The sequence below is a fragment of the Sinobaca sp. H24 genome (assembly GCF_023845525.1).
On sequence record NZ_JALBWT010000034.1, the window covers coordinates 1 to 57,098 of the forward strand.

The window sequence follows — 57,098 nt, forward strand, 5'->3', positions numbered from 1 at the left end:
ATTCACAAGGTATACGCTGTTCAGGCTCATATCTTCCTCACGGCCGGTTACTTTACGCTCCCAGTTTTTCTTTACGTCGGTTGCTTCACTGAGCGATTTCAAGTGATCATGAAGATCCTGGCAGTAGTCCCTGATTTTTTCGATTGCTTTTTCTTCTGCGAAATTGGCGAGCTTTTTTTCTCAAAAAATTGACGGCCTTTCGGCATTGCTTCAATATCAGCTTTTTTTTGTTCCATTTCTTCGCTGTTTTCCACCACGTTATTCATGAATTTATCTTTTTCCGCATATACTTTCAGGTTCCACTCTTCTTTATCAGACAGACGGTGAAACTGTTCTAGAATGGTAGGTTTTTTTTCAGCAATCATCGCTTGAAACGTGTCTTCTGTTTCAAATATAGTGCCGAACTTCAGCGGAATGACCGTGTAGTTTTCGTGCAGTTTATTCATTAATTCATGGTGATGAAAGGCTTTCACCTGCAGCCACTGCATATCTTCTACTTTACGCTGCAGCTTCGCTTCAGAGTATATTTCCTCCGGCACACGGCACGTTACAGCAGTAATATCACCGTGCGTTTCGTACTGAATCATCTCCGGCGGCTCAATACCTTCGAGCTCCGGCATAGGGTTGTCCGTAAATTGCTCTGATGGTACGAAGGCATACAAGTAGATGAGTTGATTACTTTCTTGTGCTTTGTCTTCCACCTGTGATTCCTCCTTATTCCTCCAGGCTTTCTCTCAGCTCCGCTGCTCAATTTCTTTCGCTACACGGTAGCGGAGAAGAAGTTCCTCTTCCTGTTCGAGGTAAAGTTCTTCGGGTATTTCATCCATCTCAAACATCATCTGCAGGTTCGCAAGCTTCTGCTGGATGGTTTTTAGATCGTAATATTCCTTATCCACTTCATCTTTGACTTCTCTTCCGATCATAATCAGCAGGTCGATGGGCCAAGTGAATGCTTTGGTTATCATATTACGTCGCACCCTTTGCTGTTAATTTAATATCTATAAAGTTATAGGCCGGCCATGGGCCTGTATATTTAAAATCAGCACTGTCCATCCATTTATTATAGATCTCATTAAGCTTTTTCTCAAATGCTTCCTCCTGATCTTTATCAAGCAGGAAAGCAGCATTAAGAAGCATTCGTTCATTAATGACTTCGTTGCTTTTCGCAGCGTCCGAGATATCGGCAAGCGGGTGAAACACTTCCTTCTCAAATTCCTCATGAAGCCTGATCATAAATTTGGGCGGATTCACCGAGCTGCATGCGTTCGTAGTATGCCGCGTCTTCAGGCTTTGATGCAGCCTTGGACTTTAATTCCTTCATACCCGGCTGCTGGCTTACTTTCTCCGACAGCCATTCTTTTTTACCAATAATCTTTAAGCCGACTTCAAACTTGTTGCGGATTTTCGGGAAAATTTCTTCGAACTGATCCTGAAGCTTTTCCATTAAAATGTGAACATCTTTCTTGCCCTCGAGCACGTTTCCAAAGCTCATCGGAATAATGTCATACCGTTCCATAACTTTTGTAACAACATCCTGATGCGACTTTAGGTTTTTACGATTTGGTTCGTATACGTCAACCGGTGCATCAGCAACGACCATAGCGTAGCCGTCGCGGTTTACCGTGTATACATCTCTCTCTTTTTTAAGCAGTGTAATCGTTCCGAATTCCTGCGGGGAATCCGCTTCGATCACACAAAACAGATATATTCCTTTTTTCCCACTCACAACGGCTACCTCCTACAGCTTCTTCAGTTCCTGCTTCAATAATTTCTCTGTTTCTTCATTACTCTTATGGCCTTTTGCTCCATAAATGTAAGCACCCAGCACATCCTGGCACACAAAGAAGAAATCATCATCTTTTGTATTTACATTTATATCACTTTTGCTGCTTATCTCTGCCATCATAACAGACGCACGGAAACTTGGCACCGGCTTATCTTCTTCCTGGCAGATTTCTTTCACTCTGGAAACGATTTTGACGATAGTTTTTGCGTCGCCTTCTGAAATCTCCGTCCGATCTGCAAGCACTTCTGCCTGTCTGTCGATATCCTGTTCCTGCATATGAATCGTAATCAGGCGATCTGCAAGCGCATCCTGGGTTTCATACACGCCGACATACTCTTCCGGGTTGCTTGTAAATATCATCTTAAAATTCGGATGAACATTAACGAACGTATCTCTCTGCTTTACTCCATACAATGGCAGAATACCTTCCTGCAGAATGGATAAGAACAAGTTGTTCGTTTCCGGCATAGAACGTGTGAACTCATCATAAATAACAGTATAGCCTTTTGTGACAGCTTCATATAAACGACCGCCGCTCCACTGCTCTTTTACTTCGTCTTCACGCTTATATACCGTGCGGACGTAGTTATCGATCAGACGTTTACTTTTATAGCCTACATACCCGCCGAGAAGATCTACGTTGGATAAGTCTCTGTTTCCGTTTAACAGTACGACCGGCTGGCCAAGTCGGCTCGCCAGCTGCAGGGCAAGAGATGTTTTACCGACACCGGCAGCTCCTGTGAAATGGACGGGAAATCCGGCATGAATATAACGTTCTGAACGCTCAAGCAGGCTCTGCAGTTTTCCGTTTGAACGAAGTTTTCAAACGTGCGTACCATTTTGTCATTCTCATCATAAACCGCTTCCTCTTTATCAGAAGATGCATTTTTTTTGCTGCTGGTATCTATTTTTTGAACGGCTGGATGGAGATGATTTAGCTGAATCAGACGAAGTATTCTTTGAACTGGATGAGGATGACGAGCTGTTTTTTGCTCTGCTGGAGGACGAGGAGGTGTTCGAGCTGCTTTTTGGGCTGGATGTTTCTCCTCTGTTTTTACTTTTGGACTGTTCTTCCGTTGCTTTTGCAGGCATCTGTACTATCTCCCTTCTGCTTTATCTAAAGGCACACTTCTTGGACGAAGGCTCACGCGCTGAAATGATACAACCTCTTTGTTCTTGTCGAGCTTTGCTTCATATACACCAAGAAGCTGGTCTTTTGCGTACTTTTTCATATATTCACTTTCTTCAATTACTTCTACCTCTACATCCCATCCTTCGTCATGATTGATAACGGAAGTGATTTTAAAAGGAGGAAGGACATAATTTTCAAAAAAAGTTGTTACTTTTTGTAGTAATTCTTCCATGGCTATCCCTGCTTTCCGCCTGCGGCTCTGTCTAGTAGTAGTGATAAACCCAGAACCCATACGCAAAAGCGTATGGGAAGGGTTGGGTTTATTCAAATAATATTATGCGAAGTTAAGCTGCTTGGAACGGTCGCTTACGTCTGCATCTTCGTCAATTTCACCTTGTACGTCGTCTCTTAGAAGACCGACTGCTTCAGCATATCTCAACCATGTGTCTACGCTGGCGATTACGATACGAGCTTCGATTGTTATAAGTTCAATACCTACCAACGAGATTTTAGCGTAGATGTCGATTACGATACCCTTGTCCAAAATACGGTCAATAACTTCTGCCAAGCTTGAAGAATCTGAGTTTCTTTCCAATGTTGCCATTGTTGCGTCACTCCTTTAAGTGAAAGTATTAATATCTTTTATGCCTTTGAGATCTTTTGCGCTCTTGATGTTATGGGCACTCTTGATGCTGTCTGCTCCTTTGAGGTCCGTGCTGCTCTTGAGGTTGCTTGCTGATGTCTTGATATCGCTGACACCCTTTAGTTTGTCAGTTCCTTTGATGTCTTTGTATCCCTTGATGTCACTGACGCCTTTGTGGATGTCTTTCATTCCTTTAATGTCACTGGCTCCCTTAATATTGGAGCCTTTCTTCTTTTTTTTCCCTCCTTTCGAGTCGTTATCACCGGTAAGCGAGTTGTTTTTTATCTGATCTTTAGCATCCGCTGCTTTATCCTGAAACTCTTCAGCAAATTCATCCAGCTTTTCTTTTGCTTCTTCACCGGCGTCTTCCAGACTTTCTTTTAGTTCGGCAACTTTCTCCTGCGCTTCTTCTTTTGCAATACGCATTTTTTCAAACGTATCATAGAATTTTTTGCCGATTACCGATGCAGCAGCAGCATTCAATGCTTTCGGATGATTCTTTGCTTCATCCTTGGCAAATCCCATTGCTTCTTTCTTCGCATCATTAATCGTGCTCTTGTCTCCGGAGGCCAGATCTTTTATCGTTTCGAGCGGCTTGCCGTCCGTTACATTTTCCACCCGCTCTTTGGCGTCTTTTAAATCATCGGATGCCAGGGTGTCTTTAGCTTTGTCCAACAAGGAAGGATCTTCTTCCTCTGTCTGCTTATCTTCTTTATCATCTTTACTAGCGGAGAGTTTATCTTTTGCTTTATCCAAAAGCGAATCGCCGCTGCTGTCTTCATTCTCTTCTTCCGGATCGTTTCCCTCTCCGGACGATGTTCCTGGAACCAGATCTTTGGCTTTATCTTTCGCTTTATCCAAAAAGCCTTCATCATCTGTGGAACTGGAAGAATCATTGGTGTTTGCAATATCAAAGGTTCTACGAGTCTCTTTTTCGGCGCCTTCTGTTAAATAATTAGAATGCAGTAACGCAAAGCGCTTCAGATTCTTATTTTTCTTCCAGTCTGCCATATAGTGCACCACCACCTCTCGTGGTTGAACCTTACTCAGCCGAGTATATGGGCTGTTTTATTATCATACCCGATGAGTAATTTATTAATCTAGTTCATTTGAATGGTTTCTCAGGAGAGATCTGGTATCTCCGTGGAACGTTCAGAAATCTTGCGGTATGAAGTGATATTAAGGTTATCATTGATGTTCGCATCGTATAGTACAATGTTTTTTATCACCTTATTGTCCTGCTTTTCTTCTGATTCCACTACCTCCAAACGAACTTTCCAGCCATTTTTCCGGTCTGTTGCAGAGATTGTTTGAAACGGTTCGGCTACTTCTTCTTTAAAGTAGGCTTCGACTTTTTCAATGGCGTCGTCGCTACTTTTTTTTTTCGAATCAGACTTAGCAGATGCAGCAGATGACTGCTTTTTACTAGACGAGGCCGAAGGAGCTTTTTTGCTTCCGGAAGACGACTTAGCGGCTGCCCGGTGTTTCCTTGTAGGACCTTCTTTTGCTGATGGTTTGCTGCTTTCTTCTGTTTCCTGTTCAGTCAGCTGCTGCTGAGTTTTTCCAGGTGCCGGCTTTTTGATGCGGTTCGGCTTCTTGAAAGAGGCTTTTTTAGGCTGTTCCTCTTCCTCTTCTTCTTCGCCTTCATCATCTTCGTCTTCATCGTTGTCTTCTTCTACTTCTTCCTCTTCTTCTTCGCCTTCATCATCTTCGTCTTCATCGTTGTCTTCTACTTCTTCATCGTCTTCATCTTCTTCATCGTCTTCTTCTTCTTCGTCTTCGTCTTCTTCGTAACCATCGTACTTTTCTTCTTCTACTTCTTCTTCCTCAAGCCATTCCGTATCTTCATCGAAAACTTCGTGTTCTTCATCCTCTTCTGATTCGGAATCCAGACGCTCTTGTTCCTCAGCTTCTTTGGCTTTCTTCTCTTTATTTTTTAATTTTTTTTTTTGAAGAAACCGCCTTTTTTCTCTTCCTCTTCTTCTGTGCCCTGGATTTTCTGACCAGCTTTTACCATAGATTCGCCGACTTTGCCTTTAGCTGCTACAAGACCGCCGCCCACTTTATTTTTAGCTGTGCCGAGCGATGATTTTACTTTCTCCGGAAGAGCTGAAGCAGAGGCAGCTGCATCATTTGCCTTCTTCGCTTTTTTTCGCGTTTTTAACCGTTTTCTCTGTTTTATCTGCGGCTTTCTTAACCGGCTTTGGCGCTGCCTTTTTCGCTTTTTCGGCTGTTTTGCCTGCACCTTTTTTAGCTTTATCCGCCGTTTTCTTTGTACCTTCTTTTGCTCCGGATGATTTTTTCTTTACTGTTTTCTTTGTATCTTCTGTACCTTTTTTTGCTTTAGCTGCTGGTTTTTTCACGTTATCTTTCTCCCCATTCTCTTTATCCTTGCTCGAAGGTTTCTTTTTTGCATCGTCGCTTTTTTTAATTGTTGCTGTTTTTGTTTTAGGATTCTTTTTGTCCTTCATGTTTTCTTTCGCATCTTCTTTTTTCTTTTGAAGTCTCTTTGTTGTTTCTCTGCTTACCATCGGCAGGGCTCCGCCTACCAGGCTGCCTACAGCCATTAACGCGTAAGTAACTTTATTGCTGTTATTATTTTCAGCCAATTGAATGCACCGTCCTTCATCTTATTTATCATGTCATTAAGCACCATTACCCTTTTGTCCAACATTTAATCTTCAATTCTTTCTCCTGTCAATTATTTTTTTTAGAAAAAGCTTTAAAACTACTGATACGAAAGGATTAATAAATATGTATAATAAATCTATAAAATTATTAAAATAATGCTGATTATCTCTTTTTATTAATATGAATGACTTATTATTAAAAAAACACTATAATATTTCAATCTATTAACAGCATTTGCTTCTTCGTTCACATTCTTGTAAAATTTACCATATAATTTATTCAAAAGAGGAGAATCTATATGCCCGATTACAGTGCTGTAAACCGATCGCGCTCTATCCAGACACGACTTGTGCTCCCGCCTGACACCAACCATCTGGAATCTATATTCGGCGGCAAAGTTCTTGCCTACATTGATGAAATTGCAGCCATTTCGGCAATGAAGCACGCGAATAGTATTGTCGTAACGGCTTCTATCGATTCGGTTGATTTTGTCTCAGCGGCCAAGGTAGGGAATATCCTTGAGCTCGAGGCTTTCGTTACGGCCACAGGAAGAACCTCTATGGAAGTCTATGTGAAAGTCCAATCGATCGATGTAACAACTGGTACAACAACACTTACGACCGAATCATTTCTAACAATGGTAGCCGTAAATGAAAAAGGCACTCCTATTCCCGTTCCTCCTGTAGCTCCGGAAACAGAAGAAGAACAGCGGCTGTTCGACACCGCTCCTGCCCGTAAGGAACATCGGAAAAAGCGTGCTTCCGTTTACAAAAATCATGTCTGATAAACCAAATCTCTTCCTATTAACTATACGAACAAAATGCCCTCCTGCTGAAAGCAGAAGGGCATTTTGTTCGTTAAGCCCACCACATATCGGAAGGCTTTTCGACAATATTTACACTGCGGAGATTATCAACGGCTCGTTGAAAACCCTCTGATACGCTCATTAACGGGTTTCATGTTCGATACTGACTGTATCGTCATAGCCGAATTTCCGGAGGGTGCTTATCATATCACTCCACTCCTGGAGGCTGTGTCCGCAGCCGACGGATCGGAATGTCCAGGCGCGTTCCTGTACGTTGGAATACGGCTGCATGTCCGTCAGCCCGTACATGTTTACATTTTCCCAATCAATATGCGTATCCTTCGCATGGAAATGATGGATCGCGTTTTGCTTTCCTAAAATTTTAATAGCCGCTACCGGATCAATTCCCTGCCACCACATATGGCTCGGATCAAAATTGGCTCCTATTGCATCATTTGTAGCGTCACGGAGCTTTAGAACGGTATACGGAGTGTGTACGAGAAATCCGCCGTGCGGCTCAATGCCTACTTTAATACCGTGGTCTTTGGCATAGGCTCCGGCTTCTTTCCAATAAGGAATCAGCTTTTTCTCCCACTGCCAATTGTAAATATCGCTGTACTCCTGCGGCCATGGAGCTACCGGCCAGTTTGGAAGCGTAGCGTTATCATCTGCTCCGGCTACCCCGGAAAAATTATTAACGACGGATACATCAAGCATTTGAGCGAGCTGCACCGTTTTACGAAATACGTCATCGGACTCTTTTGCATATGCCTTATCCGGTGCAATCGGATTGGAGTGGCAGCTGAAGGCGCTGACAGATAAGTCCCGCTTATCCAGAGCTTCTTTAAACTGTTTGCGTTTATCTTCATTTTGAAGAAGGCCTTCCATATCCAAATGGGCACTGCCGGGATTTCCTCCCGTGCCAAGCTCTACTGCGTCCAGGCCGGCGGCTTTTACTTTATCGAGCATATCTTCGAATGAATCGTTATTGAATAATACCGTAAATACACCTATTTTCATTGAGTGACGCCTGCCTTTCTTACCGAGGTAATGGTTTTTTCCTGGCTGGATTCCAGCGCTGCCAGGATAACATCCAATGCGCGTTTGCCATCTGCTCCCGTAATAGGGACAGGTGTATCTTTTGTGAGCGATTCAACAAATGCGTCGACGATCCCGGAATTCTCCTGGCCGCCGGCTGCGTTGGTTTGAATGCCTCCCAGGTCATAGCTGATCGTTTCTCCGGATGTATATACAGCTATAAGGGAATACTGCGGATCATCCTCCAGGCGGAGCATGCCTTTTTCACCGTAAATAACGGTGGCATTATCTTCAAACGGTTTATAGGACCAGCTCGCTGTCAGGGTCCCGACAATGCCGCTTTCCATCTTCAGTACGCAGACAGCATTGTCGTCTACCGCCGTGTTTTCTTTTGCTACTGTTTCTACAAAAGCGCCAACCTCTGCAACCGGCTCGTCAAAAAGAAATTGAATCAGGTCGGATTTATGGACGCCAAGATCTCCCATGGCTCCGATAAAAGCTTCTTCTTTACGGAAAAACCAGCTGTCCGCTCCGTCTATGCTCCAGCCTTCCGGACCGCCGTGGCCGAATACGGTACGAAAGCTGTAAATTTTCCCGAGTGCTCCTTCTTCTATTAATTCTCTTGCTTTCACGTGGGAAGGAACGAGACGCTGGTTATGGCCCACCATCAGTTTCTTACCGCTTTTATCCGCAGCATCTATCATATCCTGCGCTTCCTGGGAGGAGGTCGCCATCGGTTTTTCACAGAGGACGTGCTTTCCTGCTTCCAGTGCTGCTATCGATACAGGGGCATGCAGGTAATTAGGTGTGCATACGCTGACTGCCTCAATGGAAGTCTCCTGCTTCAGCATCTCCTCGTAATCGGTATACGTCTTCACAGAGATATTAAATTTGGTTTCAACTTCCTGGGCCCGATCTTCACGCAGATCGCAGACCGCCACAATTTCTACTTCTCCTCCGGCCAGATACTCCGGAATGTGGCGCTCTCTGGCAATGCTTCCGCATCCAACGATGCCAATCTTTACTTTACCCATCTTGCAAAACCCCTTTTAAATAGTTAGTATTTTTCGAATCTTATAATGTTATTCTTTCACAGATCCGCTCGTTAATCCAGCCACAATGCGGCGCTGGAAAATCAAAACGAGAATAACGATCGGAATCGTCACAATAACCGTTGCGGCTGTAATGTCTCCCCATGGTACGGTATATTCACTCTGGTAAAAGGAAATCCCCCACCGGAATCGTCCTCCAGGCGTCATCGGTATTAATCGCGAGTGCAAATAAATACTCATTCCACGCGGCAATAAAGACAAGAATACCTGTCGTAAATACACCCGGAGCTGCCAGAGGCAGAATAATTTTTCTGAACGTCTGGAACGGCGTTGCTCCGTCCAGCTTCGCCGATTCTTCCAGCTCTACCGGTATTTTTTTAAAAAAGGTGGCCAGAATCCAGATCGCAAGTGGAAGACTTATTGTAATGTAAGGAATGATTAATCCGAGATAACTGTTACGCAGACCAGCGTCTGTCACAAAGTCAAAGATCGGCGACAAAATTGCAATCTGCGGGAACATGGAGGAGGCAAGAACGAGCCCCAGAATTAATCCTTTTCCTTTAATAGGAAGTCTTGTTACTGCATAAGCCGTAAATGAGGCAAATGCCAGGGAAAGAATGGTCGTCGCCCCGGATACGACAAAGCTGTTTAACATGTATTGAAACAAAGGCCGGGTTGTTATAGCGGATACATAAGAATCAAAATTCATATTTGGAGTAAACCAGTTAAAATTCCCGAATATTTCATTGGGTGGCTTTATAGAAGTAAGAAACACCCATAAAAAAGGAAACATAACCAGGAAGATAAAGAGAACCAGGAAGATATAAAAACCAATGCCTGCCTTTTTTTCCATCGCTGTCTTTCACACCTTTCGTCGGTATTTCTGTTTCGTTTCTATCGCTTCGTCCGCTCGGCAAACAAGTCGGATCCGATCAGCTTCACGAAAATAATGCTGATAATGGCGACACTGATAAAGACAATAACGGATAAGGCAGAGCCTGCACCGAAGTTCTGCTGTTCAAACAGGGCTTTATAGGCATAAACAGAAATCGATTCTGTTGCATTGGCCGGTCCGCCGCCTGTTAGAACATAAATCAGGTCAAATACCCGGAAGGCATCCAGCGTTCTGAAAAGCAGCGCTACGAGAATGGCCGGTTTTAAAAGAGGCAGCGTGACGCTCACAAACTGCTGCCACCTGTTGGCTCCATCTACTTCAGCGGCTTCATATAGAGATCTTGGAATGGTCTGCAGCCCGGCAAGCAAAAGCAAAGCCATATAAGGCGTTGTTTTCCAGACATCTGCTAAAATAATGGAAAACATCGAGCCTCCCGCCGTAGTAAGCAGGACACCGGGGTCGGAAATGAGTCCCAGCTGTGCCATATAATGCGCGACGATCCCGGACTGTCCGTCATACAAGTAGCTCCACATCATCGCAGCAACCGCGGTCGGAATCGCCCACGGTATAAGAACGGCGGTTCGGACCAGCCCTCGTCCTTTGAAGGCTCTGTTAATTAATATCGCGACACTCAAACCTAGAATAAGTTCAAAACCGACCGATGCTACCGTAAAAACAATGGTATTGCCCATAGCGGTCCAGGTCCTTGCGTTTGTTAAGTATTGGGCATAATTGTCGACTCCGACGAAATTGGAGTCCAGTACCGATCCCTGCAGGCCTTCCATCTGAGAAGCCATGTACCCAAACTCGATACCTTCTTCTTCGCCCAGGTTCTCCTGATAGGATCGGATCGTATCAATATGTGTGCTTAATGCCTGATTAAACTCGGTTCCCCAGTCCCCATCAAGTGATGCAATAAGCAGACCACTTGGAACTGGTTCATAGTTCTCCAGTCGGTTATTTACTTCGTTATACTGATCCTGCATGGATTGATCTTCCATCAAAGCTTCATGATACTCATTCATGGTGGCTTCCGCTTCTTCAAGATCAGCGGCGGCTTCAGGCTCCAGCTCACTCAGCTCGGTCACGGATTGCTCAATCAGATAACGATTATCCGCATATGTTTCCATATTAAGACTCTCCGACACAATCCGCTCCGAACGGGTCGGATCATTTAAACGATAATCGAAAAGGCTGTTCCAGCCGGAAAGCATAATCGGCCAGATAACAACCAGCAGTATTAAGATGATGGAAGGAGCTATCATTGTGTAGCCCAGCTGCTTTTCACTGAGCTGAAATGGTCGTTTGTTTTTCTTGTCTTTCTTAGCCATGTCGGGTCCCCCTATTCCTCTACTCGGCAAATGCTGCTTCCATTTTGCTTTCCATATTTGCTGCAGCCTGTTCCGGTGTAATCGTTCCTGCGGCTGCACTTGAAAGCTCGATCTGCATTATGTCCGATACTTGCGGATAAATTCCTGTTACCGGCCGTGCCACGGCATTATCGAGCGTTTCCTGGAAGACTGGATCGCGAAAAGCTCATTAGCTTCGGTCACATCTTCGTCCTCATACAAACTCTCGATCGTCGGTGCTCTTGCACCTTCCAGAGCACCAATCTTCTGGCCTTCTTCGCTGCTTAAAAATTTAACCAGCTCCCAGGATTCTTCAATATGCTCCGAGCTTTTGTTAATCATTGTTGACCAGCCGCCAAGAGAGAGGCATTGCCTTCCGGTCCTGAAGGCAGGGCAGTGATACCTACATCATCAGGAATTTGGGATGTTTCGGGATCCGTTGATGTGGAAAGCATGTAAGGCCAGTTTCTTGCGAACACTGTATTCCCTTCCAGAAAGGCATTTTCCGTTTCTATTTCTTGAAAATTAAGAATATTATTAGGAACATAATCGCTTTGCATCATTTCTACCATTTTTTCAATACCGGCAATAGCTTCCGGTGAATTAACCACTACTTCTTGATTTTCATTAATAACCTGGCGCCATAGGCGCTTATATACTCCATCGACGTGGTTACAGTCTTCGTATTGGGAAGCCTGGTAGCAACCCAAAACTCGTGCCGCCTTCTCCCTGCAGATCCGCGGCCATCGTTTCAAGCTCTTCCCATGTTTCCGGAGGTTCTTCTACATGTCGGTCTGTAGTATAAAATGCCTGCGTCGGTTATAGAAGGCAGTGCATACTGGCGTCCATTCAGCGATCCGGATTCAATGGTTGCCGAAAATGAGCACCCAGATCGGACATTGTCTCGTTCAATCAGACGATCGAGCGGCAGTACTACCCTGCCTGGCCAACTCAGCCGGCCATACAACGTCGGAGGCAAAATATCTTCTCGGACTGCCGCTGCTCATCAGTGTTACATATTGATTATGTGCCGCGCCGCTATCGGCGGCATTTCCCTTACTTCTACATTAATATTGGATTTGTTTTCGAATGCAGCAAGCATCGCATCGGTTGCCGGCGTCGTATCTACCGCGGGCAAAGTGATGGTTACTTCTCATCGCCCCCCGATGTTTTCTGCAACGGAGCACATCCTCCGAGAAAAAATAAGTACTCCGGCCATTGCAGCTGGTAACACTTTCATCGCAAACCCTCCTGTTTTCCTTCTATCTCAGCTTCATCCCAAACGTTTCGGACTCTGATTAAACCCCCCCCTGTCAATGCCTTGGAGGACAGGTGGATTTCCGGACAAGAAGCGATCCTGGTATAATCACTTTCGTCTTTGTTTCCTTGCCCTGCAGCCGATTAATCAGAAGCTCCGCAGCCATGTTTCCCATTTTGTATTTATCCTGATTCACGGTGGTCAAGGCAGGTGTTGTGTACTGGGACACTACGAGATTATCGTAGCCGACCACGGATAACTCTTCCGGAAGCTTATATCCAAGCTCCTGCGCCGCCCTCATAACACCCATGGCCATCAAATCACTTGAACAGAAAATGGCGGTGGTTTCCGGGTATCCTTCAAGCAGTTCAACTGCCCTGGCATAGGCTTCATCTTCATTAAAGTAAGCAAGCCTTACCTTCTTTTCATTAAAAGGAATATCCGCTTCCTTAAGGCCCTCCTTGTAGCCCTTCAATCGTTCGAGACTTATGTATGCTTCATCATCCCCGTTAATAAAGGCAATATGCTGATGGCCCAGCGAAGTTAAATGACGAACCGCGTCTCTTGCACCCACTGCATTGTCTGTCGATACGAAGCTGGTTGTTTCATTCTCCACGGGGTGATCGATGAAAACGCATGGTACGCTGCTCTCTTCCATCTGCTGAAGAAATGGTTCATCATGAGCCAGTCCCTGTGAAATAACACCTTCGATCTGACGTTCGCTGCAAAGCTGATGATAGGTTTTACCCCGCCGCTTCGCAAATTCGGATTGAAACAAAATCATGTCATAATCCGCGTAGCTTGCGTACTCGTTCACCCCGGAAATTACATCCATTGTAAACGTGTCTTTCGGATTAGATGGAAAGGAGCTGGACGTCAACAATCCGATCGTACTCGACTTATTCGTCACCAGCCGTCGTGCCGTCATATTCGGGCTGTACTGCATCTTCTCAGCCACTTCTTTGATACGCCTGCGCGTTTTCTCATTCACGTCATCGTATCCGTTCAAGGCTCTGGAAACAGTAGTGACTGAAACGTTAGCGGCTTTTGCAATATCTTTGATTGTAACCATTTTTCTCAGCCTCCAAAACGTTTCGGTTTGTATAAACTTTATTATAGAAAACGCTTACAATTTATGCAAGGACTTTTTTTATTATACTTTGTAAAGAAACTTAAAAAGCCCTTTATATGAAGCACTCCCTCTTAAAAAGTTTTTGAATGTAAAAATTTCAGCTGCGCAGAAATCCTCCCTCCGAATGAATGACCTGTCCAGTGATCCAGGAAGCTTCTTCTCCGGCCAGAAAAGCAACGAGCCGGGCCGCATCTTTCGGTCTGCCAAGGCGGCCGCGTCCAAATTTGGGTTCCAGCAGTGCTTTTGTCTGTTCATCCCATCCACCCGCTGTCCGTCGGTCCCGGATCCACCGCGTTTACCGTAATACCAAGCGGGGCCGCTTCTGCCGAGAAGGATAAAGTAAAAGCAGACAGCGCCCCTTTTGTAGCGACGTAGGCAAGTTCCCCCGGCATCGGACCCTGCTCCTGTCCGGAAGTCATGATAATGATCCGCCCTTCCGAGCCTTGAAATCTCTTTGCAAACATCGTACTAAGCAGCATTGTCGTGCGCATGTTCACTTCATAATGACGGTCTATCACCTCTGCTGTGAGATTCTCATAGCCGTCACGGGTGGAATGAGCCGCGCTGTTCACGAGAATATCCGGCGGCCCAAAAGCGGTATATACGGCATCCATCAGCGTTTCTGCCGCATCGGACAATGCCAGATCAAGCTCCATGCTCCTACAGGATACACCTGCGTCCAGCATCTCCTGCTCCAGCCCTTCAGCAAATCCTTCTTCGCTCTGCCAGTAGACGAAGAAGATATCAATGCCTTTAGCTGCTAACTCCCTGCACACGGCGGTTCCTATTGCATTGTTATGACTGACTCCAGTAATGACTGCACGTTTCCTGTTGATACGATCCCCTCCAGCTTCTTCTATTCATTTTTTCCAGCATTATACTTATTCTCGAAATACCGGTCCCGCTCCTTTATTTTTTCTTCGATATGGGCCTCGTCTTCTTCCTTATCCTGCTGTTTTCCTTTAACCACCATTGCAATAAAACTAGCGATCAATGCTAGAACACTCAATAACGTAACTGCGTCAGCGGTAAATGTAATAATTCCAAAATAATCGAGTGTAAGTAGCGTTATACCTAGCAACGCCAAAAAACCATTAATTATTTTCCACTTCTGCATCGAATTCTCCTTTTCAATGGCTGTCATTATTTCCTATATATGTATATTAACCGAAATACAACATAAAAAAACCTGCCCTTGGCAGGCAGGTTATATCTCCTTATTATGGAAAGCTGATATTCAGTGGTTCAAGATCTTTCTTCTGGAGCATCATCCGGACAGTAACCAGAGGGTCTACTACCTGGCAGACTTCGACCTGGCCGGCGGCGCTTAAAAACATCACAGCATTGTTTTTGTCCATGTCGCTTTCACGGGCCAACAGGCCGGCTAAAAAAGAAGTCGCCCGGTGAATACCCTGTTCGAGCGTAGGAGCGGAGGAAATAACGCCAATTTCCGATTCGTTTTCCAGAAGCGGCATAGACAGCTTTTTGTTTTTAATCACTTCGAAGGTTACCGTTGCACGTCCGGCAGCTTCAATACCGGTCACGCCGACTTCACCGTCCCCCATGGCTGCATGCATGTCCCCGAGGCCAAAAAGCGCACCAGGAGCCGATACCGGAAAATACAGAACAGCCCCTTCTTCTATTTTCTTGTTGTCCATGTTGCCGCCGTGATCTCCCGGGGTGCCGTTGGACACAGGCTCCCCTCCCGGCGCCACCCCAATGACTCCGATCATCGGGTTCAGGTCCAGCGAGATACCGTAGCCGAAGTCGCCCTTATTCTGACGCAGGGGTATCTTTTTAAATATAAGGTCTTCCATTTCTTCTTTCATGACGCCCAGCCCTTTACCTACCGCCATCATGCCGTAGTCTGCGAGCTCGATTTTATCAATTGTTACTTTGAGGCAGTCACCCGGCTCTGCCTCTTCTATGTAAACCGGACCTGTAGCAGGGTTAATACGATCCCAGTCAATCTCTCCGTAATTGTCCCCTTCTTCTGTTACTTGATTTTCAAAACAGTCGTACGTTTCCAGAGTAAGCGTCGTGCCTGAAGGAACCGTTACAGCAGCTTCCCGGTCCTTTGAGAAATGGTAGAACATATTCTCCTTTGCCAGCGTTTCCATATGCCTGCCTCCTTTGTTTTTATACGGATAGTATAGCAAAAATCTCCTCTGCTTCCTAAGTATTGCATTTTATCGATTTTCCTATTATAATAAACATATACCCAGTAAGGGTATTAATACGCAAAGGAAGGGGAATTCACATGATTGCTGTTTTACCGAGAATCAACGAGTTAGCCAATAAATCCAAAAGGACGGGACTCAGCGCGGAAGAAAAAGCCGAGCAGAGGCAGCTTCGTGAAGAGTACCTTCAAGCCGTCCGGGGCGCCTGCGATGCAACCCTGCTGCAGACGACGGTGAAAGATCCGCTTGGAAATGATGTTACTCCCGATAAACTAAGAGAAGCTCAAGGCGTGACTAAACTATATCATTAAGAAAACAAATAGTATTCTGATCTGTTTAAACCATCCCGAAGCCATATAGGCCGCGGGATGGTTTTTTATTGGTTTATCGATTCAATATACGTTTTCAATACATGAACACCCTGCACTCCATCATTTAACGAGGTCCATTCGGCGGGATTGTGGCTGATCCCGTCTTTGCTCCGCACAAACAGCATCGCTGCTGGAATGTGGTGGCCGACAATCATGGCGTCATGGCCGGCACCGCTCGGTATTTCTACTGTTCGAAGACCGCATGCTTTTAGTGCATCCCCCAGCATCTGCTTTTCGTTGTCTGCAATCGGCACCGGCTTTACTTTTAATATCTGCTGCTGCTCACAGCCGATGTTGTAATGAGCTGCTGCTTTGTCAGCGGCCTCCATTATAAGCCGGACAACTTCATCTCTCGTTTCTTCCTCAATATCCCGAATATCCACCACCAGCTCCACCCGGCCCGGGATGACATTTGCTCCGTTTGGCAGTACTTTCAGTTTTCCAACAGTAGCCACGGCCGTTCCGCTCACTGTCCCGGGAATTTCCGGAACATTCCGTACAAACTCTCCGGCTGCCACAAGAGCATCCTTCCGCTCCCCCATAGGGGTATTTCCTGCATGACCAGCGCTTCCTGTAAAAGAAATTTCGAGCCAGCTAGGTCCGGCAATACCCGATACAATGCCAACCGGCAGATCTTCCTGTTCCAGCCTGGTTCCCTGTTCGATATGCACTTCTACGAAAGTTTCGATGTTAGAAAGGCTGCGTTTCGCCTGATAGAAGCCTTCTTCGGTCAGCCCTGTATCCTGAAGAACTTCCGCAAACCCTCTGCCGTCCTGGTCGGCCAGTCCGCTTTGAATCGATGGATCTATTTCTCCGGTCATGGCACGGCTGCCGGTTAACCCGTTATTAAACCGCGCCCCTTCTTCGTCTGTAAAAATCACAACTTCATAGCTTCGTTTCGGCTTATAGCCTGTTTCCTTCCAGGCCTCTGCCACTTCAAGCGACGAGAGAACACCGAGCGGGCCGTCAAAATGGCCGCCTTCCGGCACGCTGTCCACATGAGATCCGCTCAACACCGCAGGGAGATCCGGATCACTGCCTTCGAGGCGGCCGAATACATTGCCGGCCGAATCCTCTGTTACCGAGAGCCCGGCGTCCTTCATCCAGCCGATTACAAGGTCCTTCGCCTGCCGTTCTTCTTTGGAAAACCCAAGCCGGTAGCTGCCTCCGCTTTCTGTCAGCCCTATTTCAGAGAGAGCGTGCAGACGGGAAGCCATTCGCTCCCCATTTATGCCGTCATAGGAATGGTACGTGCTGTAATCTTTGAGAAGCGTTTCGTATAAATTCCAGTTGTCTCTGTGCATACACTCACCTGCTACTTTTGATTTTTGTAAATGGTTCCATCTTTCATGACAAAGCAGATATTCCCGCTCTGTTCCAGTGAGCGGATATTCTCAAGCGGATTTGTTCTGCTGATAATCACATCTGCGAGCTTTCCTGTTTCTACCGTACCTAATTCCTTTTCCCAACCGAGGCATTCAGCAGCGGTTTTTGTCGTAGCCGTGATGGCTTCCATTTCCGTCATGCCGATATCGCACATCAGCCCCAGCTCGCGGAGGTTGGTCCCATGTGCCATCACGCCGGCATCTGTTCCCATCGCAATTTTGACACCTGCTTTATATGCTTTGGCGATGCTTGCTTTGTGTGTTTCAAATACCTGTTTTGACTTTTCCACGGCATAAGGAGCCATTGAATCATCCGTTTCGCCGGCTTCGAGCACGGAGAGCGGCGCAAGCAGTGTCGGTACGAGAAACGTCCCGTTCTCCAGCATCAGCTCTATTACTTCATCATCAATATATATACCGTGCTCAATCGAATAAATACCGGCTCGGATTGCATTCTTAATACCCTCGGCTCCCTGGGCATGGGCCATAACCTTAATTCCTTTGCGGAAATGAGCTTCTTCTACCATCACTTCCAGCTCTTCCCGGGAAAACTGCGTAAATTCCGGGTGGTCGGTCGGGCTGGTCACGCCCCCCGTCGCATGAACTTTAATAACGTCTGCACCGGCACGGAGCATTTCCCGCACCGCCTTGCGTACTTCTTCTTTGCCGTCGCAGATGCCATTTGGCATACCGGGATAGGTCTGCGGTGTCGTATCTACGCCGGAATGGTTCCAGTTGTCGCCGTGGCCTCCGGTGATAGTGAGCGGATTAATACTTACCTGCATCCGCGGCCCTTCGACAAGTCCGTCCTTAACTGCTTTTTTCATTCCCACATCCGCAAAACCAGCGTCCCGGACCGAGGTAATGCCTGTATCAAGCGTCCGCTTTAAATAATGGATGCTTTCGTAAAACCGATAGGAAAATGGCGTTAAAATGGACTCCTGCACGTTTTTAATCTGCAGTGCCATGTGGACGTGGGTATCAATCAGCCCGGGAAGAATGTATTTCCCTTCCGCATCAATAACTGCCGCCTCTTCCGGTGCGGTGACATCTGTTCCTACTTTCTCAATATGATTGTCCTTGATTAATACCGATATATTCTGGACCGGATCTGCACCCGTTCCATCAATTAATGTTCCGTTTTTAATAAGCGTATATGTCATGTGTGATCCGCTCCTTTAGATAGTCTGAATAAGAATACTTGCAATAACAATCGAACCTACGGTGACTGACGTAAATCCGCCGATAAGCATGGGGGCAACGAGTTCGTTCATAATTCGTTTTTCTTCCGCCTCACTGCGGCCTACGCTCCGGCTTACTTCTTCCACGATTAAATAATCACCTGGAAAGCCATAAAGCGCCGTCAGAACAACTGGTATTGATTTTGTCGGCTTCCATTTAAACAATTTACCGCCGATTAAAGCACCTAGTACCAGGCCGGTTGTTCCAATTAGAATGATACAGAAAACGGGAAGAAGCGAAGCAACCACTTGATCCCAGGTTACGCCGACAAGGGAACTCACGACCACAACAATTAAAGCGACCATCGTAATACCCGAGCTGTTTGCTTTGTCCATCGTACGCTCCGGATAAAAACGAAGCGCGGCTCCTGTGACACCTATTGCAAGTGCCCAGATGCTGTTATTGATACCGGTGAGTCCGTCCAGCCACACGGCCAGAGCCCCGCCGATAAACAGGAGAAATAGTAGAAAGAAATTACTTTTCATATACTTTTCCGGAAACAGCATTTTTTTAGGCTGATCGGATGAAAGCGCACTTTCCTTGACTGCTTCATCGCCTTCTGATAAGTATTCTTCATTATAAATATCCTCACGAATCGTTTTTGCATATTTGCTCAGCAGCACCGATGTCAACGGCATGCCGACTAAATTTTGAAGCGTAAATACAACAACCGGTATAGCAGCAAGAGTGATAAGCCCTGCTTCCGCCAGTCCTTCCGATGTAACAATGTAGGCTATAATTCCGCCTGTCAGCGGCCCGGCCCCGGCAACTGCCGTACCGTAACCAAACAGCGGCGTAATAATTGCAAGCATGGACGCTACCGAAATGACCAGCCCGATAAACGTGATCGACACGGCTTTGTACTGCTTAATAATAATGGAAAGTGGAATCATCGTACCCAGATGAACAATAAGTACAGGCACAAGCATGCCGCCGAATGCTACCAGGTTGGATGCCTCTATATAGGATTCCGGCAGGATTCCTGTCTGGAGCAGTATGAAAACAGAAGCGACCACCACAAGCAGGGTGGGAATTTTTGCACGGGAAGATATAGAAAGCACTTCTCCGAGGGCAATGATGGCGATTAATATAACTGCAATAAAAATTGGCTCCATGTCGGTTCCTCCCTTTTAAGTCTGAATGTTAAAATTATAAGACAATTCAAATAAATATAAAATAGAGGTAACCAACAAACAATAATGCTAATGTTTGTCGATTACCTCTAACTCTTTATTTTGTATTTAAGTATTCCATAATATGAAGGCCCAGCTGTAATTCGAAAAGCTCCCGGCCGTCCAGTTTATCGGTGTGCAGCAGCTGATAGATCGACTGCAGGCGGTACTTGATCGTATTCACATGCACGTATAGTTTCTTTGCACTTGCTGCCATATTTTGATTGGACTCTACGTAAACTTTGAGCGTTTTCAGCAGTTCGGTCTCATGCTTTCTGTCATGTTCTGCCACCCGGCCGAGTACTTCATCTGCATAATCCTGGAGCTCCCCGCGCTCCATTTTTAAAAACAGCCGGTATGGACCGAGCTGCCGATACGTCATGAAGTCCCGGCCACCCTCTCCGGCCTGCAGGTACTGCACGCAGCGCCTCGCATCCTTGTAGGATAGATGAACGTCCTGTAGTTTATCGACGACCTGGCCAAAGCCGGCAAGACCTTTCAGCTGACATTCCTGACCGGCGTAGTGAATGATCGAAGAGAATAACGGTTCCAGCGAATCAAAAACAGTTTCTTCTGCCGAGGAAGCAGCCACCGTAAACATAAAGGTAACTTCCATATTCCGCTCGTATACGAGTGTTTTGATGGGAATGCTTTCCATCTCTCTATAAATAACACGCATCAATTGCTTTTTCTTTTCCCCGACTTCCTCAAAAGGAAGCAGCGGATCCCTGACATACAAATGTACGACTGCATAATGATGGCGGTCAAGCTCCGGAAAATTCAGCCGTGCCAGAGCGTCGGAGGAGAGCTCATTGTACGGCGCATGAATCAGCTGCTCGAGCACCACGCCGGAGTAATGAAAATCTTCTGCTAAAAAGCGGTCCCGCCGGTTCATTTCCATCGCAAAAATGGTGATCGCCTGTTCAATAGCAAATTGATCAAGCGGATCAAAGACGGTGTTTTTTTCAACAATTATTGCCAGCAGGCCGAGTACTAGTCCATCCGCCTGAATAGGCAGGAAGTACGTAAGATAGGTTTCCCCATTCAAGAATGCTTCGCTCGTTGATGTGCTGTTTCGGCTCAGGGCGTATTTCAACAGCGGATCAGCCTCGTCTTTGAGCGCTTCCGCTTTCTCCGCTGCCGCTTTTCCCGAGACCGCGAGAACATCGACACGTTCATTAAAGACAACCACTTCTTCTTCAATCAAGCCTGCGAGCGCTTTTGTGATGTCACCGAGCCCTCCTTTAGCCAGCGATACTTTGGAGAGTTCTTCGTGAATAAGCTTGGTCCGCTTGTTCTGCGAAAACAGACGCGCGTTTTCAACAGCAATCGAGGCCTGTCCGGCGAATGTTTCCAACAGCTGCAGATCTGATTCATCAAACTGCCTGTCTTTTTCAAAAATATCCACCGTCAGAACACCGAGGCATTCCTCTTCGGCAGACATAATCGGCACGCAGATCGCACTTACCGGATAGGCCATTTCTCCAAGAGACCTGGCATAATAGTGCTCCGAATTTCCGGTAAGATTTCCCATTCCCCGACTCGTATGATCGGGCGATGAGAAAATATTGCCCTTTTGGGAAACGAACGTTTTTCCGCTCATTCCTTCTCCCGGCGCGAGACGGACATGCTTGAGCTGCTCCATATCAAACCCTATGGCGCTTTGAGCATATAGCGTATTCGACCGGCTTTCATATAGAAACAAAACAGCGGCATTGGCGCCTCCGATCACATTCAGCACCTCTTTAATCAGCTGATGCAGCACTTCCGGCAGGTCTCTGGTGGAATTCAGGACTTTCACTGCATTAATAACGCTCATCAGCCGCTTTTCTGTTTCCATATGCATCTCTCCTTTTTTTGATCTATTTTATTAGTGTAGCAAAAAATGCTGCTCTCATCAGTGAGTTCCCTTCTGTAAAGATTCTTTTTAAAGAAAACGCAGAATTTATCGTCCAGCAGTTTTTGAAAGAAAATGAATTGATTGAACAATGAAAAAATCTCCTCTCCGGCTGATCCAGCTGAAGAGGAGATTTCTTTTTGACATTAACGTCCGGCGCCGGCTCGTTTGTTGTGCCTGTCGGCTTTACGGTAAGCATCGTAGATGGCATACACCCAGAAGATAAAGTAGGTAACGTAACCGATAAGAATAGTCATAAGAAGAATATTCACGGCTTGAATGGCAATCAGAATTAATCCTTTAAAAATCTGCCCATTATAAATCTGTCCTAAACCGGGTATTAAAAAACTTAATACGGCGGCAAGACCGGGACTTTTCATCATTTTCATCACACTGCCTTTTCTATTTATGATAACTGTTTATCTTTACCCTTTTTTTCATGCATTCACGCGTATTTTTGATAAATACGCCTTAGGACATAGAAAAACGCGCTTCTCTATTAGAGAAACGCGTTGATTGGTTAAATATTATCTTACTGCAGGCTATCTGTCAACAGCTGTTATTAAGATTCTCCGTAATAATAGTAATAACGCTGATCCATTCCTTTAACCTGGTTCAAAATGCAGCCAAGGACCGGAATCCCTGTTACTTCAAGCAGCTCTTTTGCCTTAATGGCGGAGTCTTTTTCGGTGTCACCGCTCTTAATGACAAGAATCGTACCGTCACAGTATTTAGAGATGACCTGTACATCTGTTACAGCAAGAACCGGCGGGGCATCAAATAAAATAATATCGTATTCTTTCTTTAGGTCGTTCACAAGATTTTCCATAGCCGTGGTGCCAAGAATTTCGGCAGGGTTCGGTGGAATTGGACCGCTCGGAAGGATATCCAGATCCGGTACCTCCGTTTTCTGAGTAAACGTGTGAAACGGCTCTTTATTAGCCAGAACGTTAATGAGGCCATTTGTGTTCGTACGGCGGAACGTATAGTGTACCGTCGGCTTCCGTAAATCGGCGTCGACCAGAATCGTTTTCTTTCCCTGCTGGGCCATCGTTACAGCGAGGTTGGCTACAGTAGTAGACTTCCCTTCACCCGGGCCTGCTGATGTAATCGCAATTGTCTGGACATTATTATCGACCGATGCATATTGAAGATTCGTTCGGATCGTCCGATACTGCTCGGCTACCGGCGACTTACTGTTAAACCAGGTAACCAGCTTACGACTGTTCTGCCCGGCTTGATCCTTCTTGCGTTTTGCCATTATACACACTCCTGCTATCTATTCTTTTATGTATCTTTGTTTTCAATGCTTCTAGTGTAACATATTGTCTTAAGGAGATTCGGCTTATTTATAAAGCCTCTTCTCCCGTGAAATAATCAGTAAGCGCCTGAGCCCACAGCTCGTGGCCTTCCACTGATGGATCACCGTTTTCTTCTAAGTACTGTTCTTCCAGCTCGGCATCTTCTGTATCCGGCCAGGCTTCCCAGTGATTAATGTAATTCAGGTTGTTTTCCCCGGCATCTGCCTGCAGAGCTTCCACCTGGTCAATGTAGTATCTTGCTTCATACACCGGCTGCGGCGGCTGGATGAACACAGCGGCTTCCGGGTTGGCAGCCTCTACCGTGTTTACGAAAGCATTCGTGTTAAAAAGCGTATCATCTACGCTTACCTTCCCATTATCATTAAGTACGAACGGTTCAAAAATAAGCACATCCGGCTCCAGTTCAGCAGCGGTCACATCTCCGTCTGCCGCCATTACTTCAAGCGACGTACTGTCGCCAAACGTAGAAGCCTGCACCGTGATATCCTCTGTTTCATAAAAGCTGCGCAGTTTTTCCTGAAGCAGGGCAGGAACGTTTTCTTCTGCCGACTCCAATGCTCCGGATCCGGATAAGACGATTGTAAGCTCTTCTCCTGCATCTATACTTTCCTGCAGCTTCTGTCCAAACTCCTCCTGCGTGCCTTCCGGCAGGCCATTAGAGGAAGTTGTTTCTGCACCGGATACTGATGATTCTTCTTCTGTATGTTCTTCGTCCGGCTGCACCGTCGAAGCAATTTTCTGGTCATAGTGAATTTTTCCATATACCATTACAGCTATAAATACGATAATTAATGTTGCAAAACCAATTTTTTTCATACTTACGCCCCAATTTTTCATAATAATGAAACTGCCACTCTTCCTATCTTACCTAAAAAAATGGCAAATTCAAAGAACTATATATAGAACAAAGAGAACATTTCTTTTTTGATCCATAAAAACGAACGTGCGTTTGTTTTCTAAACGCAGACTCTATATAATGAAAGAAACGGAAATGAGGAAAAGGATGACAGATCATGGATAACTCCCCTATTCGAAAAATAATTCATATAGATATGGATGCTTTTTATGCCTCCATCGAACAGCGGGATCGTCCGGAGCTGCGGGGGAAACCGGTTATTGTAGGCGGAAGCCCTCATTCCAGGGGGGTGGTAGCCACCTGTTCCTATGAAGCCCGACCTTTTGGCATTCATTCTGCCATGGCTTCCCACGAAGCATATAAACGCTGTCCACAGGCTGTATTTGTCCGGGGAAATATGCAGAAATACCGGGAGGTTTCTAAAGAAATCATGGATATTTTTTATGAAATAACCGACCTGGTCGAACCGCTTTCCCTCGACGAAGCCTATTTGGATGTGACGGAAAACAAGCTCGGCTATCCTTCCGCCACGTATGTAGCAAGAGAAATAAGAAAAAGAATTAAAGAAAAAACCGGGCTTAACGCTTCCGCCGGCGTATCCTATAATAAATTCCTCGCAAAAATCGCTTCCGATTATGAAAAGCCGGACGGCCTGACCGTCGTAACTCCTGATAAAGCTTCGGCCTTTATCCACGAGCTTCCTATCGGCGATTTTCGAGGGGTGGGAAAGTCTACGAAGGAAACCTTCCTGGAAATGGGCGTCCACACCGGTGCTGACCTTTTAAAATGGAGCGAAGAGGACCTGGTTCGTGTTTTTCATAAACGCGGCCATACCTTTTACAATAATTCCAGGGGGATCGACGAAAGGGAAGTCAATCCCTACCGGGAGCGCAAATCTATGGGACGCGAAACGACGCTTCCGCATAACATCAGCGAATATGAGGATATGCTTCCGATCGTAAAAGATCTTCTGCAGGAGGTTCTCAGCCGTCTGCAGACGGATCAAATCCGCGTGAAGTGTGTTGTGTTGAAAGTGAAATTTTATGATTTCAAGCAGATTACCAGGCGTACGACGCTTGATGAGCCGACCGATGACCAGGAAATTCTGCTTGCTGCGCTCGGGGCGCAGCTGGAACATATCGCATCACTAGGGCGCGAGGTCCGGCTGCTCGGCGTCACCACTTCTGATTTCCATGGAGCCGGCGACGCATCCGGCGGCAGAGGCAAAGTGTATAAAACCACACGCTACGAACAGCTCCGGTTGTTTTAATAAAATAGAATTGTCCTAAAAGCAGACTATCTTAATAAAGACAGCAATAGTGTGTAACACGAACTATTTCCAGGCGGAGGCTTTCGGCAGGCCACGCCTGATCTTTTTTATCCCTTCGATTTAACTTATGTTCAAAATAAGAACTATCTCGGCCACCTAAAAATACCCTTGCATCCTTTAGAAAGGATGCAAGGGTATTTGGCTTCTATTAGTGGTGCTGAAACTTGTAATGAAATGTACAAAATAAGCGGCGGGACAGCTAACCTTCTTTATCCGCCGATCTGCCACGGCCGGGAAACCGGCGGGCGCTTTTTTCGTATCGGTGTACCGGCCGGCTCCCCTTTTTTTCGAAGGGTCGGTTCGGCACCGCTGTCGATTTTCTGCTTTACAGTGCTGTTCATTTTATAAACGGACGGCGCAAAGAACAGACGCTTCGCTTCGCCGCCGCAGGCAGGACAGACCGCACGGCTTTTATCACCTTTTGTTGAGGAGTGAAACTCATCGAATCTGTCTCCTTCCCCGCATTCAAATGTGTATACAGGCACAGGCTTTCCCTCCTTATTCTGTCGGATCCATCGACTTATCGAAGATGGCCTTAGGAATGGACACGGTGCAGCAGGCGTTTGGAATATCAACGATACCCGCAATATGGCCCTCCACCGGTGCGGTTCCAAGCAGCATATACGCCTGTTCGGCGGTATATCCTTTCGTTTTTAAATAGTCAATCGCATTCAGGCAGGCGTTTTGATAGGCAATGTTGGAATCCAGATAGCTTTGCTTTCCGTTTGATTCATTAACGGAGATACCTTCAAATACAAGATATTCGCTGTACTGCGGATCCATCGGTCCCGGCTGGAACACCGGATTTTTCTGAATATGATTTTTCTCCATGCCGCCTTTAATAACTTCTACATGAAGATCAATCCAGCCCGGCATTTCGATACCGCCGCAGAATGTAATCTCTCCATCTCCCTGTGAAAAATGAAGATCACCGACGGAAAGCTTTGCTCCATCCACAAAGACCGGAAAATATATTCTTGAGCCGAGCGAAAGGTTCTTAATATCACAGTTTCCGCCGTTCTCCCGGGGCGGCACGGTTCTGGCCCCTTCTTTCGCTACTTTGTCGAAAGCTTCTCCTTTTAACGTTCCTAATACAACGCTGTCCTTATCAGGTAGGTTCGCAAGCGGCGGAACCCGCTGCGGATCCGTGTTCACGAGCTCTTCTTCCCGCCTGTTCCATTCTGCCAGCAGCTCATGCGACGGTGCCACCCCGATCAGTCCGGGGTGAATAATACCCGCAAACTTCACTCCTGGAATGTGCCGGGAGGTCGTGTAGATACCGTGAAAATCCCAAATTGATTTCTGGGCTTCCGGAAAATGCTCGACCAGGAAACTTCCCCCGTTTTCTTTAGCAAATACGCCGTTGAATCCCCATTCCTGCTCCTGCAGGGCTCCTACATTAAGTATGTCGACAACAAGCAGATCCCCCGGTTCTACTCCGTTCACATGAACCGGACCGCTCAGCACGTGTACCCGGTTCAGATTCACGTCGCGGATATCGGACGGATCGTCATTATTTTTCACCTGGCCGTCCGTCCAGTCCAGACACTCCATTCGAAACGACTGGCCGGGATCGACAGAAAACGCTGCAGGAATGTCCGGATGCCACCTGTTGTGACCGGGGATATCCTGCTGATCCATTGATTTTGACAAATCCACTTTAAATAATTTCTCGGGCATGAATAATTCCTCCTTTTGCATAGTTTAGATATTATTCCCTTAAACCATTCTATTATATCAGAAAAATCAGAATTTTTATGGGAGATAATCTGCGATAGGATCAGAAAAAAAAGACAAAGAATGCGAAATATATTATAGGGGCGCTTTCCGCTGGCCATGCTTCAGCTAAAGAGGAAAAGAACGTCCTCTTTAACTTCTCCTATGGCTGGTCAGCAGGAGTCGCCCCTTTTTTTATTTTTTCTTTTTAAAAATGTTTGAAAAGCATACGAGTTCATGTATAGATATACAAAAGTAATCGTTTCTTTACCATTTAAAAAGAAGCAGAAAGGATATCTTTTCTGCTCTCTTCTATAATAATTAGGTTTCTCTTCTATTTTCTTTCATTTCCCGCCAGGCAGAGGCTTTCTCCACAAAGCGTGCAGGTATCGATGGATTCGAGCCAAAATGCAGGTGAGTATAACCGGCTGTAATATGATCGGTATAGTACCCCTCCTGCTTGGTGCCTCTCATTGCTTTTACCTCATGATGAGGAGGCCAGTCTGCTTTTTCCTGTGCAGTAGAATAATGAAATTCATGACCTTTCGCTGTAGCACCCCGTTTCATAATAACGGAATCATCCAGAGCGGTTATCTCCCGATAACCAAGGGACGCAAGTTTTGTCTGCATCGCAACATCCACCGGGATAATACCGATCATGTCATGCGCTTTACCGTCGGTCGTCGTCAGCGTGTCCGCCAAATACATATAGCCTCCGCATTCTGCATAAACAGGAAGTTTTTCTTCTAACGCTTTCCGGATCGATGTTTTTGTCTGCTGATTCCCAGCTAATTCTTCTGCAAACTCCTCCGGGAAGCCGCCGCCTATATAAAGTCCGTCTGCACGGGGCGGCAGTGGTTCGTTTTCAAGCGGCTTAAAATACGCAAGCTCTGCTCCGCTTTCTTCCAGCATCTCCAGATTTTCCGGGTAATAAAAATTAAACGCCGCATCATATGCCACGGCAATAACCGCCTTATACTGCGCTTCCAGAGGGGTTCGGACCGGCCATACTCTATCAGGAGCGGAAGCTGCAATATCATAAAGCATATCCAGGTCAATCCGCTCTGCCATCACCGTACCAAGTTCTTCAAAAAAGCTGTCCAGCTCGCCCCGTTCAATCGCAGGGATCAGTCCTAAGTGACGCTCAGGGATGGAGGGGACATCTCCTTTCAATAGAAAACCGACAACCGGCACGCCGCACTCCTGCTCAATTGCCGTCTGGCAGAGGCCGGCATGACCCTCACTTCCTGCCATATTGAGCAGGACGCCTGCAATGTTGGAGTCAGACAGCGACTGAAACCCTTTAACGATCGCTGCCGCGCTTCTTGCCATACTTGAAATATTAACGACCAAAATGACCGGTGCTTCCAGCATCTGACTGATTTCCGCGGTACTGCCGTGGTCAGATGTCGGACTTTTTCCGTCATACATGCCCATAACCCCTTCAATCACTGAAATATCTGCATCCCCGCTGCCGCGGCGGAACACATCTTTCATCCCCTCTTCACCGAGCATCCAGCTGTCCGTGTTTCTCGACGCCCGGCCGGTTACGGCTGTATGATAGCTCGGATCAATATAATCAGGCCCGCACTTAAATCCCTGTGCCTGCATCCCTTTATTTTTAAAAGCCTGGAGCAAACCAACGGTAACGGTCGTTTTACCGCTGCCGCTTCCCGTTCCAGCGATCACGATTCTTGGATTCATGCCATCACGTCCTTTTTATAAGATCTGTTTGAAGCCTTGCTACCCTGTATATAAAAGCAATAACAGCATCGTTGTCAACCAACATTATTCCAATACAACTCTGCGTGACTTTCTTTTTTCACTGCTTTATACTTCTCTACAGGTGATGCAGACATGTTGGATACACGATATATTTGGGGACTGGCGGCGATCAGCTGGTGTCTTATGATTGCGATAGCTACACGCTTGACTATTTTTACAGGGAGCTCTACAGAACGGATGTTTACCAATCCGTTTCTCGATGCAGCGGTAGTGAATTTTTTTCTTAGAAAATCCGTGCATCTGGCGGCGTTCGGACTTCTTGCCATTCTATGCTGGATGGCGCTGCGCGGAGCCTCGTTTCGTTTTATCAAAGCTTGGGCTTTAGCTTCCGGGTACGGATTGATTGATGAATGGCATCAGTCTTTTATGCCGGAACGAACCGCTTTATTTACCGATGTCCTGATTAATGCTGCAGGAGCAGCCCTGGCTTTGCTTGCTGTATGGGCAGCCCTATTTTTTCTTCGAAAACGCAGCAAAAAACGGCCGTTTGCATAACAGCCGTTAGTGGGTACATAGAAAAGGGTATGTGAGAAAGTGGACTTTGAATAAAAAGCATTATATACTGAGTCATTCCAGCTTAAAAAAGAGGAGGCACTTATTATGGCTATGGTACGATGGCACTGGCTGTTAATTGGTGCAGCTCTTGTCATAGCATTATATGCACTGACATCTTCTTCGGCCGCTACGTCTTACAGCACAGAGCGTATTTTGTCCATTATTCCACTCGTTCCCGGCGGAACCGTTGAATTTCGTCGTCCGTAAAACCGCTCACGTTATGGTTTTCAGCGGCATTGCACTTATTTTATGGAGAACGTTCTCTAAATCGAAATGGTCCTATGTGATCGGCTGGGCCGGAGCAAGCTTTATCGGACTGCTCGATGAGGTGCATCAATTCTTCGTCGATGGACGCAGTGCTGCGGTCAGCGATGTCATTCTAAACTCTACTGCTGCAGCTTTGACTCTGTTCATTGCTTTTACGGCCGTTCAGGTGATTCATTTTGTTAACTGGCTTCGATAAGAATAGTCCCAGATTTTAAAGCAGGATTTCCTGCTTTTTTTTTGTTCCGCAAACTGTTCAGGGCTCATGATAGTCACCGGTGTTCCCTCTTCAGGAAAAAATAAATGCTGTGCCCCTGCATTATCAAGATCATGTACGACTACGTATTCAAATGATTTCGCTTCATTAAATTCCCCAAGATAAATTTCTTTTACTGCCGGTGAATCACAGATATGTTTCATTTCTCCCCATTTTGTAAAACGCCATACGAGACGCTGCATATCCTCAAAATATTCGTGGTCCTTATTGGCCCGGTACATAATGGTATTCCCTGCGTCTCTTGTAAGCAGAAAATTTTCATTTGTTAAACGTATTAATTCTACTCTCACCGCATTGGCGGAGTCATTAAATTCTTTAGCCAGCTGGCGCAGGTAGGCTTCGTTATCTTCTATGACAAAAAATTTAAGAAGCAGACGCAGTCTGGTTTTAGAAGTGATGAGATGTCTTAGCATAGCAGGCCCCTTTTTTATATACTAACCGTTTCGTATTGTCTTATTTTATATCGGCAGGGCAGCCCTGTTTTCCAGCTTTTTAGTTAAAAAATGTCAATAACATTTCACAAATATACAAAAAGACCCCTCACAGAGAGGGGCCGGATTGTTCGAGTGTATCGTTTCAGAAGTTATTTCCTTTCACACTTACCGCCTCAATCATCCTGTGGAAGCGGGTAGGAATCAGTCAGACCGGCGTAGTCTCCAGCCAGGCGTCCGAGCGGTTTCCAATAATCAATATCTGTTTTGTAGTTGCCTGCATACACATCTTTGTTCATACGAACATGCTTGACTTCCCCCAGCACCAGATGGTCGCCGCCTACAGGAATAATCTGCGACAGCCTGCACTCAAATGCGATCGGAGATTCTTTCACGGACGGCACGCCGATCACCCGGGAAGGCTCTTTGGTTAATCCAGTCAGTTCAAATTCATCGACGGAAGGCTCTACGCTTTTTGAAGAGTTATGCATTTTGCTGCCGAGGCTTTCCGGTACAATATTAATAACATACTCCTCTGTCGCGAGTATGTTCTCCAGCGTATCTTTCGTTGTTCCTTCCCGTTCATTAACGCCGGGCCCGATCGACACGAGAAGTGTAGGCGGATTTCTCGAAGCCACCGTGAAAAAGCTGAACGGAGCCAGGTTAAGCACTCCTTCTTTATCTTTTGAGCTGATCCAGGCAATCGGCCTTGGTACAACAGAACCTATTAACAGCTTATACATATCTTTTTCATTTAACTCTTCCGGTACAAACGATAACGCATCATGACTGGGCATGGGCTTCGTCCTTTCTTGTTGAAATATGAAGGTATATAAACAAACATCCTATCAATCCAAGCAGACCTGCCAGACTGTACCATCCGGCCGTAAATGCGCCGGTGATGTCTGTAACGAGGCCAAACAACGGCGGGCCGAGAATGACCCCCCACGAGCCGACGCTTATGCTGAAGCCGCTGGCAAGTCCTGCTTCCTTAGCCGGCACAAGTTCTGTTGCTGCATTCATCCACAGGCCGTTAAAGCCGGACACGCAGCTGCCGAAGAAAAAGGCAAGAACCGCCATTGCAAAAAAAGAGGTCCCGGGAGAAAATCCTGCCATTACAACAGAACAAACGGCAGACACGACTGCAATAATACTTAAAATAATCAAGCGGTTGCCGTTGAATAATCGATCGCTGACTGTTCCCCAGCCAATACGCCCGATAGACCCCGCAATCTCTGAAACAACAAGCAGCAGTCCTGCTTGATAAATCGGCAGCCCGATCACTTGAATCGCATAAATAATCATATACGTATTCAGGCACATCTGAGCTCCGTTAATTCCCATCGCGCCTCCACTCATCAGCAGAAGCGGACGATTGCGGCTCATCGCTTTCAGCCGCTTGAATGTTTCTCCCTTTTCGGGCGGGGTGCTGCGGATTTCTGTTGCTTCTGCCGTATCCCGGTACTTCCAGAAGCTGAGCAGTCCGGCTCCAATTAAAAGCAGAGCTGCAAGCATAACGACCGGACGCCAGCCGTACCAGCCGGCGAGCGGAACGAGCAGAAGCGCTGCCAGCCCTGAGCCCGCCGTTACACCCATTTGTTTAATCCCCATCGCGGTTCCCCGGCTTTTATGCTCAAACCAGTAGATAATGCCGCGATTGGAAGTCGGGTGCATCGCTCCATAGCCGAAACCGCCAATGACAATAAGCAGCAGAAGCATGGTAAAATTGGTCGTCATTGAGGCTAAAAACAGACTGATACCAAGGCACAAGGATAATGCCAGCAGCAGCGGTCTTGTGCCGGTCCTATCTACATAAATCCCGGCCGGTATAGCAGCCGCAAACTGCCCGAAAAACAATGCCGCCGGCAGCATGCCGATCTGAGCGTTTGTCAGAGTCAGGCTTTCACCTATAAAGACCCCAAGCGGCGACAGACTTCTTCCTACAAAAGCAACCAGAATCTGCGCGAAAAGGAGCCATCCAAGCATGATCCACGGCTTTTTTCCGGTTAGTTCATTTGGTGCGTTAGTAAACGATGGTAATGTCATTAACAGGACCTTCTTTGCAGCAGTTTAAAAGCAGAAAGGCTCTATCCTAATGAACCTGTTTTTTCATTATACTTTATTTCCTCCAGTTTCATCGAGCTTCTTTCTTCCGCTTCCATCTGTGTTGCCCGGCTGGCCGGTATAAGAAGAGATCCGACCGTGCAGATAAAGAAGTTAGCCGCAAGCCCTATGACCCCGCCGTGTATGCCTAAAAAGGTGCTGTTTCCTGTGAGTGTCATCGCCGCTGCAATAATGGCGCCGACGAGCATACCCCAGAAAACCGGAACAGCGGCGAGTCTTTTCCAGTAAAGACCCAGCACAAAAGCCGGGAAAACCTGCACAAGCAATTCAAATTTCAAGACAAAAATCTGGTACAGCGTGCCGGGCGGATTCCATGCAATCCACAGAAGCAGGGCAATAACACCTATTCCCGCAAATTTTCCAACCTTTACTTTTTTCTTTTCCGGCGCATCAGGATTAATATATTTACCGTAAATATCATTGGAGACCATCGATGAAAAGCTGAGAAGCGCCGAGTCTGCGGTCGAAACAATCGCAGCGACGATACCGCCGAATAATATAACCATGGTCCAATAGTAAAAACCGTTTATCGCAGCTACTTCGTTGGCCATTAAACCAATAAGTTGTTCAGAAGCCGCTGTATCCAGATTAGGAAACAGCTGAATGCCGATAATACCGATAATAAGTACAAAACCTGTCGTAATCGGCGGCATTAATGCAATCCTGGATAAAGAGCGTTTTAAAGTTCTCTCGCTCTGTGACGAATAAATCCGCTGTACCGCATGCGGATAAATCGCGGCCCCAAATCCGACGAGCAGAATCATACTAAGCCAGTTCACCGAGGTAATCGTATCAGGAACGCCTATTTTCTCGGGTGCCGTGGCTGCAATATCTGATGTAAGACTTGTAAAACCGCCGCCTGTCAGCGTCAACGCCCCGACGAGCAGCACGATAATGCCGATCATTAATACGATGCCCTGCATAACATCCGTAAATGCGACGGCCTTCATTCCGCCGAGCCATTCGTAGGTCAACATAACAAATACAAAGCCGATAACGGCATATTCATAAGGAATCGTTCCCCCTGTAAGACCGGACGCGGCCTGCCCTATCGCAACAAGCTGCTCGAGCAGGTAATTTCCCAATCCCCAAAGCATCAATATAATAGCAAGAATTGTCACTGCCTTATTGCGGAAGCGGTACGTCACCCAATCGGTGGGCGTAACAAAATTAGCCCGCTTGGAAATCGCATACAGCCTTGGTGCAAACATCAGGTAAACCCCGACAATGATCGTCATAAACGGGATAGACTGCAGCCAGGAAAACCCTTCCCGGTAAGCATTCGGTGCGTACCCAACAACGGTATTACCACTGTACTGCGTCGCGTATAAAGTAAAAAATAAAGCAATAATACCAAGATTTTTACCAGCCAGGTAGTAATCACTCAACGATTCATTTAACTTTTTTCCACGTCCGGCAAGATAGCCGACAACAAGCATAATAACAGCATAGACCACAAGAATAATAATTCCATCTGCTCCTGAAAACGTCAGATTCATTTACGTCCGCTCCTCTCCCTGCCTTCCTCTTCCAAATCCTCTACGATGTCCCATTCATGCAGACAGAGCCAGCTCAAAAAACCGCAGAGTATAAGGGAAAGAGCGGTGGAAATCAGCACCCAGTAGGGCACTCCCAGTATATATGGTTCCATGCTTCCTACCGGCAGGTACCAGGGCGCATTAAACACCACAAGCAGCCCCATCGTAATCCAGATCCACGGCTTGCGGATCGGCTCTTTCACTTTCTTTTGCATCTTCGTTCTCTCCCCTCACATTAAAGCGCTTACATATATATGGAAAACAAAAGCCGGATACTGCTGCCGGCCGTTTAAATAATGCGGTTGTCTTTTAACTGCTTCAGCTGTTCTTCTTTTATTTCCAGAATGGAACCGTACACTTCTTCATTATCAGCACCCATCGTACTGGCACCGGGCTTTTTGATCTGCCCCGGAGTACGGCTCAGCTTCGGAACAACACCCGGCATTGGAAAGCTGCCAAGCTCGGGATGCTCCACCGGAACGATCATTTCTCTTGCCTTGTAATGCGGATCTTCTACAATATCTTCGGCTGAGAATATTTTTGCCGGAGGGCACGCCTTTTTCTTCAAGAACCGCCAGCGCTTCTTCTGCGGGCAGCGATTTGGTCCACTCTTCGATACGAAGATCCAGTGCTTTCATATTTCTGCCGCGCCCTTCATGCGTATGATAATCAGGATGATCGGCCAGCTCCGGCTCCCCCATTGCGTCACAGAGACGCCGGAAAACTCCGTCCGCGTTTGCACCGATAACAATATATGTGTCATCTTTCGTAAAATAGATATTGGATGGAGCCACGCCCGGCAGGATATTTCCCATCCGCTCCCGCACATAGTCGGCCAGCAGATAATCCGGTATAATGCTCTCCATCACCGAAAAAACCGATTCATAGATGGCCGTATCGATCACCTGACCTTTTCCGGATGTATGCCGTTCGTGTACTGCTGTCAGACAGCCGATCGTCGCAAAAAGCGCCGCCAGCGTATCCCCGATCGATATTCCAATACGTGAAGGCGGACGGTCTTCAAAACCGGTTACATGGCGGAGTCCGCCCATTGCTTCGCCGACACTCCCAAATCCAGCCCGTTTTTTATAAGGACCGGTCTGCCCAAATCCCGACGTTCTCATCATAATTAAGCCGGGATTTTCCGCTGACAGCTCTTCATATGAGGCCCCCCACTTTTCCATCGTACCGGGTCGGAAATTTTCGATAACAATATCCGATTCTGCTGCCAGCTGACGAAACAGCTTCTGCCCTTCTTCTTCTCTCATATTTAACGTAATCGATTTTTTGTTCCGCGACTGAATCGGCCACCACAGCCCTGTCCCCTCTTTGCTTTTTCCCCAGCTTCGCATCGGATCTGCTTTGTCCGGCGGCTCAATCTTAATTACTTCTGCGCCAAAATCAGCAAGCAGCCTGCCTGCGAAAGGTCCCGCAAGAAGCGTCCCCATTTCCAGCACACGGATTCCTTCCAGAGGAAGCGCTGCTTCTTCGCTGCCCTGTATTTCTGATTTTGTTTTTTCTTCTGTCCGCTCCATCATAAGCACCTTCTTTCTATTCTTGTAAGCCTTTACAAAAATGATAAAGTAAAAGCCGCTTTCTTTCTTATAAATTAGCACTTTGTATACAAAGTATCAAGTTAAATTGTCAAACTATTTAAAATTAATTCGTTTATCCTATATTGACAACCTTATATTTACTGGTATAAATAAAGAACCCACTCTTTTTATAACTCTGTATACAATAGGCTCCTGTTTGGTTTTATCCTCCCATTTGTATACAATGGGAATAGAGGTGCTGTCCATGAACGTTTACGAAAAGATCAAGCAGGCTGTCGTGACCGGTATCTATAAGCCGGGACACAGACTAACAGAGGAAAGCTTAACAAAGGACTGGGAAGTAAGCCGGACGCCGATCCGGGAAGCGTTAAAGCAGCTCGAATTTGATGGGCTGATTACTCCTTTAAAGCGCGGATTCAGCGTAAGAGTGTTTTCCAAAGAGGATGTCCGCCAGGTATATGACCTGCGGGCGATGCTGGAAAGCTATGCGGCCGGTCAGGCATCCATTCACCGGACGAACGAACATCTGGAGAAAATGAAACAGGCGAATGATTCTTATGAAAAAGCTCTGGAAAAACAGGGTCAGGAGCATGTTGCACGCATTGACGCTATTGTGAAAGCCAATCATGTGTTTCACGATGCTGTGTTTGAGGCAAGCCGTAATGATCATGTCCGGGAGCTGATTTCCAAAGTAGTTGTGCTTCCTCTGATCTTCCGTTCGTTCTACTGGTTTGATGAAAAAAACCTTTTTTACTCTCTGCAGAATCATCACACGATCCTGCGTGCTGTAGAAGCCGGCGATGTCGAACGGGCTAAGGCAGCAATGACCGAGCATATTTTCCGAGGCAGAGACTACGTGCTTCACTACTATGAAGGAGGCGAACAAGATGATTGAATTATGTGAGGTAGGACCCCGGGATGGCATTCAAAATGAAAAAGTACTGCTTACAACGGGCAGAAGGTGGAAATGATTGAACGCGCTATCGGCGCCGGTGTAAGAAAAGTAGAGGCTGTTTCATTTGTGAATCCTAAAGTGGTGCCCCAGATGGCCGATGCCGAAACGGTAGTCGACCAGCTGGAAAAACGCGAAGGAACGGAAATAGCAGGCCTGGTACTCAGTTCATCCGGTATCGACCGGGCACTGGACACGTCTATTGACCGTCTGCATGCAACGCTTGCCGTCAGCGATACATTTAACAAAAAAAATGCCCGGCGCACGACAAAAGAGGGCACAACCGAGCTCACCCGCGCTCTTCAGCCGCTTCAGGGAGAACGGCCTTTCACTGCCGTACTGGCTACTTCATTTGGATGTCCCTATGAAGGAGAAGTGACGGAAAAGCAGGTTATTCAGGCGGCCGAATCGTTTGTAAAAGCCGGTGCGGACAGCGTTGTTCTCGCTGATACGACCGGGATGGCTAATCCGGCTTCGGTTAAAGAACGCATCGCTTCCGTACAAAAAGCACTCGGACAGGATATTCCGCTCGGTCTGCATTTTCATAATACCCGCGGTCTCGGTCTTGCCAACGTTCTCGCTGGATACGAAGCCGGAATTACCAGATTTGATGCTTCGGTCGGCGGACTAGGCGGCTGTCCGTTCGCGCCTAAAGCAGTCGGAAATGTTTCCTCGGAGGACATGGTTCATATGTTCGAAGAAATGGGAATCAACACAGGAGTGGATCTGGATAAAATGATTGCCCTCGCCCGTCAGATGGAATACTGGATGGGCAAAACACTCGACGGCATGGTAATGAAGGCCGGCAAAACGAGTGAATTGGCCCAAGCATAGAAAAGCAAAAAAGAACAACTTCTCCCTGGAGAGGTTGTTCTTTAGATTAAGGTATGTAGACAGGAGCAGGCAGCCGCTCCGGTGATTATATTGTATTTCGGACTTCAGCTCAAAAAACGAAGCAAAAGGTGAAAAACGATCGAACGCAGATGCTCCCGCTCATTTAAAAGAGCATGACTGCCCTGTTCTATAAAGATCTTTTCCGCCTCCGGGAACAATCGATGATAGGCCTGCATGTTAAACATCCAGTCGATGGTTTCATCTTTATTACCCTGCAGGATCTGTATATTTTTACTCTCAAGCGGAGTAAGACTCCGCATGTACCGCTCCCATCGAACTAACGCTTTTGCCCACGTAATAGAGACCGCCGCTCCCTGCAGCGGATCCTGCGCCAGCTCTTCCATAAAGCCTGGAAATCCTATGTGCATTCTAAACCGCCGGGGATGTGTCTGCTTGAAGGGGCTCACAACAAGAGCACCGGCCCGGCTCGGCCACCAGGCGCTGGAACGCAGAAGCGGTGCAGCCAGAGCCACTCTCTGCAGCTTCTGCCCTCCATTCAGCATATATTCAGCCAGCAGCCCGCCTCCCGTGCTGTGCCCCAGCGCGTAAAGGGGACCTTCTTCCATATCAATAACCCGATGCAATGCCTCCTGATAAACAGAAAAGGTCTCCACCTCATGTCGCCTTCCTCCAGAAAGCCCGTGACCCGGCAGATCAAAAAGAAGAACACGAAATCCATGCTCCAGCAGACAAAAAAGAAACAGCCGATTCGTTGCACTGTGGTCAAAGTAACCATGGATCATCAACACCGTCTTTTCATAAGAATCCGGTGCAAAGCTCTGCACAAACAGGGAAGAAACCGTTTTCGTCTGCGGCAGCTCCTGCCACTGGTGCGTCCAGCGCCCGTCATTAAGCGCATAGGTTTTCAAATAATTCTGTACCTGCCGGTCTGTGAGCATCTTCCCGCCCCCCTTTTTCTTTTCATTATATCAAACCGCGGGCTGATTTTTTCCGCAAAAAAACCAGCTCATAGGGCTGGCAGAAAGGGGTTATTCTGTTTTTGACTCGATCGAATGCTGTATAAATCCTGGAATAAAAGACCCACAGCAGTATGAACACTTTTCATAGCCTTTCGTGTTCACAAGCATATCTACTTCTTTTTGATTGTTCACGTGCTCTTTATCCGCATCTTCGATCTGCGACAATCCGCAGTAATCTCCTGCAAATCGACCGTTATGGATCATTTTGTTCTTATGGTCGATCATGTAGTTCATCCTGTATGTGCCTCCTCCTTTATGTTCTGAAAAAGCGGTGAAATCCGGCTCCATCAAGATGTGCCAGGTTATCTTCTATACTAAAACGCAAAAAAGCCAGAAAACGGGTGGGTTTACTCGTTTTCCGGCTCATAAATCAGCGCTTTAGTCTATTTATTGCTGCCAGTTATTTAGTTTAAAAAAGATGTACCGCTCATGTATATTTACTATCGTAACGTAAATACGCATTTAAATCAACCGCTCTTTTAGAAACGGGCAGAAGGTTTCATTAAGAGGCCTGTCCGGTTTTTTTCATACTGGCCAGCTCAATACATACACAGAGCACTTCAATCGCTTTGCGGAGCTCTGCTTCGGAAGGAAACGTCGGTGCGATGCGGATATTTTGATCCTTCGATCGTTATTATAAGGGAACGTCCCCCCGCTCCGGTCAGCGTGACTCCCAGGTCAGAAGCCATACTTACGACTTCCTTTGCGCAGCCTTCCGGCGTGTCCAGGCTGATGAAATAACCGCCGTCCGGACGGTCCCATGAAGCAATTCCTTTGCCGCTCAACTGCTGATCGAGAATTTCGATAACCGCGCGGAACTTCGGCTCAATGATCGCTGCATGCTTTTTCATATGCGCTTTCAGGCCGTCCATATTTTTGAAAAATTCCACGTGCCGCTTTTGATTGAGTTTATCCGGACCGATTGTTTGAAAGGAAATATTCTTCCGGAATCTGTCCAGGTTTTCTTCACTTGCGGCAAGCATGGCTACACCCGATCCAGGAAACGTCACTTTGGACGTAGAGCTGAACATCAGCACCCGGTTCGGGCTGCCCTGCTTTTTACACTCATCGAGCAGATTTTTAATTTCTTTCGGCTCATCAGTTAAATGATGAATCGCATACGCATTGTCCCAGAAAATCCGGAAATCCGCGGCTTTTGTTTCCATAGAAGCCAGGCGGTCTACTACTTCATCTGAATAAACAATACCGGTCGGATTGCTGTACTTCGGCACGCACCAGATTCCTTTTACCGCTTCATCTTCACGAACGAGCTTTTCGACCTGATCCATGTCCGGTCCGTCTTCTTTCATATCAACGATTACCATTTCTATATTGAACAGTTCACAAATGGCAAAATGCCGGTCATACCCTGGACTTGGACAGAGAAATTTTACCTTTTCCTGCTTTGCCCACGGGCCGTTTCCATCCGGTACGCCATGCATCATTGCCTGGGCGATCGAGTCATGCATCATCGCAAGACTGGAGTTGCCGCCGATAACTATTTCATCTGTATCCACTTCCAGAATCTGTGAGAAAAGTTCTTTTGCTTCCGGAAGGCCATCAATGCCTCCGTAGTTGCGAAGATCCGTTCCGTCGGTGCTTTTCAAACTGTCGCCGGACGTTAGAATGTCCATTATGCCATTCGAGAGATCAAGCTGCTCCGGGCAGGGCTTTCCCCGGGCCATATTCAAGTTTAAGTTTTGGCTTTTGTACTGTTCATAGCTTTTTTGAAGCGATTCGAGGCGCTCCTCATTTGTCTGCATACTCATGCGATATCGTCTCCTCTGCTTGTTTTCACTATTTTATTATATACCTATCGAGGTCTGTATGTGAATGCCGTTCTCTTTTTTCTACAAAAAGAAAAAGCCTTCTTTATCTACAGGAGATAGAAGACTTTCTATTTATTAGTGCCGGGGATGCTTGTCGCGGTGCTCTTTTAAAATCTGATGCGTTTGGTTCATATCTTTAATCAGACGATATGGTTTACTGACCACACGGAACGGAAAGCCTTTGATAAAATGATTTAAATCAGCTTTGTATTCCTCTGTTACCCGGTGAGGCTTGGAAGACACACGCTCGTAAATTTCTTCGTAGAATTCCTTCATCATGTCCCGGTTAATTTGAATATTACGGTCGCAGACTTCACATGTTATCGTCGAAATTTCATTATTCACGTATTCGATTCTGTGCGGTACTTCTTCCTTGCAGCTTTCACAAAATAGATCACCAATCATAATATTCTTTTTCATGACGATCCCCTCTTTAATTTATACTACTGGAACTTCTTTTATTATATCATTTTCTTCTATAGAAACCGTGCCAAATGTATTCTGCAGTTCGCGAAGTTTCCAGATTGTGGTGTCTTTTTCATGGACAATATCGCTCATACGGATAATTTCACCCTTTTTGACTGCTTTTCTCATTTTGATGTGACGGTCTACGAGACCGATCGGAAGGGCTTCCATCGCGTCGGACTCCTCTGCTGTCAGTATCGTGCCGTACACGGTAAATCCTCCGATGGAGTCCAGGTAATCTCCTTCTGCCAGATTTTTTTTCGCTACGGTTGCCGTCTCTGCGATCCGTCCTTTGTAAGGCGCGATGGTGGGTACATGATCGAGGTAGGCTTTTGCAATCGAAAGCGGCGTTTCCAGACTCGTCAGGTGATATGGCCGGTACAGCACATAGTTCGGGCCGTCTCCCATTTTTAAATAGGTGAGTTCTGCGTTTACTTCCTCCTGCTCGGAGCGGATGATCGCAAACACGCCTGGTGCAATACCATTAATATATTCTACTACTTTTTCTTTCGATACTTTTCCGCCGTTTTCTTTTGTTTGGAAAAACGCCGGCAGGTCCTTCACTTCCCCTTGAAACCCATGCATTCCCGGTTTATCTGGAAGAAATCCGGTCGCATTGGCTACTGCATTCATTTCTACCATCGTTTTCGTGCCGTCCTGGAACGAGGCCAGCATTTTCGGACTGGACTTTTTCTCCGCTGCTTCTTTGGCAGCTGTATCCGGATTGGCTTCCACGTTCAATGGGTTATTTTTTCCTTTTCCGAGGGCAACGGTTTCAAAGCCAAGCGCTTCTGAAAAATCGAACAGCTCCATAATCGCACCCGGCTCATCTCCTGCCGACCCGGTATAAACGACTCCGGCCGCGTCTGCCATCTGCTTTAAGATCGGCCCCACCGTAATATCTGCTTCTACGTTCAGCATAACGATGTGTTTTTTATTTGTGATCGACTTCCAGGCAATCTCAGCCCCTACATTCGGGACGCCGGTTGCATCAACGACAACGTCCACATCTGCCAGGCCGCTTACAAGCGAAGCATCTGCTGTCGCCACGACGAGCCCGGAGCGGATTGCTTCTGCTGCCTCGCTCTTGTCATCTGTTACGACCAGATTTGTTTTTTTAATGCCGGCATTTTCGTAGGCATTCACGACATTTTCAACAGCAATATCAGCCGTGATCACTACTTTCATGCCTTTCATTTTTTCAATCTGGGCGATCATTCCCCGTCCCATCTGTCCGGCTCCTACCAGTCCCACGCGTATGGATTTCCCCTGTTGTTCCAATGCAATCAGCTTTCTATTTGTTCCGAGCATTGCGGTCCACTCCTTATGTTTTCTTTATTTTTTTCGAAATGAAATGATCATTCCAGGCTCAATGGCGGGAATTTCTTTATCTTCCAGGCAGATCGTGCCCGGCTGGTCGGCAGTGGCCGAACCATTGAAATGAAACGTCGCATGTCCGAGATCGGTCATCGTTTCATTGGCTTTGTCTCCTACAAATAAAAGAGTGAATGGGGTGTCGCCGATCATCATCACGTCACCTTCCTCAATTGGCGCTGCAAGGCTGCCGCCTTCATGTACGATAGCAATATCCTTCAGATCCTGCGGCACCGTATTATTGAAAAGGATGACCATTTTCTCTTCCCACATCAGATCTGCTTCTTCTCCTACATATTCTACTTTTGCTTTAAAATAATCAGACATTATAACCGTCTCCTTCATTTAAATTCCTCCCCTGTTTTCGATTAATACATTCCAATACTGAAGAAATAAGCAATAACGACAGCGATTGGTCCCGTAATCAGGCGGGAGAACAACACAGCCGGCACGCCGACTTCAATGGTTTCCGTTTCTGCTTCTCCGAGCGTTAAGCCAACAGGCACAAAGTCTGTTCCTACCTGCGGATTAATAGCAAACAGGGCAGGCAGCGCCATCTCCGGCGGAATATTGCCGCGTCCGATTTCGACACCGATCAGCACACCAACGACCTGGGCAATAACTGCTCCCGGCGCAAGCATCGGCGAAATCAACGGAATCGAGCAGAGCAGCGACAAAATCAACATACCTGTAAGACTGCTTGCCAGAGGCGTGACAAAGTTTGCGATCAGGTCACCGATTCCCGTGAAGGTGATAATTCCAATCAACGTACTGACGAAGGCCATGAAAGGAAGAATATTCTTTATAACGGTGTCTATCGTGTCGCGGCCGGCCTGATAAAAAATGCTGATTACATTTCCCATCGCGCCGCCGAGCTTTTGAATCATGGAATTGATTTTATTTTTTTTGCGGGGATGCTGTACAGCTGCTTTCTGCTTGGCTTCCTCTTTTACTTTTTTGGCCACATCTTTATTCAGCAGGGATTCCTTTTGTTCTATTTTTTCATTGTCTGCCTCAATGGCTTCTTCTTCCGAACCATCCAGATCAGTAATATTTTTGACCCCGACCCCTGAGACAAAATTCTCTTCGTTAATAAACTTCATCAGCGGGCCGGAAGGTGAGTTTCCGTATGTGTTAACCGTTTTGACTCCCATTCTCGGATACACACCGCTTCGTGCCGTACCGCCGCAGTCAATAACCGCGCAGGCAATTTCTTCTTTCGGGACGGAAGTAGCAAAGCTGTCAATTGGTGTTGCACCGGTTCTGTCCGCAATTTCCTGGGCAACGGGGTGAATACCGCCTCCGGTAACGGAAATCACGTATTTCTTTTCATCCGAGGGATGAATAATCAGGCCTTTTCCCCAGCCCGTAGGCCCTTTGGATACTTTAACTGCTTTATATTCTGCCATGTCGTTTCCCCCCTCTTATGAAGAGGCGGCTTGTGCTTCTGCCGCTTCCCGCTCTTTGTTTTTAAACATTCTGTTTGAAATAATTTCTGTAACAATACCGCGAAGCAGCATTACAATAATTCCAACGATGAAAAAACGAATCGCGAGCGGTCCAAGCGATAATCCGAGCTGCGTGATTCCTGCAGCAATGCCTGTATAAACAAACAGTTCAGCTGGATTGGCGTGAGGGAAGAGACCTGTAATCGGATGTACAAAAGAAACGGAAGCGTCGTAGAAGGCCGGCTTCTGACGCTCCGGAAGAAAACGTCCGAATGTGTAGCACATCGGGTTTGTTAAAAAGAATACAGCCATCAGCGGAAAGATCGTATAGCGCAGGATGATGTTTTTCGTACATTTCTGTGCGAAAGCGAACACCCTCTCTTCCCCAATAAATTTGATCAGTGCGTTAACAGCGGTAATAAGGCAGATTAGAAGCGGTATAATACCTGTAACAAGCCCAACGAATGTGTCCCCTCCGGCCTGAAACATGCCGATAAAGCCCTCTGCTACTGCAATTAAGAAATCCATACTCTCTCCTCCTTGTCTTTACTAGCTTTTTCCTTAATAATCAGCTCGAGCGCATTCTGTACGGCAAAACGCTCTTTTTCTTTTCCACCCTGGTAGAAACGGCACTCTTCCAACGACAGCCCTTTCCACTCCGGTTTTTCCTTGAACTTGGCAAAAATGGTAAGCCCCCTCATAACGTGGGCTTCTTTGATAAAACCTTCTGTATCGCTTATTAAAATAGCTACCGCTCCAAAGCCGAAGCGCTTTTTATAATAGCCGGTGCCAAGAAATCCTGTTTTTTTGCTGCTGAGCATATTTACTTTTGCTTTGTACTGTTTCACCTGCCATTGCGTCATTAGAAACTGCAGCGTCCACATTGCGGCAAAAATGAAAATAAAAGTTCCCCACATATCCTCACCCCATTTACATTTGTAACAGATAGTTACGTTTGTAAATATAATAAAGCGCTTTCATTTTTAAGTCAAGTCTTTTTGGAAAATTAAAAAAATTATATCTGTGCCGAGAGTATCGGCAGCGTATTATTCCTCTGCAAGAGCCTGGGCCATACTGTCATCAATGACCAGTACGTCAATATAACCGCCGGTTAAAGCTGCGTGCACACTGTTTATTTTATGAGCCCCTTCTACAATAGCCAGTACTTCGGGTATCTTTTTTATTTCGTCTATATTCAGTCCGATGACCCGCTCATTTATCGGATGATCAATTTTATGTCCGAGTGAATCGAAAAAGCTGGAATTAATATCACCGACTGCCTGTGATTTTTTCAATGAAGCAATATCATTTTCGTGAATATACCCCATCTTTTCCATCGTTGACTGTACGACCGGGTTTCCAATACCCACTACTGCTATATCAACATTTCTTCCTTCTTCAAGCACTTCTGCTATATCTTTTGAAGCCGTGAGACGGTTCTTTAAGTCATCAGACTCCACCATAGCGGGAGCGTATAAATAAGAACAGCTCGTATTCAGCTTCTGTGCAAAATGAAAGCTCAGCTGATTGGAGTGCAGGTGCACGAAGTTATTTCCCATTCCTCCGATAAGCGGAACGACGTGCGCCTGCTCCCTGCGCTCGTATGGATATTCCGTGATCAATGCGTGCACCGAGGCCCCCCAGGAGATACCGATCTTTTTGTTTCCTGTTAAACGTTTTGATAAGTAGGAAGCTCCGGCTTTCCCGAGCTGCCGCAGCACCATTTCAGGGGTATACCCTGCTCCTGCTACGACAATAACTTCTTTAAGTTCATATTTTTTTTCAAGCTTCTGCTCAAGCTCTACTGTCTGCACGGTTTTATCTTTAATATAAATCTCCACAATTCCTTCTTCTTTCGCCCGGTTCAACAGCTTTGATATAACAGGCCTGGATACGCCGTTTTTCTTGGCAATCTGAGCCTGTGTCCATCCTTCTGCATAGTAGAGCTTTGCTGCTTTCACAATCATTCTGCGCTCTTCCCAATTCAGCATCTTTCTCTTCCTTTTTTATTAGACATAGCAAACTTTTTCCCAGTATATCATTAGACTGCGCTTCTGGGTTACATATGTTCCAACAAAAAACAAAAATAAACTTTATTGTTTATTTAAAAGAGAAACCGCTGTCTCATGCAGACTCTCTGAAAGCGTAGGGTGAGGATGAACCATGGCTTTCCACTCTTCAAGCGTTCCTTCCAGCTGCATAAACGCTTCCGGCTCAGCTATCATTTCTGTCACATGTGGCCCTACCAGTACCGCTCCCAGAATCTCTCCGTATTTTTCATCAGAAAACAGCTTCATAAATCCTTTTGTATTACCAGCCGTCAGCGATTTCCCATTAATACGCAGCGGCGTTTTGCTCGTTTTATAGGCGCGTCCCTCTTTTTGCAGCTCCGCTTCGCTGAAGCCAATGGAAGCGACTTCCGGATACGTATAAATGCATCTTGGAATCAGCTGCATATTAATATTCGGGGTTTCCCCGGAAGCGTGCTCGGCTGCAATGGTCCCTTCTGCGCTGGCAGCATGGGCCAGCTGCCACCCTCCCGCCAAATCTCCGATCGCATAGATTTCCGGCCGGCTCGTCTGCATCATGCTATTCGTTTGAATGTAGGGACCATCTTGTTTCAAATCCAGTTCGGCCAGCGCCTCCAAATTGGCGCGCCTCCCCGTTGAAATCAGCAGAACATCTGCCTCCAGAACGGAACGACTGCCACCTTGATTGATCACTGTGCTCGTACCGTCTTTAATTTCTTCTACTGCGGCGTTTGTGACAATAGTTACATTCTGATCGAGAAGTGTTTTTGTTAATTCATCACCGGCATCGCTGTCTTCAAGCGGAATAATCCGGTCCGCCATCTCTACGAGCGTGACCTTCACACCAAATGCAGCATAAATGCTCGCAAATTCCACCCCAATATAACCCGCCCCGATAATCGTCAGCCGCTCCGGCATCCGGTCCATCTCAAAGATGGTGTCACTCGTATGATAAGAAGCCTGATCGATGCCTTTAATCGGAGGGACTGCAGGAGTGGATCCCATCGCTGCAATGATTTTCTTTCCTTGAACAACGGTCTCTTTGCCGGCATCATCGACGCTGACAGTCAGATCCGGATGAATCGTCCCGCGTCCACGCAGAACATCAATTTTTCCAGCTTTCATAAGGGATGCCACTCCCTGACGCAGCGTTTTAATAACGTTATTTTTCCGATCCACCATGGAGTTGTAGGAAAAATGAACATCCCCTGTTTCAATACCAAATTGTCCGGCATGAAGCACCTCTCTGTATGCTTCTGCATGACGAAGGTACGTCTTTGAAGGAATACAACCTCTGTTCAGGCATGTACCGCCAAGGTCTGCTGCTTCTATCAGCGCTGTTTTCTGTCCCAGGGCAGCGGCCCGTGAGGCTGCCGTATACCCTCCCGGACCTCCTCCAACAATCACAATATCGTATGTCTGCATCTGTTTCTGCCTCCTATATTAAAAGCTCATACGGGGATTCCAGCTTTTCTTTTAACTCTGTCAGAAACGCAGCTGCAGGCGCCCCGTCCACAATACGATGATCAAATGAAAGACTGAGGGAAAGGATAGGACGGACTTCTACCGCGCCATTGAATGCCACTGCTTTATCCTGCATTCTCCCGACGCCGAGAATAGCCGCCTGAGGCTGGTTAATGATGGGATTAAAATAATCTACCGCATACATCCCTAAGTTGCTGATCGTAAGGTCCCCTGCTTCATATCATCCGGCTTCGTCCGGCCTTCTCTTGCTTTTATGGCAAGCTCCTTGCTTTCCTGGACGATGACAGACAGACTTTTCTTTTCTACATCACGAAGGACTGGAACCATCAGCCCAAAATCAGCCGCAACCGCTATACCGATGTGAGCTTCCTGATGCCTTGAAATACTATTGTTTTCAAACGTGCTGTTTATCTGCGGATGAGAAATCAGCACTTCGCCCAGCGCTTTGACGAGAATATCGTTATAGGACAGACGTTTCCCGGTTTTCTTTTCAATGACCGGAAGCAGCTCTGTTCTCATTTTCTTCAGGACAGATGCATCTATTTCTGTATTCAATGTAACGTGTGGAATTTCGCTGCTGCTCTGCTGCATTCTGTCTCCAATAAAGCGACGCGTGCCTTCGTATAGGGTAGATTCTGCTTTAGCTGCCGGTGCTGTTTCTTCAGACGGACGTTCTACATCTTTCCGGTAGATTTTCCCGTTCGGCCCGCTTCCCTCTATGCCTGTAAGGTCGACTCCTGTGTCCGCAGCGACTTTCTCTGCAAGCGGCGTAATACGCTCTGCCTGCTGTTTGGAGACATCTACGTCTTTTTTATGAATTCGTCCGTTTGGTCCGCTTCCCTGGAAGGTGTGAAGCGCCGCTCCCGCCTCTTCCGCTTTTTTTCGTGCAGCCGGCGTAGCCCGTACCTTCCCATTGGAGGACGAATCCGCTTCTGCTGAAGACGTTTTTCAACGGCGGATTCTGTTTCTTTTTCTAGTTCTGATACGGGTTCCTCTGGCGTTCCCCCTGGATGTTCGGGTACTTCTTCTCCCTTTTCTCCAATATAACCAACGATACCGTTCACCGGGACTTCTTCATCCACTCCATAATATCTTTTGAGCAGAATACCCTCTTCATAGGCTTCTACTTCTATATTTATCTTGTCGGTCATAATCTCAAATACCGGATCTCCGACCTCGATCGGGTCGCCTTCTTCTTTAAACCACTGCAGCAGCGTACCTGTTTCCATCGTGCTGCTTAGTTTTGGCATAAAAATCTCTTTCGCCATCGTATTCCCTCCTTTATGCTCCGCGCATCGTTTCTTCCACCGCTTTCACAATATCCTCCACCTGAGGAATCATGGCTTTTTCCAATACGGGATTATAGGGAACAGGAATCGGCAGAGCCCCGAGACGACGGATAGGAGCATCCAGGTAATCGAACGCTTCGCTTTCTGCAATCACCCCTGCAATTTCGCCGCCAAATCCTCCCCGTTTTACTGCCTCATGAACGATAATGACTCTTCCGGTTTTCGACACCGACTTTATGATTGTTTCTTCATCGAGCGGCACGAGCGTTCTTGGATCCACTACTTCTACGCTGATTCCTTTTTCTTCAAGCTTTTCAGCGGCTTCTAACGCTTTGTGCACCATAATAGCCGTAGCAATAATCGTGACATCGGTTCCTTCTTTTTTGATGTCCGCTTTTCCAAGTGGTATCGTGTACTCCTCTTCCGGAACGTCTGATTTTGATTTATACAGCACTTTATGTTCATAGAAAATAACCGGGTTCGGATCTTCCATCGCTGCTTTCAAAAGCCCTTTAGCGTCATAGGCGGTGGACGGCTGCACTACTTTTAACCCCGGAATGTGCGCTACCCATGCCTCAAGACTCTGGGAGTGCTGCGCCGCAGCCCCTGTTCCCGAGCCGGAGGGCGTCCGGACGACCATTGGCACGTGGCCTTTGCCGCCATACATATAACGAACTTTCGCCGCCTGATTCACGAGCTGATCCATAGCAATGGTAATGAAATCGGAAAACTGCAGCTCCAGCACAGGCTTCATGCCGGTTAATGCTGCTCCAACCGCAGCTCCGGTAATTGCTGCCTCTGAAATCGGCGTGTTGCGGATTCGTTCCGGCCCAAATTCTTCAATCATTCCACGTGTCACGCCGAAAGCTCCACCGTATACACCGATGTCCTCTCCAAGCACAAATACGTCACTGTCTTCGCGCATACGCTGACTTAATCCTTCGCGCACTGCTTCCGCGTACGTTATCTCTCTCATGCTGCACCCTCCTTATAGTTAAGCGTAGACATCCTCAAGAATCGTATCCATAGATGGCTCTTCGCTGTTTTCTGCAAATTCAACTGCCCGATTAATCTCCTCCAATGCGGACTGTCTGATCGTTTCAGCTTCTTCTTTCGTCAGTCTGCCTTCTTCGAGCAGCCATTCCTCAAAGCGTTTGATCGGATCTTTGTTGGTGCGCCAGTCCTTCTCCTCTTCACGCGTTCTATATTTTTTTGCATCACTCTTGGAATGTCCTTTCCAACGGTAGGTTTTCGCTTCAATCAGAACCGGACCGCTTCCCGATCTTGCCTGCGTAACCGCTTCCTCCATTACACTGGCCATTTCGAGCAGATTGTTACCGTCTACTACTTTACCGGGAATACCGTAAGAAGCACCGCGGTCGGCAATATCTTCTATATTCACCATATCTTTTACCGGTCCGGACATACCGTACTGATTATTTTCGCAGACAAACACAACCGGAAGTTTCCAAATGGAAGCGAGGTTTAATGACTCGTGAAAGCTTCCTTCATTGGTCGCTCCGTCTCCGAAGAAACACACAGCTACCTTGCCCTGTTTTTTCATCTGCGACGTCAATGCGGCGCCAACTGCCAACGGAATACCGCCGCCGACAATACCGTTTGCCCCGAGATTTCCTTTCTCTACATCAGCAATGTGCATCGATCCGCCTTTACCTTTGCAGTAGCCGGTGACCCTGCCGAACAGTTCGGCCATCATCCGATCCGGCTCGGCTCCTTTCGCAATACAATGGCCGTGGCCGCGGTGCGTACTCGTAATCATATCGTCTTCCTGCAAAGGAGCGCAGGCTCCTACCGCTGACGCCTCCTGTCCGACACACAAGTGGGTAGTTCCGTGGATCATGCCTTTTGCAAAAAATTCATCTACCTTTTCGTCAAAAAAACGAATTAAATGCATCTGTCTGAGCCAGTCTTTTACTACCTCTTCCGATTGCTGAGCTGCCCAATCCGTCATATAAAACCCTCTCCTTTTTTTACATTTGTTCGATATTGTAACGTTTGTAAACATCGTAAGGAGATTTTCTCTTTTTGTCAATAAAAACTTCTCTTATTTATTAAAAGAGCTATTTTAAAAATAAATGTAGTTGACGATAAAATGAAAGCGCTATATTATTAGCGTAAACTCTGTTTCATATGAAATATAATAGAACAAATGTAAAAGGAGGCCATTATGACATCATCTGACTTTTCGGCCCTGAAGAGACATTCCCTATTGGAAAAGATGGCAGAAACGCCATTGAACATTTTGATAATCGGAGGGGGCATTACCGGAAGCGGGATTGCGCTCGATGCGGCTTCCCGGGGCATGCGTACCGGCCTTATCGAGAAAAAAGATTTCGCATCCGGGACGAGCAGCAAATCAGGCAAGCTCATTCACGGTGGATTAAAATATCTGCAGCAGCTGGACTTTGCTGTTATCCGGGAAACCGGACGGGAACGAGACGTGGTGTACCGAAACGCCAGGCATCTCGTCCGTCCGATCCGGATGCTGTTTCCATTAATGAAAAATGAATCCTTTACGCTGCCTACTTTAAAACTCGGCCTCACCGTCTACGATCAGCTGGCGGGCGTGTCTGAGGATGAACGTCATGAAGTGTTATCCCGGCGGAAGACATTAAAAAAAGAACCCCTTCTTAACCCGGGGACAACAAAAGGAAGCGGCCGCTATGTCGAATACCGTACAGATGACAGCCGTCTGACGCTGGAAGTCATCAAAACCGCCGCAGAGTATGGAGCTCTCGCTGCAAACTACGTTACGATGGAAGAACTTATTAAGGACGGAACAGGAAAAGCAGTCGGGGTAAAGGCTGTAGATGTGGAAACTGGTCGTTCTTATTCGATTTATGCCGATTTCATCGTAAACGCTGCCGGTCCCTGGGTCGATAAAGTGAGAATCAAAGATGCTCCAGTTACCGGAAAGCATATGGTGCTGGCTAAAGGTATTCATATCGTCTTCCCCCATGAGCGTCTTCCCGTGCAGGAATCAATTTATTTTCAGCACAAAGGTCGGATGATTGCTGTGATTCCAAGAGAAGGCTGCACCTACGTCGGCTCTACCGAATCTTTATATGAAAAGGATATGGAGCATATTCTCGTGGAACGAGAGGAGGTGGATTACCTTCTTTCATGTCTTCATGCCGCTTTTCCTTCGCTCTCTTTATCTGCAGACGATATTATTTCAAGCTGGGCAGGCGTCCGCCCTCTTATTGGGGAAAAAGGCAGGCCGCCGGCGGAGCTCTCCCGTCATGACGATATTTTTTATTCCGACTCCGGCCTCGTTACGATTGCGGGCGGGAAACTGACCGGCTACCGGAAGATGGCAGAACGGGTCCTTTCTTTCATCTGCGAAAAAGGAAATCTGCTGACATCCGCTTCCCGCACTGACGCGATCCCATTAACCGGCGGATCCTTTGGCAGTGATTTTCATTTTGAATCGTGTCTTCAGGAGCTGAAGGCCTCCCCCGACGCCGCAGATCTTCCCTCCCCGGCAGTTGAGGAGTACTTCTACCGCTACGGCCGTCACGCAGATCAAGTTATTCAGATGATCCAGGAAGCAGGCGGGCATCGGATCAAGGGGGAAGCTGCTTATACGATTGAAAACGAATCAGCCTGCACCCTCATGGATTTCTTTGAGCGCCGTACGAGTCTGGTGCTGTTTGCCCCCGATAAGGCATCCTCCTCGCTGGAAGATGCCGCTGAGGTATTTGCCAGCCGCCTTCATTGGGATCAGGAAAGAACTTCTTCAGAAATCGAGACGGTCCGCCGCTTTCTGCAGGAATCACTTCAGTTTCAAAAGGAGGACAGCCAGTTATGACGATGAACGCGGTTTACTTAACAGACAAAGAAACACTGCTTTTTAAACAGGTACCTATCCCTGAACCCGGGCCGCACGACATCCTGCTGAAAGTCGGTGCCGTCGGAATCTGCGGATCAGACCTGCGGATTTATAAGAATGGAGATAAACGGGTCGCCTTTCCACGTATCACCGGTCACGAAATAGCCGGTGAAATTATAGAAACCGGCAGCGAAGCAGCCCTTTGGCATAAAGGAGATACCGTTACGCTTGGGGCCCATATCCCCTGCGGAACATGTCTTTACTGCCTCCAGGATTTAGGTCATCACTGCAGGCTTGGAGAATCGATTGGTTATCAAATAGATGGAGGGTTTGCAGAATATATGCTTCTGCCGAGAGCCTTCGTAGAGCGGGGGTCGATTCAGCGGACTGCACCAGGTATTTCTTTTCTCGAAGCCAGCTTGTCCGAGCCTTTTGCCTGTGTATTAAGCGGCTTGAAAAAAGTAAAAGCAGCAGCCGGCCAGACCGTTGTGGTGTACGGAGCCGGTGCGATCGGCTGTATGTTTATCGCAGCGCTGAAAAAGATGGGAGCGGAAAAAGTTATTGCCGTGCAGCGCTCTGCCCCGAGACGTCAGTTTGCACTGGAATTTGGTGCAGATCTCTGTCTGGATCCTGCTGCTGAGGATGTGGAACAAAGAATTAAGGCGGAGACCGGAGGCTATGGCTGCGATACGGTGATCGTTACGGCCCCATCCCCTGCCGTTCAGCAGGAGGCGCTCACGATCGTGAAAACACTTGGCAATGTACTGTTTTTTGCCGGTCTTCCGAAAGGAACCTCAGGTGAGCTGAATACGAACCTTATTTTGTATAAAGAACTAAATGTATGCGGGACCCATGGCGCTTCCCGGGCCTGTCACTTTGAAGCGGTGCAGTGGATCAATGAACGCCGGCTTCCTTTTTCCAAATTTGTCACTCACACCTTCCCTCTTTCTGAAACCAAAGCTGGATTTCAGGCCGCTCTTGGAAAAGACGGGCTGAAATGTGTGATTACACCTCACGAAGCGGGTTAAAAAGAAGCACTTGTTCCTTTTATTAGCATCACCAGACATACGCTTTCGGCAGGCCATGCCTCAGCTAAAGAGATAAGAACACTCTCTTTATCTTCACCGATGGCTGATCTGCCTGAGTAGACGTCTGATGTCTTTTTTTACAAAATCGATGTCCTCATAACAAAAAAACAACCTCGTCTCTTTAATATAAAGACGAGGTTGTTCGTTTATCTTCTTCATTTTATTCTTCTCTTACTACCCTCACCCCATAAGGCTCAAGCGAACATTCTCCCTGTAAGGATTCCTGATGAATTAAGTCCCATCCTTTTTTACCGCTGAGAGAAAATGTTTTTTCTTCTTTTGTGAAATTCAATAGAAACAGGTAGGAATGTTCATCCTTCACTCTTCTCTGAACAGTCACTCCGCGGGGAAGCTCGGTTTGTATATTTTTTTCTATGCCTGCTTCTTCTACTATCTGTTTTAGAAAATCAGTGTAGAAGGCCTCTTCTGTCCGGGCTGCGATATAATACGCCTTCCCTTCTCCAAACGTATTCACTGTTACGGCAGGCCGTCCCTTGTAGAAATCTTCATCATAGGAAGCCAGTGAATTGGCCGACTCCAGGTGAATCAAATCGCACAGCTCTTTGAGTTGGTAAGATTGATTGCTCATCTTTCCAGTAGTAAACGTTAATTGATTGGTCTGGCCGTCATGAAGAGAATCAATTTCTTCCGACCAAATACCAAGCACGCTACGAAGCGGACCCGGAAGGCCTCCCAGCCAGACAAGGTCGTTTTCATCCACGATTCCTGACCAATATGTGGTAACAAGGGTCCCGCCTCTTTTTACAAAGGTCTCGATTTTCTCGGCTGTACCAGGCTTTATCATATAAAGCATCGGCATAACAATCAGATCATACTGATCGAGACTCTGTTCCGAGTCGATTACATCAACAGCGACGCCCATATCCCATAAAGGCCGGTAGAATTCCTGAACCGTATCTTCATAGCCCGGTCCAATATTCCTCGGACCCTGTGCTTCATTAATCGCCCACCTGTTTTCCCAATCATAAACAAGTGCTGTCTTCGGATGACTTACAGCGCCGGTAATTTCCTGAAGTCTTTCCAAGGACTCCCCAACCTGTGTCACTTCTTTAAACACTCTGGTATTTTCATGCCCTACATGATCAACAACAGCTCCGTGGAATTTTTCACTGGACCCCTGGCTCTTTCTCCATTGAAAATACTGGACAGAATCAGACCCGTGTGCGATTGCCTGAAGAGAAGCTAGATGATGCATTCCCGGTTTTTTCAGCGTACTTAAAGGCTGCCAGTTTGTGTTGCTTGGCGTACTTTCCATAAGTAAAAAGGGCTGGCCGCCTTTAATGCTCCGCTTAATATCATGCAGAAATGCTGTTCTCGAGGCCTGTACTGCCTCTTCCTGATTATCATGCCAGGTCGGATAAGCATCCCAGGAAACAATGTCCACGACATCTTTAAACTTCCAATAATCCAATCCTTCATATTCTTCCATGAAATTCGTTGTAGCCGGAAGATCAGGCCGCTTTTCTTTTAACGGTGCTGCTTCCCACTGATAAAAATCCACAGTCTGATCCGTTGTGTAACGCTTCCAATCTAAAGTAAGGCCGTGCACAAGCGACTCACCCAGGGGAGATGGGGATTCAATCTGCTCCCAGCTCGTATATGTGTGACTCCAAAACGTAGTCCACCAGGCACTGTTCAGTGCATCCAGCGTTTCATATTTATCTTTCAGCCAGTGACGAAATGCAGACTGGCAGGTAGAGCAATGGCAGTCTCCCCCGTATTCATTAGAGATATGCCAGCCTATAACGGCAGGATGATCTCCAAATTCCGCGGCCAGCTGATCAGCCATCTGTCTCACTTTTTTTCGATATACTGGAGAAGTTAAACAATGGTTATGTCTAAGTCCATGCAGATTTTTTGTTCGATCTGCGTTCGTCCGCAGTACTTCAGGATATTTCTCTGACATCCACGCGGGTCTTGAGCCGCTCGGCGTTGCTAGAAATACGCTGATACCATTTTTATACAGACGGTCCAACACGTCCTGCATCCAGTCAAAAGTGTAGTGATCTTCTTCCGGTTCCAGCGACACCCATGAAAATATCCCCACCGACATCACATTGCATTTAGCCAGCTTCATTAATCGTACATCCTCTTCAAGTATATCTGGACGATGGAGCCACTGTTCCGGATTGTAGTCTGCTCCGTGCAGAAGGTTTGGAAAATAGGATTGTGTTTTTGTCATAATATTACCCCTTTATTATTATTTAAGCTGCAATACCTGCTTCTGAGAAAATAAGAAATACAATAAGCATGGCTATTACCGCTGCAAAGCCGACTGGATAGACCAGCTTCCACGGCGTCATATCAACTACTTTTTTATCTTCCAGCTTATATGCTGTTTCTCTAGGCTTTATCTTCCCGATAACGAGCATCAATACTGTACAAATGACAAACATTATAGCAAGAATATGGAGAAAATGAAGACCGGTGTCCCAAAATAGCTGCGTACTGGCATAAACGCTGATAAACAACACTAAAGAGATTTTGCTGCAATCGCCGGCACCCGCTTCGTTAAATAACCAATTAATATAACAGTGAATATAGGTACATTATAAAAACCATTGACCATCTGGAGATACTGAAAAAATCCCTGCGGTACAAGAGCAATTAAAGGCGCTACGCTCATAGCGAATATAGCTAACAGAGTACCTATAACCTTCCCGTCTCTAATTAGCTTGGAGTCTGGAGCATTAGGCTTAAAATATGGTTTATAAATATTCAGCACAATTAAAGTAACCGTCGAATTCAGTACAGAGTTAAATGAGGATAAGATAGCTCCAAATAGAACCGCTGCGAAAAATCCAACAAGAGGCAGAGGCAGTACCTCATTTACAAGTGCTGGATACGCTTCCATTGAAGTCATATTTGCACCAAACATATTGTAAGCAATGATACCGGCAAAATTAAAAAAATGGGACCCGCAAGCTTTAAAAATGCTGCAATTAAAAGACCTTTCTGGCCTTCTTTTAAGTTTTTTGCCGCAATGGCCCGCTGCATAATATGCTGAGACATTCCCCAGTAGTATAAATTTACTAAAATCATACCCGTAAACATTGTTCCGAATGGAACTGGATCACTTTCTCCTCCAACCGCATTTAACTTTTCAGGAGTATTGTCCATAATACTTCTAAAACCAGCGACAGGAGAGCCATCCCCTAATGTCATTAATCCAAGGAGCGGAATTAACAATCCTCCTAAGATTAAGCCGATTCCATTAATCGTATCGGATACTGCAACGGCCTTCAATCCACCGAATATGGCATATAACGAACCTATCGTTCCAACTACCCACACCGTTATCCACAATGCTGTAGTGGAACTGACCCCCAGCATTTCAGGCACATTAAACATTGTACTTAATGCAACGGCACCAGAATAAAGAATAGGCGGAAGCAGATTAAATATGAACCCAAAAAGAAAAAGTATTGTAACAAATTGTTTGGTAGCGCTGTCAAATCGTTCCTCTAAAAAGTCAGGAATCGTTGTAATACCACCTTTTAAGTATTTAGGGAGAAAGTAAAAAGCTACAATAACCAGCGCAATAGCTGAGCCGACTTCCCATCCCATAGAGGACATATTGAACTCATAGCCTTCAGCGTTTAAACCGATCAATTGTTCAGTAGATAAGTTGGTCAGCATTAACGAGCCGCCTATCACCCATGCTGTTA

At 46.6% G+C, this 57,098-nt stretch carries 60 protein-coding genes and 6 pseudogenes (1 of these 66 running past the window's edge); 11 read left to right on the plus strand and 55 right to left on the minus strand.

Annotated elements, in window-relative coordinates; genetic code table 11:
- Positions 1-98 precede the first annotated feature (98 nt).
- The 8 genes from MMY81_RS26635 to MMY81_RS26670 all read right to left on the minus strand — a co-directional run bounded on the left by MMY81_RS26635 (position 99) and on the right by MMY81_RS26670 (position 4,572).
- Positions 99-701 (minus strand): GvpL/GvpF family gas vesicle protein, encoded by a 603-nt coding sequence (locus tag MMY81_RS26635; RefSeq protein WP_252315164.1) that lies wholly within the window; start codon positions 699-701, stop codon positions 99-101.
- Between the two features lie 33 nt (positions 702-734).
- Positions 735-965, minus strand: a complete 231-nt coding sequence (locus MMY81_RS26640) for a gas vesicle protein GvpG (RefSeq protein ID WP_252315165.1) — start codon at positions 963-965, stop codon at positions 735-737.
- Between the two features lies 1 nt (position 966).
- Positions 967-1,251 carry a GvpL/GvpF family gas vesicle protein gene (locus MMY81_RS26645; RefSeq protein WP_252315166.1) on the minus strand — a complete coding sequence of 95 codons (285 nt, stop codon included), beginning with the start codon at positions 1,249-1,251 and terminating at the stop codon, positions 967-969.
- Positions 1,217-1,726: a GvpL/GvpF family gas vesicle protein gene (locus MMY81_RS26650; RefSeq protein WP_252315167.1), complete on the minus strand. Its 510-nt coding sequence runs from the start codon at positions 1,724-1,726 to the stop codon at positions 1,217-1,219. Before MMY81_RS26650 ends, MMY81_RS26645 begins: the two co-directional genes overlap by 35 nt.
- 12 nt (positions 1,727-1,738) lie before the next feature.
- Positions 1,739-2,587 carry a gas vesicle protein GvpN gene (gene gvpN, locus MMY81_RS26655; protein WP_308215502.1) on the minus strand — a complete coding sequence of 283 codons (849 nt, stop codon included), beginning with the start codon at positions 2,585-2,587 and terminating at the stop codon, positions 1,739-1,741.
- A 296-nt stretch (positions 2,588-2,883) separates the two neighbouring features.
- Positions 2,884-3,210: a gas vesicle protein GvpO gene (gene gvpO / locus MMY81_RS26660; RefSeq protein WP_256498012.1), complete on the minus strand. Its 327-nt coding sequence runs from the start codon at positions 3,208-3,210 to the stop codon at positions 2,884-2,886.
- 42 nt (positions 3,211-3,252) lie between these two features.
- Positions 3,253-3,522, minus strand: coding sequence for a gas vesicle structural protein GvpA (gene gvpA / locus MMY81_RS26665; RefSeq protein ID WP_120191650.1), 270 nt, complete (start codon positions 3,520-3,522; stop codon positions 3,253-3,255).
- 15 nt (positions 3,523-3,537) lie between these two features.
- On the minus strand, positions 3,538-4,572 hold the full coding sequence (locus MMY81_RS26670) for a hypothetical protein (RefSeq protein WP_252315168.1): 1,035 nt from the start codon (positions 4,570-4,572) through the stop codon (positions 3,538-3,540).
- A gap of 567 nt (positions 4,573-5,139) precedes the next feature.
- Between MMY81_RS26670 and MMY81_RS26675 the strand changes: the two genes are divergently transcribed.
- Positions 5,140-5,355: a hypothetical protein gene (locus MMY81_RS26675; RefSeq protein ID WP_252315169.1), complete on the plus strand. Its 216-nt coding sequence runs from the start codon at positions 5,140-5,142 to the stop codon at positions 5,353-5,355.
- Positions 5,356-5,690: 335 nt separating this feature from the next.
- Here the strand turns inward: MMY81_RS26675 and MMY81_RS26680 are convergent, their stop codons facing one another.
- Positions 5,691-6,170 carry a hypothetical protein gene (locus MMY81_RS26680; protein WP_252315170.1) on the minus strand — a complete coding sequence of 160 codons (480 nt, stop codon included), beginning with the start codon at positions 6,168-6,170 and terminating at the stop codon, positions 5,691-5,693.
- 320 nt (positions 6,171-6,490) lie between these two features.
- On the opposite strand from MMY81_RS26680, the gene MMY81_RS26685 reads away from it, so the two are divergent.
- On the plus strand, positions 6,491-6,976 hold the full coding sequence (locus MMY81_RS26685; protein ID WP_252315171.1) for an acyl-CoA thioesterase: 486 nt from the start codon (positions 6,491-6,493) through the stop codon (positions 6,974-6,976).
- 73 nt (positions 6,977-7,049) lie between these two features.
- Here the strand turns inward: MMY81_RS26685 and MMY81_RS26690 are convergent.
- The 11 genes and pseudogenes from MMY81_RS26690 to MMY81_RS26735 form a co-directional block, all read right to left on the minus strand.
- Positions 7,050-8,017 (minus strand): annotated as a pseudogene (locus MMY81_RS26690) (sugar phosphate isomerase/epimerase family protein).
- Positions 8,014-9,069 (minus strand): Gfo/Idh/MocA family protein, encoded by a 1,056-nt coding sequence (locus tag MMY81_RS26695; RefSeq protein WP_252315172.1) that lies wholly within the window; start codon positions 9,067-9,069, stop codon positions 8,014-8,016. Before MMY81_RS26695 ends, MMY81_RS26690 begins: the two are co-directional and overlap by 4 nt.
- Positions 9,070-9,117: 48 nt before the next feature.
- A pseudogene (locus MMY81_RS26700) lies at positions 9,118-9,940 on the minus strand (carbohydrate ABC transporter permease).
- Between the two features lie 41 nt (positions 9,941-9,981).
- The gene (locus MMY81_RS26705; RefSeq protein ID WP_252315173.1) at positions 9,982-11,313 is read right to left on the minus strand and encodes a carbohydrate ABC transporter permease; all 1,332 of its coding nucleotides are present in this window, start codon (positions 11,311-11,313) and stop codon (positions 9,982-9,984) included.
- Positions 11,314-11,460: 147 nt separating this feature from the next.
- Positions 11,461-11,673 carry a hypothetical protein gene (locus MMY81_RS26710; RefSeq protein ID WP_252315174.1) on the minus strand — a complete coding sequence of 71 codons (213 nt, stop codon included), beginning with the start codon at positions 11,671-11,673 and terminating at the stop codon, positions 11,461-11,463.
- Complete coding sequence (locus MMY81_RS26715) at positions 11,670-12,041, minus strand: type 2 periplasmic-binding domain-containing protein (protein ID WP_252315175.1); 372 nt, start codon at positions 12,039-12,041, stop codon at positions 11,670-11,672. Before MMY81_RS26715 ends, MMY81_RS26710 begins: the two co-directional genes overlap by 4 nt.
- A gap of 302 nt (positions 12,042-12,343) precedes the next feature.
- The gene (locus MMY81_RS33510; protein WP_256498008.1) at positions 12,344-12,469 is read right to left on the minus strand and encodes a hypothetical protein; all 126 of its coding nucleotides are present in this window, start codon (positions 12,467-12,469) and stop codon (positions 12,344-12,346) included.
- Between the two features lie 175 nt (positions 12,470-12,644).
- Positions 12,645-13,661: a LacI family DNA-binding transcriptional regulator gene (locus MMY81_RS26720; protein ID WP_252315176.1), complete on the minus strand. Its 1,017-nt coding sequence runs from the start codon at positions 13,659-13,661 to the stop codon at positions 12,645-12,647.
- Between the two features lie 157 nt (positions 13,662-13,818).
- A pseudogene (locus MMY81_RS26725) lies at positions 13,819-14,581 on the minus strand (SDR family oxidoreductase).
- Positions 14,578-14,838 carry a hypothetical protein gene (locus tag MMY81_RS26730; RefSeq protein ID WP_252315177.1) on the minus strand — a complete coding sequence of 87 codons (261 nt, stop codon included), beginning with the start codon at positions 14,836-14,838 and terminating at the stop codon, positions 14,578-14,580. Before MMY81_RS26730 ends, MMY81_RS26725 begins: the two are co-directional and overlap by 4 nt.
- Positions 14,839-14,941: 103 nt before the next feature.
- Positions 14,942-15,841 (minus strand): acetamidase/formamidase family protein, encoded by a 900-nt coding sequence (locus MMY81_RS26735; RefSeq protein ID WP_252315178.1) that lies wholly within the window; start codon positions 15,839-15,841, stop codon positions 14,942-14,944.
- A gap of 140 nt (positions 15,842-15,981) precedes the next feature.
- Here MMY81_RS26735 and MMY81_RS26740 point away from each other — a divergent pair, with 140 nt between their 5' ends.
- Complete coding sequence (locus MMY81_RS26740; protein ID WP_120191636.1) at positions 15,982-16,212, plus strand: DUF896 domain-containing protein; 231 nt, start codon at positions 15,982-15,984, stop codon at positions 16,210-16,212.
- Between the two features lie 65 nt (positions 16,213-16,277).
- Here MMY81_RS26740 and MMY81_RS26745 read toward each other — a convergent pair whose 3' ends face one another.
- The 7 genes from MMY81_RS26745 to MMY81_RS26775 form a co-directional block, all read right to left on the minus strand.
- Positions 16,278-17,576 (minus strand): Zn-dependent hydrolase, encoded by a 1,299-nt coding sequence (locus MMY81_RS26745; protein ID WP_252315179.1) that lies wholly within the window; start codon positions 17,574-17,576, stop codon positions 16,278-16,280.
- Positions 17,577-17,587: 11 nt separating this feature from the next.
- Complete coding sequence (locus MMY81_RS26750) at positions 17,588-18,820, minus strand: metal-dependent hydrolase family protein (protein ID WP_252315180.1); 1,233 nt, start codon at positions 18,818-18,820, stop codon at positions 17,588-17,590.
- A 15-nt stretch (positions 18,821-18,835) separates the two neighbouring features.
- Positions 18,836-20,014 (minus strand): hypothetical protein, encoded by a 1,179-nt coding sequence (locus tag MMY81_RS26755; protein ID WP_252315181.1) that lies wholly within the window; start codon positions 20,012-20,014, stop codon positions 18,836-18,838.
- Between the two features lie 115 nt (positions 20,015-20,129).
- Positions 20,130-21,911 (minus strand): helix-turn-helix domain-containing protein, encoded by a 1,782-nt coding sequence (locus MMY81_RS26760; protein ID WP_252315182.1) that lies wholly within the window; start codon positions 21,909-21,911, stop codon positions 20,130-20,132.
- A gap of 203 nt (positions 21,912-22,114) precedes the next feature.
- Positions 22,115-22,357 (minus strand): DUF5683 domain-containing protein, encoded by a 243-nt coding sequence (locus MMY81_RS26765; RefSeq protein ID WP_308215497.1) that lies wholly within the window; start codon positions 22,355-22,357, stop codon positions 22,115-22,117.
- Positions 22,358-22,530: 173 nt separating this feature from the next.
- On the minus strand, positions 22,531-23,229 hold the full coding sequence (locus MMY81_RS26770; RefSeq protein WP_252315183.1) for a CpsD/CapB family tyrosine-protein kinase: 699 nt from the start codon (positions 23,227-23,229) through the stop codon (positions 22,531-22,533).
- Between the two features lie 88 nt (positions 23,230-23,317).
- Complete coding sequence (locus tag MMY81_RS26775) at positions 23,318-24,106, minus strand: SGNH/GDSL hydrolase family protein (RefSeq protein ID WP_252315184.1); 789 nt, start codon at positions 24,104-24,106, stop codon at positions 23,318-23,320.
- Between the two features lie 197 nt (positions 24,107-24,303).
- Here MMY81_RS26775 and dinB point away from each other — a divergent pair, with 197 nt between their 5' ends.
- Positions 24,304-25,416 carry a DNA polymerase IV gene (dinB, locus tag MMY81_RS26780; RefSeq protein ID WP_252315185.1) on the plus strand — a complete coding sequence of 371 codons (1,113 nt, stop codon included), beginning with the start codon at positions 24,304-24,306 and terminating at the stop codon, positions 25,414-25,416.
- Positions 25,417-25,685: 269 nt separating this feature from the next.
- Here dinB and MMY81_RS26785 read toward each other — a convergent pair whose 3' ends face one another.
- The 3 genes from MMY81_RS26785 to MMY81_RS26795 all read right to left on the minus strand — a co-directional run bounded on the left by MMY81_RS26785 (position 25,686) and on the right by MMY81_RS26795 (position 28,896).
- On the minus strand, positions 25,686-25,961 hold the full coding sequence (locus MMY81_RS26785; RefSeq protein WP_252315186.1) for an FmdB family zinc ribbon protein: 276 nt from the start codon (positions 25,959-25,961) through the stop codon (positions 25,686-25,688).
- 13 nt (positions 25,962-25,974) lie between these two features.
- Entirely contained in the window at positions 25,975-27,156 is a 1,182-nt protein-coding gene (gene fmdA, locus MMY81_RS26790; protein ID WP_252315187.1) for a formamidase, read from the minus strand.
- A gap of 357 nt (positions 27,157-27,513) precedes the next feature.
- A complete protein-coding gene (locus tag MMY81_RS26795; protein WP_252315188.1) occupies positions 27,514-28,896 on the minus strand; it encodes a cobyrinic acid a,c-diamide synthase CobB in 1,383 nt (460 codons plus the stop codon).
- A 153-nt stretch (positions 28,897-29,049) separates the two neighbouring features.
- On the opposite strand from MMY81_RS26795, the gene MMY81_RS26800 reads away from it, so the two are divergent.
- From MMY81_RS26800 to MMY81_RS26810, 3 genes are all read left to right on the plus strand, one after another.
- Entirely contained in the window at positions 29,050-29,472 is a 423-nt protein-coding gene (locus MMY81_RS26800) for a VanZ family protein (RefSeq protein ID WP_252315189.1), read from the plus strand.
- 105 nt (positions 29,473-29,577) lie between these two features.
- On the plus strand, positions 29,578-29,739 hold the full coding sequence (locus MMY81_RS26805) for a hypothetical protein (RefSeq protein ID WP_252315190.1): 162 nt from the start codon (positions 29,578-29,580) through the stop codon (positions 29,737-29,739).
- A complete protein-coding gene (locus tag MMY81_RS26810) occupies positions 29,720-29,995 on the plus strand; it encodes a VanZ family protein (protein WP_252315191.1) in 276 nt (91 codons plus the stop codon). Before MMY81_RS26805 ends, MMY81_RS26810 begins: the two co-directional genes overlap by 20 nt.
- On the opposite strand, the gene MMY81_RS26815 is transcribed toward MMY81_RS26810, so the two are convergent.
- The 6 genes and pseudogenes from MMY81_RS26815 to MMY81_RS26840 form a co-directional block, all read right to left on the minus strand.
- A complete protein-coding gene (locus MMY81_RS26815; protein WP_252315192.1) occupies positions 29,971-30,486 on the minus strand; it encodes a winged helix-turn-helix domain-containing protein in 516 nt (171 codons plus the stop codon). The genes MMY81_RS26810 and MMY81_RS26815 overlap by 25 nt on opposite strands.
- A gap of 194 nt (positions 30,487-30,680) precedes the next feature.
- The gene (locus MMY81_RS26820) at positions 30,681-31,301 is read right to left on the minus strand and encodes a flavin reductase family protein (RefSeq protein ID WP_252315193.1); all 621 of its coding nucleotides are present in this window, start codon (positions 31,299-31,301) and stop codon (positions 30,681-30,683) included.
- The gene (locus MMY81_RS26825; protein ID WP_252315194.1) at positions 31,288-32,550 is read right to left on the minus strand and encodes an MFS transporter; all 1,263 of its coding nucleotides are present in this window, start codon (positions 32,548-32,550) and stop codon (positions 31,288-31,290) included. Before MMY81_RS26825 ends, MMY81_RS26820 begins: the two co-directional genes overlap by 14 nt.
- A gap of 41 nt (positions 32,551-32,591) precedes the next feature.
- Complete coding sequence (locus MMY81_RS26830; RefSeq protein WP_252315195.1) at positions 32,592-34,127, minus strand: sodium:solute symporter family protein; 1,536 nt, start codon at positions 34,125-34,127, stop codon at positions 32,592-32,594.
- A complete protein-coding gene (locus tag MMY81_RS26835) occupies positions 34,124-34,381 on the minus strand; it encodes a hypothetical protein (protein WP_252315196.1) in 258 nt (85 codons plus the stop codon). Before MMY81_RS26835 ends, MMY81_RS26830 begins: the two co-directional genes overlap by 4 nt.
- Before the next feature lie 74 nt (positions 34,382-34,455).
- A pseudogene (locus MMY81_RS26840) lies at positions 34,456-35,701 on the minus strand (CaiB/BaiF CoA transferase family protein).
- A 265-nt stretch (positions 35,702-35,966) separates the two neighbouring features.
- Between MMY81_RS26840 and MMY81_RS26845 the strand changes: the two are divergent.
- Complete coding sequence (locus MMY81_RS26845) at positions 35,967-36,617, plus strand: GntR family transcriptional regulator (protein WP_252315197.1); 651 nt, start codon at positions 35,967-35,969, stop codon at positions 36,615-36,617.
- A gap of 72 nt (positions 36,618-36,689) precedes the next feature.
- Positions 36,690-37,508 (plus strand): hydroxymethylglutaryl-CoA lyase, encoded by an 819-nt coding sequence (locus tag MMY81_RS26850; RefSeq protein WP_252315198.1) that lies wholly within the window; start codon positions 36,690-36,692, stop codon positions 37,506-37,508.
- Between the two features lie 104 nt (positions 37,509-37,612).
- On the opposite strand, the gene MMY81_RS26855 is transcribed toward MMY81_RS26850, so the two are convergent.
- The 15 genes and pseudogenes from MMY81_RS26855 to MMY81_RS26920 form a co-directional block, all read right to left on the minus strand.
- Positions 37,613-38,467, minus strand: coding sequence for an alpha/beta hydrolase (locus tag MMY81_RS26855; protein WP_252315199.1), 855 nt, complete (start codon positions 38,465-38,467; stop codon positions 37,613-37,615).
- Between the two features lie 90 nt (positions 38,468-38,557).
- A complete protein-coding gene (locus tag MMY81_RS26860; protein WP_252315200.1) occupies positions 38,558-38,782 on the minus strand; it encodes a hypothetical protein in 225 nt (74 codons plus the stop codon).
- 268 nt (positions 38,783-39,050) lie between these two features.
- Positions 39,051-40,317, minus strand: a pseudogene (locus MMY81_RS26865) (aspartate aminotransferase type Ic).
- Positions 40,318-40,452: 135 nt separating this feature from the next.
- On the minus strand, positions 40,453-40,797 hold the full coding sequence (locus MMY81_RS26870; RefSeq protein WP_252315202.1) for a bh protein: 345 nt from the start codon (positions 40,795-40,797) through the stop codon (positions 40,453-40,455).
- Between the two features lie 18 nt (positions 40,798-40,815).
- Positions 40,816-42,153 carry an NAD(P)H-dependent oxidoreductase gene (locus MMY81_RS26875; RefSeq protein WP_252315203.1) on the minus strand — a complete coding sequence of 446 codons (1,338 nt, stop codon included), beginning with the start codon at positions 42,151-42,153 and terminating at the stop codon, positions 40,816-40,818.
- Positions 42,154-42,177: 24 nt separating this feature from the next.
- On the minus strand, positions 42,178-42,543 hold the full coding sequence (locus tag MMY81_RS26880) for a PTS glucitol/sorbitol transporter subunit IIA (RefSeq protein ID WP_252315204.1): 366 nt from the start codon (positions 42,541-42,543) through the stop codon (positions 42,178-42,180).
- Between the two features lie 41 nt (positions 42,544-42,584).
- Positions 42,585-43,625, minus strand: coding sequence for a PTS glucitol/sorbitol transporter subunit IIB (gene srlE / locus MMY81_RS26885; RefSeq protein WP_252315205.1), 1,041 nt, complete (start codon positions 43,623-43,625; stop codon positions 42,585-42,587).
- 15 nt (positions 43,626-43,640) lie between these two features.
- Positions 43,641-44,192: a PTS glucitol/sorbitol transporter subunit IIC gene (srlA, locus tag MMY81_RS26890; RefSeq protein ID WP_252315206.1), complete on the minus strand. Its 552-nt coding sequence runs from the start codon at positions 44,190-44,192 to the stop codon at positions 43,641-43,643.
- Complete coding sequence (locus MMY81_RS26895; protein ID WP_252315207.1) at positions 44,180-44,581, minus strand: transcriptional regulator GutM; 402 nt, start codon at positions 44,579-44,581, stop codon at positions 44,180-44,182. The genes srlA and MMY81_RS26895 overlap by 13 nt, the downstream gene beginning before the upstream one ends.
- A gap of 129 nt (positions 44,582-44,710) precedes the next feature.
- Positions 44,711-45,655 (minus strand): sugar-binding transcriptional regulator, encoded by a 945-nt coding sequence (locus MMY81_RS26900; protein ID WP_252315208.1) that lies wholly within the window; start codon positions 45,653-45,655, stop codon positions 44,711-44,713.
- A gap of 102 nt (positions 45,656-45,757) precedes the next feature.
- Positions 45,758-47,119, minus strand: a complete 1,362-nt coding sequence (gene lpdA / locus MMY81_RS26905; RefSeq protein ID WP_252315209.1) for a dihydrolipoyl dehydrogenase — start codon at positions 47,117-47,119, stop codon at positions 45,758-45,760.
- Between the two features lie 13 nt (positions 47,120-47,132).
- Positions 47,133-48,037: pseudogene (locus MMY81_RS35910) on the minus strand (dihydrolipoamide acetyltransferase family protein); the annotation flags it as partial.
- Complete coding sequence (locus MMY81_RS34615) at positions 47,980-48,447, minus strand: biotin/lipoyl-containing protein (RefSeq protein WP_308215500.1); 468 nt, start codon at positions 48,445-48,447, stop codon at positions 47,980-47,982. The pseudogene MMY81_RS35910 and the gene MMY81_RS34615, both read right to left, overlap by 58 nt.
- A 13-nt stretch (positions 48,448-48,460) precedes the next feature.
- Entirely contained in the window at positions 48,461-49,444 is a 984-nt protein-coding gene (locus MMY81_RS26915) for an alpha-ketoacid dehydrogenase subunit beta (RefSeq protein WP_252315210.1), read from the minus strand.
- An 18-nt stretch (positions 49,445-49,462) separates the two neighbouring features.
- Positions 49,463-50,440, minus strand: coding sequence for a thiamine pyrophosphate-dependent dehydrogenase E1 component subunit alpha (locus MMY81_RS26920; RefSeq protein WP_252315211.1), 978 nt, complete (start codon positions 50,438-50,440; stop codon positions 49,463-49,465).
- Between the two features lie 216 nt (positions 50,441-50,656).
- On the opposite strand from MMY81_RS26920, the gene MMY81_RS26925 reads away from it, so the two are divergent.
- Complete coding sequence (locus MMY81_RS26925; protein WP_252315212.1) at positions 50,657-52,300, plus strand: glycerol-3-phosphate dehydrogenase/oxidase; 1,644 nt, start codon at positions 50,657-50,659, stop codon at positions 52,298-52,300.
- Positions 52,297-53,349 carry an alcohol dehydrogenase catalytic domain-containing protein gene (locus MMY81_RS26930; RefSeq protein WP_252315213.1) on the plus strand — a complete coding sequence of 351 codons (1,053 nt, stop codon included), beginning with the start codon at positions 52,297-52,299 and terminating at the stop codon, positions 53,347-53,349. The genes MMY81_RS26925 and MMY81_RS26930 overlap by 4 nt, the downstream gene beginning before the upstream one ends.
- Before the next feature lie 220 nt (positions 53,350-53,569).
- Here the strand turns inward: MMY81_RS26930 and MMY81_RS26935 are convergent, their stop codons facing one another.
- The 4 genes in view from MMY81_RS26935 to MMY81_RS26950 are tightly spaced (at most 22 nt apart) and all read right to left on the minus strand, a layout consistent with a single transcriptional unit that may run on beyond the window.
- Positions 53,570-55,612: a beta-galactosidase gene (locus tag MMY81_RS26935; RefSeq protein ID WP_252315214.1), complete on the minus strand. Its 2,043-nt coding sequence runs from the start codon at positions 55,610-55,612 to the stop codon at positions 53,570-53,572.
- Positions 55,613-55,634: 22 nt separating this feature from the next.
- Complete coding sequence (locus MMY81_RS26940) at positions 55,635-55,904, minus strand: hypothetical protein (protein WP_252315215.1); 270 nt, start codon at positions 55,902-55,904, stop codon at positions 55,635-55,637.
- A complete protein-coding gene (locus MMY81_RS26945; RefSeq protein WP_252315216.1) occupies positions 55,904-56,293 on the minus strand; it encodes a sodium:solute symporter family transporter in 390 nt (129 codons plus the stop codon). Before MMY81_RS26945 ends, MMY81_RS26940 begins: the two co-directional genes overlap by 1 nt.
- Positions 56,290-57,098, minus strand: the 3' portion of a protein-coding gene (locus MMY81_RS26950) for a solute:sodium symporter family transporter (RefSeq protein WP_252315217.1). It continues 124 nt past the right edge of the window; 809 of the gene's 933 nt are visible here — the last part of the coding sequence; its start codon lies off the right edge, out of view; the stop codon is at positions 56,290-56,292. Before MMY81_RS26950 ends, MMY81_RS26945 begins: the two co-directional genes overlap by 4 nt.

Coding starts and splice junctions, on each gene's coding strand:
- MMY81_RS26945 (WP_252315216.1), bottom strand. CDS start 56,293: ATGACTTCAATGGAAGCGTATCCAGCACTTGTAAATGAGGTACTGCCT.
- MMY81_RS26705 (WP_252315173.1), bottom strand. CDS start 11,313: ATGGCTAAGAAAGACAAGAAAAACAAACGACCATTTCAGCTCAGTGAA.
- MMY81_RS26815 (WP_252315192.1), bottom strand. CDS start 30,486: ATGCTAAGACATCTCATCACTTCTAAAACCAGACTGCGTCTGCTTCTT.
- MMY81_RS26710 (WP_252315174.1), bottom strand. CDS start 11,673: ATGATTAACAAAAGCTCGGAGCATATTGAAGAATCCTGGGAGCTGGTT.
- MMY81_RS26835 (WP_252315196.1), bottom strand. CDS start 34,381: ATGCAAAAGAAAGTGAAAGAGCCGATCCGCAAGCCGTGGATCTGGATT.
- MMY81_RS26925 (WP_252315212.1), top strand. CDS start 50,657: ATGACATCATCTGACTTTTCGGCCCTGAAGAGACATTCCCTATTGGAA.
- MMY81_RS26805 (WP_252315190.1), top strand. CDS start 29,578: ATGGCTATGGTACGATGGCACTGGCTGTTAATTGGTGCAGCTCTTGTC.
- lpdA (WP_252315209.1), bottom strand. CDS start 47,119: ATGCAGACATACGATATTGTGATTGTTGGAGGAGGTCCGGGAGGGTAT.
- MMY81_RS26935 (WP_252315214.1), bottom strand. CDS start 55,612: ATGACAAAAACACAATCCTATTTTCCAAACCTTCTGCACGGAGCAGAC.
- MMY81_RS26900 (WP_252315208.1), bottom strand. CDS start 45,655: ATGCTGAATTGGGAAGAGCGCAGAATGATTGTGAAAGCAGCAAAGCTC.
- MMY81_RS26745 (WP_252315179.1), bottom strand. CDS start 17,576: ATGCACAGAGACAACTGGAATTTATACGAAACGCTTCTCAAAGATTAC.
- MMY81_RS26760 (WP_252315182.1), bottom strand. CDS start 21,911: ATGGAAACAGAAAAGCGGCTGATGAGCGTTATTAATGCAGTGAAAGTC.
- srlA (WP_252315206.1), bottom strand. CDS start 44,192: ATGGATTTCTTAATTGCAGTAGCAGAGGGCTTTATCGGCATGTTTCAG.
- MMY81_RS26920 (WP_252315211.1), bottom strand. CDS start 50,440: ATGACGGATTGGGCAGCTCAGCAATCGGAAGAGGTAGTAAAAGACTGG.
- MMY81_RS34615 (WP_308215500.1), bottom strand. CDS start 48,447: ATGGCGAAAGAGATTTTTATGCCAAAACTAAGCAGCACGATGGAAACA.
- MMY81_RS26880 (WP_252315204.1), bottom strand. CDS start 42,543: ATGTCTGATTATTTTAAAGCAAAAGTAGAATATGTAGGAGAAGAAGCA.
- MMY81_RS26850 (WP_252315198.1), top strand. CDS start 36,690: ATGATTGAACGCGCTATCGGCGCCGGTGTAAGAAAAGTAGAGGCTGTT.
- MMY81_RS26855 (WP_252315199.1), bottom strand. CDS start 38,467: ATGCTCACAGACCGGCAGGTACAGAATTATTTGAAAACCTATGCGCTT.
- MMY81_RS26775 (WP_252315184.1), bottom strand. CDS start 24,106: ATGAAAAAAATTGGTTTTGCAACATTAATTATCGTATTTATAGCTGTA.
- MMY81_RS26825 (WP_252315194.1), bottom strand. CDS start 32,550: ATGACATTACCATCGTTTACTAACGCACCAAATGAACTAACCGGAAAA.
- MMY81_RS26670 (WP_252315168.1), bottom strand. CDS start 4,572: ATGGCAGACTGGAAGAAAAATAAGAATCTGAAGCGCTTTGCGTTACTG.
- MMY81_RS26870 (WP_252315202.1), bottom strand. CDS start 40,797: ATGAAAAAGAATATTATGATTGGTGATCTATTTTGTGAAAGCTGCAAG.
- gvpO (WP_256498012.1), bottom strand. CDS start 3,210: ATGGGTTCTGGGTTTATCACTACTACTAGACAGAGCCGCAGGCGGAAA.
- MMY81_RS26695 (WP_252315172.1), bottom strand. CDS start 9,069: ATGGGTAAAGTAAAGATTGGCATCGTTGGATGCGGAAGCATTGCCAGA.
- MMY81_RS26730 (WP_252315177.1), bottom strand. CDS start 14,838: ATGCAGAAGTGGAAAATAATTAATGGTTTTTTGGCGTTGCTAGGTATA.
- MMY81_RS26770 (WP_252315183.1), bottom strand. CDS start 23,229: ATGGCAAAACGCAAGAAGGATCAAGCCGGGCAGAACAGTCGTAAGCTG.
- MMY81_RS26720 (WP_252315176.1), bottom strand. CDS start 13,661: ATGGTTACAATCAAAGATATTGCAAAAGCCGCTAACGTTTCAGTCACT.
- MMY81_RS26895 (WP_252315207.1), bottom strand. CDS start 44,581: ATGTGGGGAACTTTTATTTTCATTTTTGCCGCAATGTGGACGCTGCAG.
- MMY81_RS26830 (WP_252315195.1), bottom strand. CDS start 34,127: ATGAATCTGACGTTTTCAGGAGCAGATGGAATTATTATTCTTGTGGTC.
- MMY81_RS26765 (WP_308215497.1), bottom strand. CDS start 22,357: ATGAAAATGATGAAAAGTCCCGGTCTTGCCGCCGTATTAAGTTTTTTA.
- MMY81_RS26875 (WP_252315203.1), bottom strand. CDS start 42,153: ATGCTCGGAACAAATAGAAAGCTGATTGCATTGGAACAACAGGGGAAA.
- fmdA (WP_252315187.1), bottom strand. CDS start 27,156: ATGCCCGAGAAATTATTTAAAGTGGATTTGTCAAAATCAATGGATCAG.
- MMY81_RS26915 (WP_252315210.1), bottom strand. CDS start 49,444: ATGAGAGAGATAACGTACGCGGAAGCAGTGCGCGAAGGATTAAGTCAG.
- MMY81_RS26930 (WP_252315213.1), top strand. CDS start 52,297: ATGACGATGAACGCGGTTTACTTAACAGACAAAGAAACACTGCTTTTT.
- MMY81_RS26845 (WP_252315197.1), top strand. CDS start 35,967: ATGAACGTTTACGAAAAGATCAAGCAGGCTGTCGTGACCGGTATCTAT.
- MMY81_RS26755 (WP_252315181.1), bottom strand. CDS start 20,014: ATGGAGCCAATTTTTATTGCAGTTATATTAATCGCCATCATTGCCCTC.
- MMY81_RS26795 (WP_252315188.1), bottom strand. CDS start 28,896: ATGAATCCAAGAATCGTGATCGCTGGAACGGGAAGCGGCAGCGGTAAA.
- dinB (WP_252315185.1), top strand. CDS start 24,304: ATGGATAACTCCCCTATTCGAAAAATAATTCATATAGATATGGATGCT.
- MMY81_RS26685 (WP_252315171.1), top strand. CDS start 6,491: ATGCCCGATTACAGTGCTGTAAACCGATCGCGCTCTATCCAGACACGA.
- MMY81_RS26640 (WP_252315165.1), bottom strand. CDS start 965: ATGATAACCAAAGCATTCACTTGGCCCATCGACCTGCTGATTATGATC.
- MMY81_RS26750 (WP_252315180.1), bottom strand. CDS start 18,820: ATGACATATACGCTTATTAAAAACGGAACATTAATTGATGGAACGGGT.
- MMY81_RS26820 (WP_252315193.1), bottom strand. CDS start 31,301: ATGCCCAGTCATGATGCGTTATCGTTTGTACCGGAAGAGTTAAATGAA.
- srlE (WP_252315205.1), bottom strand. CDS start 43,625: ATGGCAGAATATAAAGCAGTTAAAGTATCCAAAGGGCCTACGGGCTGG.
- MMY81_RS26800 (WP_252315189.1), top strand. CDS start 29,050: ATGTTGGATACACGATATATTTGGGGACTGGCGGCGATCAGCTGGTGT.
- MMY81_RS26860 (WP_252315200.1), bottom strand. CDS start 38,782: ATGAACTACATGATCGACCATAAGAACAAAATGATCCATAACGGTCGA.
- gvpA (WP_120191650.1), bottom strand. CDS start 3,522: ATGGCAACATTGGAAAGAAACTCAGATTCTTCAAGCTTGGCAGAAGTT.
- MMY81_RS26740 (WP_120191636.1), top strand. CDS start 15,982: ATGATTGCTGTTTTACCGAGAATCAACGAGTTAGCCAATAAATCCAAA.
- MMY81_RS26735 (WP_252315178.1), bottom strand. CDS start 15,841: ATGGAAACGCTGGCAAAGGAGAATATGTTCTACCATTTCTCAAAGGAC.